44 protein-coding genes and 4 pseudogenes (1 of these 48 running past the window's edge) are annotated in these 57,671 nt (G+C 60.1%); 18 read left to right on the top strand and 30 right to left on the bottom strand.

Annotated features, from left to right (window positions below; all coding sequences use genetic code 11):
• From pcaF to F6X42_RS26965, 3 genes and pseudogenes are all read right to left on the bottom strand, one after another.
• Positions 1–863, bottom strand: the 5' portion of a protein-coding gene (gene pcaF / locus F6X42_RS26975) for a 3-oxoadipyl-CoA thiolase (protein ID WP_187637116.1). It extends 340 nt beyond the left edge of the window; the window shows 863 of its 1,203 coding nt (coding positions 1–863); the start codon lies at positions 861–863; its stop codon lies off the left edge, out of view.
• Between the two features lie 60 nt (positions 864–923).
• Positions 924–2,612, bottom strand: coding sequence for a phenylacetic acid degradation protein PaaN (gene paaN, locus F6X42_RS26970; protein ID WP_187637115.1), 1,689 nt, complete (start codon positions 2,610–2,612; stop codon positions 924–926).
• Between the two features lie 37 nt (positions 2,613–2,649).
• Positions 2,650–2,841: pseudogene (locus F6X42_RS26965) on the bottom strand (2Fe-2S iron-sulfur cluster-binding protein); the annotation flags it as partial.
• Positions 2,842–2,975: 134 nt separating this feature from the next.
• Between F6X42_RS26965 and F6X42_RS26960 the strand changes: the two are divergent.
• From F6X42_RS26960 to F6X42_RS26910, 11 genes are all read left to right on the top strand, one after another.
• Positions 2,976–3,794, top strand: coding sequence for a helix-turn-helix domain-containing protein (locus F6X42_RS26960; RefSeq protein WP_187637114.1), 819 nt, complete (start codon positions 2,976–2,978; stop codon positions 3,792–3,794).
• 228 nt (positions 3,795–4,022) lie between these two features.
• Positions 4,023–5,414: a 4-hydroxyphenylacetate permease gene (gene hpaX / locus F6X42_RS26955; protein WP_187637113.1), complete on the top strand. Its 1,392-nt coding sequence runs from the start codon at positions 4,023–4,025 to the stop codon at positions 5,412–5,414.
• 105 nt (positions 5,415–5,519) lie between these two features.
• On the top strand, positions 5,520–7,217 hold the full coding sequence (locus tag F6X42_RS26950; protein WP_187637112.1) for an FAD-dependent oxidoreductase: 1,698 nt from the start codon (positions 5,520–5,522) through the stop codon (positions 7,215–7,217).
• Positions 7,218–7,243: 26 nt separating this feature from the next.
• On the top strand, positions 7,244–7,435 hold the full coding sequence (locus tag F6X42_RS26945; protein WP_187637111.1) for a hypothetical protein: 192 nt from the start codon (positions 7,244–7,246) through the stop codon (positions 7,433–7,435).
• Positions 7,436–7,506: 71 nt separating this feature from the next.
• The gene (gene hmgA / locus F6X42_RS26940; RefSeq protein WP_187637110.1) at positions 7,507–8,802 is read left to right on the top strand and encodes a homogentisate 1,2-dioxygenase; all 1,296 of its coding nucleotides are present in this window, start codon (positions 7,507–7,509) and stop codon (positions 8,800–8,802) included.
• A gap of 20 nt (positions 8,803–8,822) precedes the next feature.
• A complete protein-coding gene (gene fahA, locus F6X42_RS26935; RefSeq protein ID WP_187637109.1) occupies positions 8,823–10,091 on the top strand; it encodes a fumarylacetoacetase in 1,269 nt (422 codons plus the stop codon).
• Between the two features lie 13 nt (positions 10,092–10,104).
• A complete protein-coding gene (gene maiA, locus F6X42_RS26930; RefSeq protein ID WP_187637108.1) occupies positions 10,105–10,785 on the top strand; it encodes a maleylacetoacetate isomerase in 681 nt (226 codons plus the stop codon).
• A gap of 613 nt (positions 10,786–11,398) precedes the next feature.
• Positions 11,399–11,785: a hypothetical protein gene (locus F6X42_RS26925; protein WP_018420242.1), complete on the top strand. Its 387-nt coding sequence runs from the start codon at positions 11,399–11,401 to the stop codon at positions 11,783–11,785.
• Between the two features lie 44 nt (positions 11,786–11,829).
• Positions 11,830–12,009 (top strand): hypothetical protein, encoded by a 180-nt coding sequence (locus F6X42_RS26920; protein WP_187637107.1) that lies wholly within the window; start codon positions 11,830–11,832, stop codon positions 12,007–12,009.
• 139 nt (positions 12,010–12,148) lie between these two features.
• Positions 12,149–12,355, top strand: coding sequence for a type II toxin-antitoxin system VapB family antitoxin (locus F6X42_RS26915; RefSeq protein WP_018420240.1), 207 nt, complete (start codon positions 12,149–12,151; stop codon positions 12,353–12,355).
• Positions 12,352–12,732 carry a type II toxin-antitoxin system VapC family toxin gene (locus F6X42_RS26910; protein WP_187637106.1) on the top strand — a complete coding sequence of 127 codons (381 nt, stop codon included), beginning with the start codon at positions 12,352–12,354 and terminating at the stop codon, positions 12,730–12,732. Before F6X42_RS26915 ends, F6X42_RS26910 begins: the two co-directional genes overlap by 4 nt.
• Before the next feature lie 344 nt (positions 12,733–13,076).
• On the opposite strand, the gene F6X42_RS26905 is transcribed toward F6X42_RS26910, so the two are convergent.
• The 6 genes from F6X42_RS26905 to F6X42_RS26880 all read right to left on the bottom strand — a co-directional run bounded on the left by F6X42_RS26905 (position 13,077) and on the right by F6X42_RS26880 (position 22,475).
• Complete coding sequence (locus tag F6X42_RS26905) at positions 13,077–14,102, bottom strand: IS630 family transposase (RefSeq protein WP_187637105.1); 1,026 nt, start codon at positions 14,100–14,102, stop codon at positions 13,077–13,079.
• 495 nt (positions 14,103–14,597) lie between these two features.
• A complete protein-coding gene (locus tag F6X42_RS26900; protein WP_312892917.1) occupies positions 14,598–15,722 on the bottom strand; it encodes a porin in 1,125 nt (374 codons plus the stop codon).
• Positions 15,723–16,529: 807 nt separating this feature from the next.
• A complete protein-coding gene (locus F6X42_RS26895) occupies positions 16,530–17,240 on the bottom strand; it encodes a TetR/AcrR family transcriptional regulator (protein ID WP_187637104.1) in 711 nt (236 codons plus the stop codon).
• Positions 17,241–17,795: 555 nt separating this feature from the next.
• Positions 17,796–18,761: an NAD-dependent epimerase/dehydratase family protein gene (locus F6X42_RS26890; RefSeq protein WP_187637103.1), complete on the bottom strand. Its 966-nt coding sequence runs from the start codon at positions 18,759–18,761 to the stop codon at positions 17,796–17,798.
• 24 nt (positions 18,762–18,785) lie between these two features.
• Entirely contained in the window at positions 18,786–20,531 is a 1,746-nt protein-coding gene (locus F6X42_RS26885) for a flavin-containing monooxygenase (RefSeq protein ID WP_312892916.1), read from the bottom strand.
• A 408-nt stretch (positions 20,532–20,939) separates the two neighbouring features.
• Positions 20,940–22,475, bottom strand: a complete 1,536-nt coding sequence (locus F6X42_RS26880; RefSeq protein ID WP_187637102.1) for a class I adenylate-forming enzyme family protein — start codon at positions 22,473–22,475, stop codon at positions 20,940–20,942.
• Positions 22,476–22,742: 267 nt separating this feature from the next.
• On the opposite strand from F6X42_RS26880, the gene F6X42_RS26875 reads away from it, so the two are divergent.
• Positions 22,743–23,420, top strand: a complete 678-nt coding sequence (locus tag F6X42_RS26875) for a nitroreductase (protein ID WP_187637101.1) — start codon at positions 22,743–22,745, stop codon at positions 23,418–23,420.
• A gap of 214 nt (positions 23,421–23,634) precedes the next feature.
• Here the strand turns inward: F6X42_RS26875 and F6X42_RS46625 are convergent.
• Positions 23,635–24,696, bottom strand: a pseudogene (locus F6X42_RS46625) (porin).
• A 570-nt stretch (positions 24,697–25,266) separates the two neighbouring features.
• On the opposite strand from F6X42_RS46625, the gene F6X42_RS26865 reads away from it, so the two are divergent.
• Positions 25,267–26,895, top strand: coding sequence for a GMC family oxidoreductase (locus tag F6X42_RS26865; protein WP_187637100.1), 1,629 nt, complete (start codon positions 25,267–25,269; stop codon positions 26,893–26,895).
• Positions 26,896–27,000: 105 nt separating this feature from the next.
• On the opposite strand, the gene F6X42_RS26860 is transcribed toward F6X42_RS26865, so the two are convergent.
• Together F6X42_RS26860 and F6X42_RS26855 are read right to left on the bottom strand one after the other, a co-directional pair.
• A complete protein-coding gene (locus F6X42_RS26860; protein ID WP_187637099.1) occupies positions 27,001–27,762 on the bottom strand; it encodes an SDR family NAD(P)-dependent oxidoreductase in 762 nt (253 codons plus the stop codon).
• A gap of 81 nt (positions 27,763–27,843) precedes the next feature.
• On the bottom strand, positions 27,844–28,962 hold the full coding sequence (locus tag F6X42_RS26855) for an NADH:flavin oxidoreductase (protein ID WP_187637098.1): 1,119 nt from the start codon (positions 28,960–28,962) through the stop codon (positions 27,844–27,846).
• Between the two features lie 100 nt (positions 28,963–29,062).
• Between F6X42_RS26855 and F6X42_RS26850 the strand changes: the two genes are divergently transcribed.
• The 3 genes from F6X42_RS26850 to F6X42_RS26840 all read left to right on the top strand — a co-directional run bounded on the left by F6X42_RS26850 (position 29,063) and on the right by F6X42_RS26840 (position 31,912).
• Entirely contained in the window at positions 29,063–29,473 is a 411-nt protein-coding gene (locus tag F6X42_RS26850) for a winged helix-turn-helix transcriptional regulator (RefSeq protein WP_184011214.1), read from the top strand.
• Between the two features lie 182 nt (positions 29,474–29,655).
• Positions 29,656–31,083, top strand: coding sequence for an aldehyde dehydrogenase family protein (locus tag F6X42_RS26845; RefSeq protein ID WP_187637097.1), 1,428 nt, complete (start codon positions 29,656–29,658; stop codon positions 31,081–31,083).
• Complete coding sequence (locus F6X42_RS26840) at positions 30,968–31,912, top strand: NADPH-dependent F420 reductase (protein ID WP_376776434.1); 945 nt, start codon at positions 30,968–30,970, stop codon at positions 31,910–31,912. Before F6X42_RS26845 ends, F6X42_RS26840 begins: the two co-directional genes overlap by 116 nt.
• Positions 31,913–32,079: 167 nt before the next feature.
• Here the strand turns inward: F6X42_RS26840 and F6X42_RS26835 are convergent, their stop codons facing one another.
• From F6X42_RS26835 to F6X42_RS26780, 12 genes are all read right to left on the bottom strand, one after another.
• Positions 32,080–32,907 (bottom strand): SDR family NAD(P)-dependent oxidoreductase, encoded by an 828-nt coding sequence (locus tag F6X42_RS26835; protein ID WP_187637095.1) that lies wholly within the window; start codon positions 32,905–32,907, stop codon positions 32,080–32,082.
• Positions 32,908–33,061: 154 nt separating this feature from the next.
• Positions 33,062–34,051, bottom strand: coding sequence for a branched-chain amino acid ABC transporter permease (locus F6X42_RS26830; RefSeq protein WP_187637136.1), 990 nt, complete (start codon positions 34,049–34,051; stop codon positions 33,062–33,064).
• A gap of 2 nt (positions 34,052–34,053) precedes the next feature.
• Entirely contained in the window at positions 34,054–34,926 is an 873-nt protein-coding gene (locus F6X42_RS26825) for a branched-chain amino acid ABC transporter permease (protein ID WP_187637094.1), read from the bottom strand.
• A 2-nt stretch (positions 34,927–34,928) separates the two neighbouring features.
• Positions 34,929–35,645, bottom strand: coding sequence for an ABC transporter ATP-binding protein (locus tag F6X42_RS26820; protein WP_187637135.1), 717 nt, complete (start codon positions 35,643–35,645; stop codon positions 34,929–34,931).
• Complete coding sequence (locus F6X42_RS26815) at positions 35,629–36,447, bottom strand: ABC transporter ATP-binding protein (RefSeq protein WP_187637134.1); 819 nt, start codon at positions 36,445–36,447, stop codon at positions 35,629–35,631. The genes F6X42_RS26820 and F6X42_RS26815 overlap by 17 nt, the downstream gene beginning before the upstream one ends.
• Positions 36,448–36,551: 104 nt before the next feature.
• Positions 36,552–37,790 (bottom strand): ABC transporter substrate-binding protein, encoded by a 1,239-nt coding sequence (locus F6X42_RS26810; RefSeq protein WP_187637093.1) that lies wholly within the window; start codon positions 37,788–37,790, stop codon positions 36,552–36,554.
• A 211-nt stretch (positions 37,791–38,001) separates the two neighbouring features.
• Complete coding sequence (locus F6X42_RS26805; protein WP_281394046.1) at positions 38,002–39,390, bottom strand: MFS transporter; 1,389 nt, start codon at positions 39,388–39,390, stop codon at positions 38,002–38,004.
• 378 nt (positions 39,391–39,768) lie between these two features.
• On the bottom strand, positions 39,769–40,890 hold the full coding sequence (locus tag F6X42_RS26800) for a thiolase family protein (protein WP_187637091.1): 1,122 nt from the start codon (positions 40,888–40,890) through the stop codon (positions 39,769–39,771).
• On the bottom strand, positions 40,883–41,176 hold the full coding sequence (locus tag F6X42_RS26795) for a PhlB family protein (RefSeq protein ID WP_187637090.1): 294 nt from the start codon (positions 41,174–41,176) through the stop codon (positions 40,883–40,885). Before F6X42_RS26795 ends, F6X42_RS26800 begins: the two co-directional genes overlap by 8 nt.
• A 29-nt stretch (positions 41,177–41,205) precedes the next feature.
• Positions 41,206–43,329: a 3-hydroxyacyl-CoA dehydrogenase NAD-binding domain-containing protein gene (locus F6X42_RS26790; RefSeq protein WP_187637089.1), complete on the bottom strand. Its 2,124-nt coding sequence runs from the start codon at positions 43,327–43,329 to the stop codon at positions 41,206–41,208.
• A 700-nt stretch (positions 43,330–44,029) separates the two neighbouring features.
• The gene (locus F6X42_RS26785) at positions 44,030–44,941 is read right to left on the bottom strand and encodes an alpha/beta hydrolase (RefSeq protein ID WP_187637088.1); all 912 of its coding nucleotides are present in this window, start codon (positions 44,939–44,941) and stop codon (positions 44,030–44,032) included.
• Positions 44,942–45,165: 224 nt separating this feature from the next.
• Positions 45,166–46,389 (bottom strand): acyl-CoA dehydrogenase family protein, encoded by a 1,224-nt coding sequence (locus F6X42_RS26780; protein WP_187637087.1) that lies wholly within the window; start codon positions 46,387–46,389, stop codon positions 45,166–45,168.
• Between the two features lie 652 nt (positions 46,390–47,041).
• On the opposite strand from F6X42_RS26780, the gene F6X42_RS26775 reads away from it, so the two are divergent.
• Both F6X42_RS26775 and F6X42_RS26770 read left to right on the top strand, forming a co-directional pair.
• Entirely contained in the window at positions 47,042–48,571 is a 1,530-nt protein-coding gene (locus F6X42_RS26775; RefSeq protein ID WP_187637086.1) for a class I adenylate-forming enzyme family protein, read from the top strand.
• 187 nt (positions 48,572–48,758) lie between these two features.
• A complete protein-coding gene (locus F6X42_RS26770; RefSeq protein ID WP_187637085.1) occupies positions 48,759–51,023 on the top strand; it encodes a beta-glucosidase family protein in 2,265 nt (754 codons plus the stop codon).
• A 446-nt stretch (positions 51,024–51,469) separates the two neighbouring features.
• On the opposite strand, the pseudogene F6X42_RS26765 reads toward F6X42_RS26770, so the two are convergent.
• The 6 genes and pseudogenes from F6X42_RS26765 to F6X42_RS26740 all read right to left on the bottom strand — a co-directional run.
• Positions 51,470–51,679 (bottom strand): annotated as a pseudogene (locus F6X42_RS26765) (helix-turn-helix domain-containing protein); the annotation flags it as partial.
• Between the two features lie 42 nt (positions 51,680–51,721).
• Positions 51,722–52,213 carry a hypothetical protein gene (locus F6X42_RS26760; protein ID WP_187637084.1) on the bottom strand — a complete coding sequence of 164 codons (492 nt, stop codon included), beginning with the start codon at positions 52,211–52,213 and terminating at the stop codon, positions 51,722–51,724.
• A 493-nt stretch (positions 52,214–52,706) separates the two neighbouring features.
• Positions 52,707–54,287 (bottom strand): aldehyde dehydrogenase (NADP(+)), encoded by a 1,581-nt coding sequence (locus tag F6X42_RS26755; RefSeq protein ID WP_187637083.1) that lies wholly within the window; start codon positions 54,285–54,287, stop codon positions 52,707–52,709.
• Between the two features lie 92 nt (positions 54,288–54,379).
• Positions 54,380–55,567, bottom strand: coding sequence for a fumarylacetoacetate hydrolase family protein (locus F6X42_RS26750; protein WP_187637082.1), 1,188 nt, complete (start codon positions 55,565–55,567; stop codon positions 54,380–54,382).
• Positions 55,568–55,644: 77 nt separating this feature from the next.
• Entirely contained in the window at positions 55,645–57,216 is a 1,572-nt protein-coding gene (locus F6X42_RS26745; RefSeq protein WP_187637081.1) for a D-arabinonate dehydratase, read from the bottom strand.
• Positions 57,217–57,312: 96 nt separating this feature from the next.
• Positions 57,313–57,671 (bottom strand): annotated as a pseudogene (locus tag F6X42_RS26740) (hypothetical protein); the annotation flags it as partial.

Raw genomic sequence — 57,671 nt, 5'->3', positions numbered from 1 at the left:
CCAGCGGTCGCCATGCCGAGAATGCGGGCGCGCGGCGTGAGCCCGTTGCGGCGCGCTGCTTCTTCGCTGCCGATCAACAACGCGCACGCGCCGTCGTTGACGCCCGAAGCGTTGCCTGCCGTCACCGATCCGTCCGGACGTACCACGCCCTTGAGTTTCGCCAGCGTTTCGAGCGAGGTTTCGCGCGGATGCTCGTCGCGTTCGACGGCGACCGTCTCGCCCTTCTTTTGTGGCACCTGAACGGCGGTGATCTCCTGCGCTAGCGTGCCGTCCGCCTGCGCGCGAGCGGCGCGTTGCTGGCTGCGCAGCGCGAATCGATCCTGCGCATCGCGTTCAATCCCGAAGTCCATCGCCACGTTTTCCGCCGTCTCCGGCATCGAGTCGACCCCGTACTGCTCGCGCATCTTCTTGTTGATGAAGCGCCAGCCGATGGTCGTGTCAAAGATTTCAGCCTGGCGGCCAAACGCCGTAGCCGATTTGCCCATCACGAACGGCGCGCGCGTCATGCTTTCCACGCCGCCGGCGACATAAAAATCGCCGTCGCCGGCGCGGATGGCGCGCGCCGCGTTGCCGACCGCATCCATGCCCGAGCCGCAGAGACGGTTGATGGTGGAACCGGGCACGTCGATAGGTAAGCCCGCGAGGAGCGCCGACATGCGCGCGACATTGCGGTTGTCTTCGCCCGCCTGATTGGCGCAGCCGTACAGGACATCGGCTACCTGTCCCCAGTCCACCGAGGCGTTGCGGCTCATCAACGCGCGGATGGGAACGGCGCCGAGATCGTCGCCACGAATGTCCTTCAGAACGCCGCCGTAGCGTCCGAACGGCGTGCGGATTGCGTCGCAAATAAAAGCTTCAGTCATTGATTGCCTCTGAATTGATTTGATGGTGATGGGTCGGGTTCGCGCCGGCCTGCGCGCGGCTCACGCCGGCTCGCGCTGCGGGACATGGCGGCGGCTTTGCACGACGCGGAATCGGTTGGCCACGAACGCGGCGTCCGAAAGACTCGCGTTGGCTGCAGGATTTGCTCCTGTGGCATGGAAGTCAGAAAACGCCGCCGACTGATTCACGAAGACACCGCCCGTCAGATTGATCGACAGCGCAACACCGCCAAAAGCCGCAGCCTCGTCGGCCGCGTCCAGCACCTGCTCGTCCGTGCTGTAGACGGACAGCGTCAGTGCACCGCGCGTGCGAGCGATGCGGCCGGCAAGTTCAAGAGAATGCTCGGTCGAGCCGGTTGCGATCACGAACGCAATCGGGCCGAACCATTCCTGCGTGAAGGTGGCTTCGTCGCGGTCGGCGTCGAGTTTCAGCAGAATGGGCGTGTTGACCTTTGCGTCCGGAAACGCCGGATGCACGAGGCTCTGGCTGTCAAGGAGCGGTGTGCCGAGCGTGGCGACCTGCTCGATCCGATCCAGCACGCCGTTGTTCTGGATCGCGCCCGTCAGTTCGACTGCCTTGGCCGGATCGGCGGTCAGCTTTTGCACAGCTTCAGCGATGGACTGGGCGACGGCGTCGAATGAGATCGTGCCTGCAGCCGTCTTGATGCCGTCACGCGGCACGTAGATATTCTGCGGCGCCGTGCACATCTGACCGGAGTACAGCGCAAGCGAGAACGCGATGTTGCGGACCACCGGTTTCAGTTCATCCGCCGAATCGATTACGATCTGGTTGACACCCGCCTTCTCGGTGTAGACCTGTGCCTGGCGGGCATGTGTCTCGAGCCAGTCGCCGTTGGCGGTGCAGCCGGTGAAATCGATCAGGCGAATTTCGTCACGCGTGGCCAGCGACTGCACAAGCGCGCCATCGTTCGGGGCTGTGGCAAGCAGGGTCACGACGTTCGGATCGAAGCCGGCCTCTTTCAGCACTTGTCGCGCAATGCGAACGGTGATCGCGAGCGGCAGAATCGCGGCCGGATGTGGCTTGACGATGACGGCGTTGCCGGTTGCGAGATCCGCGAACATCCCGGGATAGCTGTTCCAGGTGGGAAACGTGCAGCAGCCGATCACGAGGCCGATGCCGCGCGGGACGATGGTGAAGCGCTTTTCCATGGCGAGCGGCGGATTCTTGCCTTGTGGCTTTTCCCAGTACGCGGTCTCGGGAATGTCGCGCATCGCGTCCCACGCGTAGACGATCGCCTCGAGCGCGCGATCCTGCGCGTGCGGGCCACCGGCCTGGAACGCCATCATGAACGCCTGCCCGGTGGTATGCATGACGCTGTGCGCGATCTCGAAGCTCGCTTGATTCAGTCGCGCGACGATCTCCAGACTGACGCCGACCCACGCCTTCGGACCGGCCTTACGATATTGTGTCTGCGCTTTCTGTGCCGCTGCGATCAACGCATCCGGTTCCACTTTTGGATAGCCGATATTCAGTGCGAAGCCGAATGGCGAACGCTCCTCGCCGACGGTGCCGCTGCTGCCGGGTTGATGGAGTTCGAAGGGCCGCTCGAGTTGTGACTTGAATGCCGCTTCGCCGTCGGCTCTGGCGGTTTCGCCATAGGCACGCGGGCTAGGCATCTCATCGAAGGGACTCCAATAGCCGCGTGTCTTGATCGCGTTCAGTGCGCTGTCGAGCGTCTTTTCGTGTTTATCAAAGAGAGAATGATTCATCGTGAGCCGCCGCTTGATAAGGGTTGGTGTCCTTCGATTACCGTTCGTCGTAGCTCACAACCACCCGATCCGAGATCGGATGACACTGGCACGTGAGCACGAAGCCATCGTCGATTTCGCGTTGTTCGAGCGTGTAGTTCTTTTCCATCTTCACTTCGCCTTCGAGCACTTTCGCCCGGCATGTGCAGCACACTCCGCCCTTGCAGGCGTAGGGCAGTGCTACGAACGCGAAGGCTGGTATTTTGGCCATCGCGTTGCGTCGCCTTCTCCTCTTTGCCGCAAGTTCTGACGGGAACAAAAGCGAGCGATCTTCCGCCGCAGAGTCGCTTAAAATCATCTTTTCGGCACTCTCCGAGGCCAATCATGCGCTCATGGCGGCTTGATCGTCCCAACCTCTCCGGCCATCTGGATCTGTCACGGGCAACGAGCCTGGTCTCGGCCATCGGGTCTAACGATGCGAACGCCTTCGCCGCGGAAGTTCTGAAACTCCTAGAGGATGCCGCAGGCATATCGCAGTGCACCGTCTTTGCTTACGAGTTCAACAATCGTCCTCGGACGGTCTCGGTCGCAGACCACCGTGGCGGTCGATATCTGAGCAACGTCGCGGATACCTACGCCAAGACTTTCTATGCGTTGGACGGAAATCAGACGATTATCTCCTCTGCCCGTCCTCAGAAGCTCGACTCGGCTGTCCTGCTCCACCAGCAGGCCATCGAAGACATCTCGCATGAAGGGTATCGAGCCGCTTGCTATCATCAGCCGGACGTTTCGGGCCGACTCTCCCTTTTGCTGCAGCCCTCGCAGGACATCTGGCTCTCCGTCAATCTCTACCGCGACCGCAGGCGCGGCCATTTCCACGCGAACGAGATCGCGCTGATTGAGGCCTTTGCGCCGCTCATCGCCCAGACCGCCAAGCATCATTACGTGCTATGCGGCCAGATTCAGACCGGCATTCCGCAACTGATGCTGGTGCGTATTCGAGGGATCTGCCCCGAGTTGTCGAAGCGCGAACTCGATGTCCTATGCGGCGTTCTGGAGGGCCGTACCGCGAAAGACATCGGAGAACTTATGGGCGTCAAAGCCTCCAGCGTCGTGACCTATCAAAAGCGGGCCTTTCGCCGCCTCGGCATTTCGAGCCAGCGTCAGTTGTTTGCCTTGTGCCTGGCTACCAGCCGAGAATGATCACGCACTGCGTCATCTCTCTGACCGTGCCCGATCTTCTGCTTGCCTGGCACTGAGGGTTTCTCCTAATCCATTTCACCCGTCAAGTCGTACCCATTTTGGGGACAGCGCGCGCGGGCGAATCTCCATACTCCACTCATCGCCATACCTCGCCGCCCTGACGAGCCTGACGCGATTGCATTGAGTGCTGTGGCGCTCGACATAGAGCTGAGTTTGGAGACGACCCGTATGGAAACGACCCCATTGGCTGACCGCAGTCCGCTTCCTGGCGGTCCGGCAAACGGTGCTGGATCTGGTGAATCGATGCGAGAGCAGCGTGTCATCGCCAAGGTCTCCCGGCACCTTCTTTGGTTTCTCTTCGTCCTGTTCTTCTTCTCGTTCATGGACCGGATCAATATCGGATTTGCCGGCCTTACCATGATGAAGGATCTCGGCCTCTCCGGCGTCCAGTTCGGTCTGGCGACCACGTTATTTTATATTGCATATATCGCGTTCGGCATTCCCAGCAACATCGTCCTGGCGCGCATCGGCGCGCGGAAATGGATCGGGACTATCATGATCGCCTGGGGTCTGGCCTCTACAGCGACGATGTTCGCATCGAGTCCGGGAACGCTTTACCTGTTGCGAATCCTCGTCGGCGTGACCGAGGCGGGCTTTCTACCAGGCATCCTGCTTTACATGACGTATTGGTTTCCGAGCGCATATCGCGCGAGGGCCAACGCTTTGTTCATGATCGCGATGCCCGTCACGGCCGCGGTCGGCTCCGCGCTCTCGGGATACATTCTGGCGCTGGATGGAACGCTTGGCCTCAAAGGATGGCAGTGGCTCTTCTGTCTGGAGGGTCTGCCTTCGGCGATCTTGGGTCTGGTCGTATTCGGCTATCTGCGCGATGTTCCCGAGAAGGCGCACTGGCTCACTGCCGATGAGAAGCGCACGCTTTCGAAGACCCTCGCGGCCGAGCACAACGCCGACCCCGTGCCGCATTCGCCCGCCACCGACGAAAGAAGCCTTCTCAGCGAGCTCTTCTCGCCAACGGTCCTCAAATTTGCGCTCGCTTATTTCTGTCTGGTCAACACGCTAGCAATGGTTGCCGTCTGGACGCCCCTGATCGTCAAAAGCTTCAGCGCTGACGCGAGCAACCGGGCCGTCGGCCTGCTGGCCGCGATCCCGCAAATCTGCACGATCGTTGCAATGATCTGGTGGGGAAGACGCTCTGATCGCAAACAGGAGCGCAAATGGCACCTGATGTTGCCGATGCTGTTTTCCGCTGCTGGCTGGCTTTGCACCGCCTATTCCACCAACCCCGTGATTCAGATGTTAGGCATCTGCCTCGCGTCGGCGGGTTCGTACACCGCCATGTCGATCTTCTGGACAACCCCTGATCACGCATTGAGCCTCCGGGCCCGTGCCGTTGGGATCGCAGTGATCAACGCGACCGGCAACATCGGGTCGGCGCTGAACCCCCTGGTCGTGGGATGGCTGAAGGATCTCACCCATAGCTTCTCGGCCGGATTGCTCTATGCAGCGGCATTGCTCGTGATCGGCGCCATCGTGGTGGCAGTGCTGCCCGTTCAGCCCAAGCGCTCCCGCGACGCGGAACTATCTAGCAACGCACGTTAGTGCGGATTGCCCTACTTGGGCGAATACGCCGATGGCGTTACGGCAGCATCGAGGCGCAGCCCATGCGTAGCCCCCCGCTTACCAGAATTCGTTAAGGAGCAAACGATGGAATTCAAAGCTTATCCCTTCACTGCAAAAAAGTACGCTGGCCAGATGCCGAATCTTGACAACGGCATCGAGACAAAGCGACATGCAGTGACGATCGTCGGCGGTGGCCCTGTCGGACTCGCCGTGGCACTTGGCCTCGCCAATCACGGCGTTCCTTCCGTATTGATCGAAGCCGATGATTCCGTATGCTATGGCAGCCGGGCCATCTGTATCTCGCGTCGGAGCCTGGAAATCATCGAGCGCCTGGGTGCAGTGGACGGGTTTCTGAAGACCGGACTGCCGTGGGCCGGTGGGCGCAGTTTTTATCGCGACACCGAAGTGCTGCACTTCAAGATGCCGCAGGACGACAACCAGAAACTGCCTCCGATGGTGAACGTCGCGCAATATCACATCGAACAGTTTCTCCTGGACGCCGCGCAACGGAAGTCTGATCTGATCGACATCCGCTGGCAGACCAAGGTGACCGCCATCGATTCGCGTACGGACGGCGCCATGCTTCGCCTCGCGACTGCCGAAGGCGACTATTCGCTCAATACGGACTGGGTGGTCGCCTGCGATGGTGGGCGCAGCACGATCCGCGAGGCATTGGGCTTGCAGCTCAATGGGACGAGCTACGAGGGCCGTTACGTCATCGTCGATATCGAGCTCGAGAGCGAGCGGCCGACCGAGCGTCTTGCCTACTTCGATCCATCGTCGAACCCGGGCTCCACTGTGCTGGTCCACAAGCAGCCTGACAATGTCTGGCGCATCGATTACCAATTACGGGACGGCGAGGACGCCGAACAGGCAGTCAAGCCTGAAAATGTCATGCCACGGGTGCAAGGCCTGTTGGACATGATGGGCGAACGTGGCGCCTGGGCACCCATCTGGATCACGATCTACAAGGCCAATGCCTTGACCCTGGAAAGCTATCGTCACGATCGCGTGCTGTTTGGCGGCGATGCAGCCCATCTGGTGCCGATTTTTGGCGTGCGCGGCGCGAATTCAGGAATCGATGACGCGGACAACCTCGCGTGGAAACTGGCGTTCGTCGTCCGTGGCCTGGCGTCCGAAGGATTGCTCGACAGCTATTCAGACGAGCGCGTCTTTGCGGCCCACGAAAACCTTAGCTACGGTGCCAAGAGCACCGAATTCATGGCGCCGCCCTCATTCGCCTTCGAGTTGATGCGCAAGGCCGTATTGAGCTTGGCGATCAAGCATGAACGCGTGCGTTCTCTGATAAACCCGCGGCAGACTTCTGCCATCAGTTATACGGAGTCGCCGCTCAACACGCCTGAAGCACAGTCGGGCGCGTTTGAGGCTGGTCCTGCGCCGGGGGCCGTGTTGACCGAATGCCCATTGACGATCGTCGAGGGCGGCAGCGCGAGGGAGGCTCATCTGACGGACTTGATCACTCCAAGGTTCACCGCTCTGCACTTCAGCGAAGACGGACGCGTACCGGTGGAATTTGCCGAACTCGAAGCAACGCTTCAAGAGGAAAAGCTGCCTTTCAAGCTGATCCCCGTGACTTCGCATCTTCACCCCGAGACGAACAACAATCACAACTGGGACCACACAGGTCGGCTGTTCGCCATGTACAACGCCAGACCCGGCACCGTATACCTGGTTCGCCCGGACGGCCATGTACTGGGACGCTGGCATGCGGCAGCGGCTGCAGATGTTGCGGCCGCCATCCACCACACCCTTCAAATGTGATCACCAAACCGGTAAAGGAGAACGCGATGACTGACAGCGACCTCGACATCATTTATACCCGGCTGTGCAAGACCATGACTCAACTGGGTCAGCCGAACACTTCGCTTTTCCTCGCGCGCTTCGCCATGCTCGCGATCGACAGGATCGACGACCCCGCCGTCGCACTGAATTTAATCGACGACGCAAGCGAAGGAATGACTGAATCAGCGCCGCGGTAGGGTTCCAATCCACAAGCCCGCCTCGTAGCACTTTTTCTGGCTTCCCATATCCTTCGCAGGAACGCGAAACAATGACCGTCAATTATCAAACCGGCTTCGCCAATGAATTTGCCACCGAGGCGCTGCCGGGCGCCCTTCCCCTGGGGCGTAACTCTCCGCAACGCGTGCCTTATGGCCTATACGCAGAACAACTCTCAGGGACTGCATTCACGGCGCCGCGTCATAACAATCGGCGTTCGTGGTTGTACCGGATCCGGCCAGCGGCCATGCACTCGCCATTCCAGCATATCGAGAACTCGCGCCTGTTGAGCCGCTTCGACGAAGTACCGACGCCACCGGATCAGTTGCGCTGGGATCCTCTTCCGATGCCCGATGCACCGACCGATTTCGTGGCTGGCCTTGTAACCATGGCGGGCAACGGCGCGCCCGATGTAGGGCGAGGATGCGGTATCCACCTGTATGCCGCGAACTGTTCCATGACCGACCGGTTTTTCTACAACGCCGACGGTGAGTTGCTTGTCGTGCCGCAACAAGGACGGCTGCGCGTGGCAACCGAAATGGGACTGCTGGAAGTCGAACCGCAGGAGATCGTCGTCATCCCGCGAGGCGTGCGTTTCCGGGTTGAACTGCCCGATGGCGAGGCGCGCGGCTACGTGTGCGAGAACTATGGCGCCCTGTTCAAGCTGCCCGACCTTGGCGTCATTGGCTCCAATGGCCTGGCGAATCCGCGTGATTTTCTGACGCCGGTCGCGTCGTATGAAGACCGGGAAGGCGACTTCGAACTGATCGCGAAGTTCGAAGGCAATCTCTGGCGCTCCCGGATCGACCACTCGCCGCTCGACGTCGTCGCATGGCACGGAAACTATGCGCCGTACAAGTACGACCTGCGGCGCTTCAACACGATTGGTTCAATAAGCTACGACCATCCCGACCCCTCGATTTTCCTGGTGCTCCAGTCCCCCACTGATACCCCCGGCGTCGATTCGATCGACTTTGTCATTTTCCCGCCGCGTTGGTTGCCCATGGAAAACACGTTCCGTCCGCCATGGTTCCACCGAAATTTCGCAAGCGAGTTCATGGGACTGATTCATGGCGCGTATGACGCGAAGGCTGAAGGTTTTGCGCCCGGCGGTGCGTCGCTTCACAACTGCATGAGTGGTCATGGCCCAGATGCCGAAACCTTCGCCAGGGCGAGCACCGCAGACACGACCCGGCCTGATCACATCACGAACACGCTGGCGTTCATGTTCGAAACGCCCGCCGTCATCCGGCCGACGCGCCATGCGCTGGAATCGTCGCAGCTCCAAGGCGAGTATTACCGGTGCTGGCAGGGCCTCAAGAAGCATTTCAACCCGGCACAAGCCTGATAGGACGTTGGAGAAATCACATGTCGTTGATCAACGAGACGCACAGCCCGGCTCTGAAAAGTTGGGTGGAACAGGCAAACCGACCGGGGAGCGATTTTCCAATCCAGAATCTTCCATTTGGTCGTTATCGACCGATGGGCACGGACGAGGACTTCAAGATTGGGGTAGCCATTGGCGACCAGATTTTAAGTCTGCAGGGCACAGGCCTGATCGACAGTCCGGACATGAACGCGTTGATGGCACTTGATTCAACAACTCGACTGGAGTTGCGCCGCGCCATTTCCCGAGGCCTGGCGCACGGCAGCGAGCAGCAACAAGCATGGTCGACGCTGCTTATCAACCAGAGCGCGGCGGAGATGGCAGCGCCTTGCCGAATCGGAGACTACACAGATTTTTATACGGGCATTCACCACGCCATGTCTGTCGGCAAGCTGTTCAGGCCCGACCAGCCGCTGATGCCGAATTACAAATGGATGCCGATTGGTTATCACGGTCGGTCTTCATCCATTCGCGTGAGCGGCCAGACGTTTCGGCGTCCGCGTGGGCAAACCAAAACGCCGGACGCCGCGCAACCCACCTTTGGTCCCAGCCGACGACTGGACTACGAACTCGAACTTGGCTACTTCGTCGGTCGCGGCAACGATTTGGGGCGACCCGTTTCCATCGAAGACGCGGAGAATCATCTTTTCGGTGTGACACTGCTCAACGACTGGTCCGCGCGCGACATCCAGGCGTGGGAGTACCAGCCGCTCGGCCCGTTCCTGTCCAAGAACTTCGCGACAACCGTCTCTCCGTGGTTAATCACGACCGAGGCACTGGCACCCTTCCGCGCGCCGTTGACGCGTCCCGACGGTGACCCGCAGCCGCTCCCTTACCTCGACGCCGCCCGCAATCGCAAGGAAGGCGCATTCGACATCACACTTGAGGTGTTGATCCTAACGGAGCGCATGGTCGGGTCAGGCCTCCCACCTCAGCGCTTGACGCTGGGCAACGCTGGCTCAGCGGCCTACTGGACAGCGGCACAACTGGTGACCCACCACACGGTCAACGGCTGCAATCTCCAGCCAGGCGATCTGCTTGGTTCCGGTACATTGTCGGGCCCCGCCGCCAATGAGGCTGGCTCGCTACTCGAATTGACCGAGGGCGGCAGGCAGCCCGTCGTGCTGGCCAATGGCGAGCAGCGGACCTTCCTGGAGGACGGCGACACGCTGATTCTGCGTGGATGGTGCGAACGTCCCGGCGCGGTTCGCATCGGACTCGGCGAAGTCCGTGGCACCGTCCTGGCCTGAAAAGGAACCACCGATGACAGTTTCGAACAAGCCGGAAGCTGCGGTCTCAGATCGCGTCCTTTACACATATTTCCGCAGTTCTGCGGCGTACCGGGTGCGCATTGCGCTCAACCTGAAGGGTCTCGATTACCGTACAGTGCCCGTCCACTTGCTTCGTGACGGCAGACAGCAACATCAACCCGAATATCGCGCGGTAAATCCTTTCGTGCCGAGCTACCGCGAGGATGGTCGAACCATCCGTCAATCGTTGGCCATCATCGAATACCTCGAGGAATGCCGCCCCGACCCGCCGTTGTTGCCCGACGCACCATTTGCGCGTGCAGAGGTAAGGCAGTTGGCGCTATCAATCGGGAGTGAAATCCATCCGCTTAACAATCCGCGGGTTCTAAAATATCTGGAGCACGAGATACATGTCGACGAGGCGGCACGGCTAGATTGGATGCGCCACTGGATGACGACCGGACTCGAGGCGTTGGAAACGCTATTGGTGGATATGGGTTCATCCGGGCGCTTCTGCCATGGCGATCGACCCACGCTGGCAGACTGTTGCGTGGTGCCTCAGTTGTTTAATGCGCGACGGTTCGAGGTCGATCTCTCCCAATGCCCGCGTTTATTGGAAATCGTCGAGGCCTGCAGCGCACTACAGGCTTTTCAGAACGCGCATCCGAGCAGACAGCCAGACGCGGCGTCGTAAGAGGACCATGACTTATTGTCGACTTCGGAGACTCAGCCATCGCAAGGGCCGTTCTCTGTCGGTTGCTCGAACGGCCGCTATCCGACATACCTAAGCCGTTGGAGTGGCGGCAGATCGCCCCGTCGAACGGCGGAAGTTGGCCGGCTACTGCCTGATGCGGTCGGCCGGAACCAGCCGAGGCGGTCGATCGGCTTGTTCCTTCTGACGGTATCTTTCCGGCCGACCGGCACCTCTTCGATGACACGGCCGGAGTGGTTGCCTAGGGGGACAAGAGGCGTGGCCCGTAACGGATTGATTGTCGCAACAGTGACAGATTCACGGCGGTCTACGGAAGCGCGGGACGATTGCGAGAAATCAGGATTGATTGAGCTGCTGCCGAACTACTGACGTCCAGGAGCACGGCCTCTTCACAACCTTTTTGCGGATGCACTCCCTTTCCAATACTTGTACGCATAAGTCGGTGGTGTGACCACCGAAACTGATCCGGCAGACAGCTTCGCTATAATCGGGCTATCTTCCCAGACCACCCTGCTTCGAGTAGATGTCCGTCAAACGAAACCGGTCTCGGACTGGCCAGCCACGCCGGCCGCTGACAAAGGCGCTGTTGTTACCGATGGATCGTGCGTCCGCTAGCGAACAGTCCCTGAGGCTGCATCTGGCGCTGGTCGCTTGTCGTGAGTGCCAGGCCAATAGTCACCTGATCAACGAACTGATGCGCGCCGTCTATCTTGCTTATTTCTTGCAACGCGCGGGCTACGGAAGGCATCCCGCCGCGCACTTCAAGGTCGCCGAGTGCGCTGTGGAGGTGGCGCTGGCGCACGCGTATGGGACGGGCGAATGGCGTCTGACGCCGGACGTCATCGGTGACTTTGAAGAACTGATAGCGCTGTATGACGCGCAACTTGCCCGCGCACCACTGCATGCGGTACGTCACGCCGAAGAGCAACTCAGGGATTTTCTCGCAGGAACCGAAAGTTCGCCTATCGTCGTCGAGGAGTAACACTCGCGCCGCTGCACTGGCTTGTAGGTGTATGAGTTCAAGCTATGACATTCCTGGGTGTGAGCGGTGATCTCTGGCAGCGCGAAGCCAAGCCTGGGGATAAGCAGTTTTTCGGCACGTTTCTCGAAAACTTGATCGCGTGGAAGCGCGATTTCTCCGCGGAGCCCGTCGCTGCAGCAGCTGGTCGAGTCGTTGCGGATGGTCGCCCCACAGTGACGCAGTGAGCACGCCGTGGATCCGGCGCGTTGCACGCAACACAGCTCCTTCGACACTCCCGTGCGGCCTACCCCATCTTTCGTGCAGGAAGAAGCGTCAAATATTTGATGCTATAATTGATGCAATTCAGCATCAACTGGAAGTCAAATGCGAACCACTGTTACGATCGACGACAACCTTTACGAGCGCGCTCTTGAGCTCGCCGACCCTGACATGGATAAGGCCGACCTGTTTCGAGTGGCGATGCAGACGTTTGTTCGCGTTCAGGCTGGTAAGCGTCTGGCGTCGCTGGGCGGCACCGAGCCCGGTATGCCCGACATCCCGCGGCGCCGATCGGAGCCTGCGGCTCAATGAGCGTCCTCATCGATACATCTGTGTGGGTCGATCATTTCCGTCGCGCGAATGCGAGACTGGTCCAGCTGATCACCAGCGATCAGGCGCTCACCCATCCAGTTGTGCTTGTTGAGCTCGCCTGCGGCACTCCGCCTGCACCCCGCGCACGTACGCTCCACGACATCGGGCTGCTGCAACATGCGACGCACGCGACATGGACTGAGGTGATGGAGTTTATCGAGGCAAGACAATTTTATGGGCGAGGCTGCGGCAGCAGCGACCTTACGCTGCTTGCGTCAACTTTGATGACTCCCGGTGCGTCACTTTGGACCTTGGACAAACGACTCGCCCAGCTCGCCGGTGAACTCGGCATCGCGGATATGCGTGACATCCACTAGGCGCGGCATCCCCCCGGGCACGTCATTCGGCACTTTCCAGGATCAGCGCTATCGCTGTGCAAAAACCTGCGGTCTTACAGCTCACCCACCTGAGCAGTTCCTGACGAGGCTTCTCCGGTCCGCAGGCGGGATTTTATATGTCGCACAATACATAGTTATACTAACTAATAAAATGCTAATTCCTTTTATGTCAAGTCGGGGGCGGCCGACACTAGGACTTCCGGGCCTGAGCCCCTTTTCGTGCCAAGTCAGTCGATGTCCCCGGCCTTCACGCCGAGGCGCGCGAGACTGGTCCCGTTGACGCACCTCACTTACTAAGCCGAAACAAAGTAACCGGACATGAATCATGCCGCGTAGCGGACTGACGGATGTTGAAACATGGATCGGACCAAGGCCGGAATCTTCTGCAACGAGCGCAGAACCGCTCGAACTCGCTGCTTGAGATGCCCCGGACCTTTGATGGCAAGCTTGCCGATCTTGTGATGTTTGAGATAACCCCATACCAACTCGTCCGGGTTCAGGTCTGGCGAGTAAGCAGGAAGGAAGAACAGACAAAGGCGCCCATCCGATTCTGCGGCAAGCTGCCGGATCGCTTTGCAACGATGTACCGGATGACCATCGGCAATCAGGAAGACAGGCGCATCAGCGGTGAGCATCAGCCGTTTGACGAAGTCGACGTACACGGAGATCTTGAAGCTGCCTTCGAAACACATGAATCGAAGTTGGCCACGCGGGCTGATCGCTGAGATCAGGTTCACCTTGAAGCGCGCGCCAGTGACTTCGACTACCGGTGTTTGACCGACCGGTGCCCAGGTCGTGCCGCTGTGATAGTCCGATCGCACCGTCGATTCGTCGACGAAGAAGATCTGTGCCCCGCAGCGTTTGGCCTGCCCGGCAATGGCCGGGTATTCGTTCTGCATCCATGACTCGACCAGTTCAGGGTCGCGTTGGTAAGCACGCGCAAGCGGACGCTGGGGTGAAAGCCCGAGCTTGCGCAGCAGTCGACCGACCGACACCTCGGAGAGCCTGACGTTGAAATGATCGCGAATCAACTCCCGCACCATGTCTCGCGTCCACAATGCAAACTCGAACTTCATCTGCATGGGGTTCTTCGTTGTGACCGTCTGATAGACGAAGCGGATAGCCTCGGACGAGAGCTTCATCGGTCGACCAGGGATTGCCTTGGCTCGTAACGCCTCGATCCCCCCTTCGCGCCAGGCCGCCAACCACTCGTAAATACGCGCTCTCGAGAATCCCAGCGTGCGGATCACGTCCTCCGGCGACTCGCCAGCTTCGACACGCTTGACCGCCCGAATGCGGATCTCTTCCAGCGTTGCATGTGAAAGCTGCCGGCCGTCGTCCTCGCGCATCTCGCCTCTCCCTAAACCCCTTAAAGCTTAGGCCATGGCGTCGATTTATGTTCGCTTACTTACGCACTGGTTAGTAACTCCGCGGGATCGGAGGGCCGGAGTGTCATACGGCTGTGGTCAAGCGATCGTCCAGTTTGGAAGCCGTCCCGGGTTAATGCCCAGGCGCTGCCGTCAGGGCCACGTGCCTAAGCTCGTCCGGCTGCCGCGCCTCCGCGAACCGCGCAGAAGGCTTTCAGACGCTCATCCACACCCGGGATGGCGGAACGAAGCGTAGCGGTTGGGGCGCGAAGTCCTCGAGCTGCGCGCTACGTTGAGCCTCGCGCGCCTGTGGCAAGCACAAGGCAAGAGTGAGGCGGCACGCCAGCGGCTGGCCGGATTCTATGGCGCTTTCACGGAAGGCTTCGATTCCACCGACTTGCGAGAGGCGAAGGCGCTGCTCGAAGAGCTACGATCTGTCTCGCGCAATCGCCACGGTGCAAGCCGGGGGCCCTCGTCTCAGAATTTCGTCCGCATCCCCGCCAGTCCGTACACTTGCGTTCTCGTGCTGGAAGGCGACAGCGAATAGATCTGTGCGAACTTTGCATCACCGGCCGCGTGCTGGTAGATGCCGACGAGAAAGAGGTCGGTCCGCTTGCTCAGGAAATAGTCGAGTCCGACATTGACCTGGTGCCATTTCGGGTCGACAGGTTGCGGGTGATAGCTGCCTGATGTGTAGATGTAGGCTGCGCCAGCGAGCAAATCGGGTAGCACATAATCCACCAGCGAGACCTCGAAGTTGTTCAGGTCGACCCTGGACGTATCGAGGTAGTCGAAGCGCGACTTCGTATAGAGCACGGACGCGCTTGCCGCGCCGAACTTATAGGCCCCGCCTGCGCCGAACATCCACTGTTTGGCGACGCCTGCGCCGGTCGCAGGATTAGTGATGAATGGCGAACTGAAGCCGTAGTCGCCCGAAACAGCGCCGCCGGTGTTATTCGGATCGTTCGGCATTGTGACCTGGTTATAGGCCGCGCCAAGCGACAGACCGCCGTTGCGGTATGTCACGCCAGCGCTGTAGCTGCTGTTGTCGGAGAACCCGTCGGCTTTGTTCGAAAAGCCGTAAAGCGCGGCGACTTGCAACCCGCGATAATCGAGGCTCTTGAACTGGACAGCGTTGTTGACGCGGAACGTGTTGAACACGTTGTCGTTGTCGCCGATATGCGTGCCGTAGGCGGCGAACTGGCACGCCGACTCATAGGCACAGAGCGTTGCGGCGCCGAGGTCGTATTGCCGCCCGACGGTGATCGTGCCGATACGATCGGACGACAAGCCGACGAACGCCTGCCGGCCGAACATGCGCCCGCCCTGCGAAAGCGATCCATTGGTGATGCTGAAGCCGCTCTCCAGCGTGAAGATGGCATGCAGCCCACCGCCGAGGTCCTCGGTTCCCTTCAGTCCGAAGCGTGGCGGCTGCATCGGGCCGTTCGCCACGAACCATGAAGAGCCACCTTTCTGATTATTCGCATAGGCGATAGCCGTCGAGATCAAGCCGTAGAGGGTCACGCTGCTCTGGGCACTCGCCAGTCCGGCGAAGCTCAGCAGGTACGACGCAACAAAAAGATTAGCCAATTTAGATTTCACGTGTCTGTCTCCGTTCAATTTATTTAGTATTACTAATCACCGTCTTTATGCCGACGCATTCACATTCCGCCTCGTTCTGAACGAGCCGATGACGCCCCCTGCGGTCTATGGCCATCCGGCGCGACATCTATCGTTCAGTGCGGTTCGCGCGTGCCGGCTTCCGTGCAATTCGTCATTGCCTCAATTGTTTGGCGTGGGCGTTACCGCCCCCCCTTGCGGCGCACTTCCTAGCCCTCCTTGGCAAGAACGCCATGCATTCTTCGGCAAGCCGCTAAGGGTCAAGAGCGAGACCCTACTGTGTCATCACAGTGGCCGTTTGGAAGTTCGGCCCTTTGGTAGCTATTAGAGCCTATCAGTGGCCATAAGTAAATTGGAATTCACTTTTGGTTTACCCGAACTGTGCTTCCAGTAATGACCTGCGAGTTTGTGCTGCGCAGACGCGAAGAATCGGGGGTGAACCGTTAGACACCGCAGCCCGTCCCAATACACGAAGCGCAACGATAGGGGTCAGTCGAGGTTGAGTTGAGCCACGAAAGACGGACTCTGCTCTTGGATGAGGGGAATGTCGGCACGGGCAAGCATCGAAAGCCTCATTCGACGGATCTCCACGCGGAGATGTGGAGTTCGCGAAGACTGGGCGCACGCCCGGACATTTGGTGCGCGAGTTCTCGAGCCGACGACACAGAGGATCACCAACTGGGTCGCGCAGCCGGACCCCGAAACATCCATGCGCTGAACGCGACTTCGCGCGTCGCCCCTGGCCCCCATGCTTCTCGAGGCCTCAACCACTGCATAAGATTCGCCGGCTCAGCTGCGCTCCGATTTTGCACGACGCCGTACCGGATCGCGGCCGGGTTCCTTGTCTGCGGGAGACGCGGCTGTTGTCTCAGCGGGGCCTCCTCTCACACCGTTCAGGACCAGTCGAGTCAGTACCTCAATAGCGGCCCCGTCATCGATCAGCCGATCTGGAAAGTCACCGGCGCGCGCAGTCCAGTTGTAGCCGGTGTATTCGAGCATCGAACACAGTGCCGAAGCAATCAGTTCGCTATCGAGCCCGGGGCAATAGCCTTCCTTTTGGAGGAGCTTGATCACGCTTGACATGCCTCGTATGCCCTGTTGCCTCACACCATGCCATGCACGAGCGAACTCACGATCCGCCATCGACATCTGAAATGCTGCAGTTGCCACAGGCCAATCATCGCGATAGATCTTCCAGAACGCTCCTAACCGCTCTTTCAGGTGTTCGAGCGGGTCCCCACGCGTGTTCAAGGGGCGGTTTACTTCCGCCTTGAGGCGCGTGCGAAATTCGTCAAGCAGCTCGTGTAGCAGTGCTTCCTTGCTTGGATAGTATTTGTAGAATGCACCCGGCGAGCGGTTGGCGCTCGCCATGATGTCGGCAATTTTCGCATTCGAAAACCCATCTGCTGCCAACGCGCGTTTCGCCGCAAGCTTGATCGCTTCTCGCGTCGTATTGCCTTTCGGTGTGCGCCGGGTCGCCGGCTCGATGAGTTCGTCCATAACGAGAACAATCGTCCATTAGTCTGGCCGGCACTCGGCCGGAACATTCATCAATTGCGGCTTCCCGCTGCTCAACGTCTTTTCGACATCACTCAGTCTCAAGGAATCCAGTTCACGCCTGGGCGCCCGCCCCCTCCAGATTCAACCCCCGAGTGGTTGTCAAAACACCGCCTGAGCCGCATGGACCGGAATTTCCGCTGAGGTCCCCGGGAAGCGTAATTGTAATTCAGATTCACTTTGGCCGGCATCGAAATCCTACAGGTCCTTTCGACCATGCCGAGAGCGTGTAGCCACCACTGGCGGGGCAACGGGGGGATGAGCACCGCAGAATTTATTGTTCACTTTTGCAGGTGGGGTGCTTGGAGTCGTTAGGTCGGGAAAGCCGGATGCGCAGGCCATCGAAAGTGGCGGCGTCCAGAAATTCGGCCGCCCGCGCGAGCGCGAGGTCGTCATGCGCGGGGCCGACTTCCCGGCGGCCGCAACGCCCATGACCGCCACCGCGTGGGCCGGCGGCCCACTGACCTCATCGCCTTGCGCTGCCCTCGAGCACCAAAATCAGACGTCATGGGATTGCAGCCATTGCACGTAATCAGCAACCCCGGTCGCAACCGACCATCGTGGTTCATAGCCGAGCGCACGCACGCGCGTTATGTCCAAATAGCGTTGGTCGCTCGAAGGCCCATGAGGGTGCAGCGGCAACGGCGGTATCGCGCCTGGGAACAGCGCGTTGACTGCGTCAGCGAATTCATCCAGCCGCGTGGTTTTGCCACTGCCCACGTTGTAGACCTTGTGCTCCGGGGCAATCGCCTGGTGGACCAGCGCCATGCCGTATGCGTGGTCCTTGACATAGTTGAAGTCCCAGGCCATGTCCGCGCATGGCAAGCGCCCTTTGTCTGAGGTCAGATCCATGGCGACGCCGCGCACGGCGGCATGAACCATCCGCGCGACGACATTGATCATCTTGTTGTAGAGCGGCCCGTATGTGCCGTCGATTCTCACGATTCGGATGTCGAGGTCCGTCTGGCGCTGAAAGATGGCGGCGATCGCCTCGAGCAACTTCTTGGGCCCAGCCTGAATGTAGTGATGGTCCTTCTGCTCAGTGATGGCGATCGGGCCTGCCTCGCTATACGGATAGTATTTTGAGTCCAAGCCCCAGTAGATGTCGCTGGAACTGGTGATCGTAAGTTGTCCGACATTCATGATTCGACAGGCTTCGATCACATTGAGCGCACAAGCCGTTCGTAAATGCACTTCACGCGCCGGCGACATCGATTTGGGGGCATACCCCGACGCATCGAATACCTTATCCGGCTTGATACGGGCAATCGCATCGAAGACGTCATAGCTGACCGTCAAATCAATTCGTTCCTGCTGCGGGGCCTCCCCGAAAAACTCCTTCAGTTCCGCAGGCGAGCGCTCAGCTCTGGCACCTGCGATCACAATTTCTTCGCCCCTCGCGGCAAGCTCGCGCGCGACATGCATCCCTATAAAGCCAGTTCCGCCCAAGACAAGCGTTTTCATTCAGGACTTCCTTTTATCCGTTTTTCAGGAGAGCACGAACCCGCGGTATCCGGCATCGGCCACCTCGTTCAAAATCTTGCGGTAAGCCGGCACCCCGCCCACATAGGGCATGAAAATTCGAGGCTTGCCCGGGATATTGGCGCCGACGTACCACGAATTGCCGCGTGGGTAGAGGGTGCGATCGGCCACCTCGTTGACGTGGTGAACCCACTCGTTCTCCGCCTGGAGCTCGCAAGCGACGTAGGCCCGATTGGTCTTACGCGCGTACTGAATCAACCGAGTGACCCAATCGACGTGCTCTTCGATGGAGTGCACGACGTTGCTGAGCACCGATGGGCTGCCGGGCCCCGCGATGATGAACATGTTAGGAAAGCCCGCGCACGATACGCCCAGGTAAGTGCGTGGACCGTGCTGCCACCTTTCCCCCAGCGTCACGCCTCCGACTCCGCGGATGTCGATGGCACGCAGCGCACCCGTCATGGCGTCGAAACCGGTCGCGAACACGAGGATGTCCAGCTCAAACTCTTGCGCGCTCGTACGCAGCCCACGCGGGGTCACTTTCTCGATCGGCGCAGTCTTCACGTCGACCAACGTCACGTTGGGCCGGTTGAATGTTTCGTAGTAGCCGGAGTCCACACAGAGGCGCTTCGTGCCGAAGCGCAGCTCCTTCTTAGGGCAAAGCAGTTCGGCCACTTTCGGGTCGCGCACGATCGCACGGATCTTGGAGCGCACGAAGTCGGAGACATACTCGTTGGCTTTTTCATTGACCAGCAGGTCATTGAATGCGCGCAGCATCCGGAATCCGCCACCGGCACCGCGCCAGCGGAACTCGAACTCGCGCAGCCGCTCCTCTTCAGAAACCTCGAGGGCCGATTTGTCGACGGCCTCCAGATACAGGCCGTTGTTGGCTTCTCTCGCGCGGGCCCGCCGCTCACGGTAGTGGGCCTTGGCATGGCGGACGGCCTCGTCGTCGAGCGGCTCGTTCTGGGCCGGCACGCTGAAGTTGGCGGTGCGCTGAAAGACCGTCAAATGGTCGGCCTGTTCCGCGATCAACGGAATCATCTGCACACCGCTAGAACCCGTGCCTATCACCCCTACCCGCTTGCCGGCGAAATCCACGCCCTCTTTCGGCCAATCGGCGCTGTGATACCAAGTGCCGGCGAAGCTGTCCAGGCCCTTGAAATTTGGGGCTTGCGCGATGGAGAGGCATCCAGTGGCCATCACACAGAACTGCGCGTCGAATGACTCGCCCGCGTCTGTCTCCAGGGTCCATCGCTTTGCCTGTTCGTCAAATATTGCCCGCGTCACACGCGTGCGAAACTGGATATCGCGCCGCAGGTCGAATCGGTCGGCGACATGGTGGATGTAACGCAAAATTTCCGGCTGTGTCGCATAGCGCTCGCCCCAGGTCCATTCCTGTTCGAGCTCCGCGTCGAAGGAAAACGAGTAGTCGAGGCTTTCTACGTCGCACCGCGCGCCGGGGTAGCGGTTCCAGTACCAGGTGCCGCCGACGTCCTCGCCGGCCTCGATCACGCGGGCAGTCAGGCCCGCCTTGCGGGCGCGGTGCAACTGATAGAGGCCGGCGAAGCCGGCCCCGACGATGATGACATCAAGCGACTTTTGTTGATTTGATGCATTCATTCCAGGGTCTTCCGATTCAGGTTGACAAAGCAGTAGCGCGCTGCGATCGCTCCACAGGAGCATCGGGCGTTCGATGCAGACCGGCTGCGCGGCGATCTCTTGGAGCGGCCCTCCCGACGCGGTGCCCAAACATCTGTCCTGAAATCGTCCGATTTCCGTGCACGGTAATGGGTGTGATAGGTCCAGCGCGGCCCATGAAACGTATTACAATGCATCGAGCGTATAAAGTAAATCACCATTCACTTATCGAAAACCCTTATTTCTAGCGCGATTGGCTGACCTCATCCTACGGGCGCTTTATTAGCTGAACCGTGCCCCTTCGCCAGGACAGAGTCACCACCACGCGGACAGGTGGACGCGAGGGATCAAGCAGGGCGTCACGCGGGCTACATCGATGGCTTTGCTGCCGTGAAGGCCGCGGACGTCACTGCGCGGGCGGATTCAATCGCCCGCAACGCGTCATACGCCGCAGCCTACCAAGGCCTGAGTGCAAAGCAACTTCGGTGGAAAAGCCTCGGTCCAATCGCGGTTTTCCGGTTAACCGGCTCTGCTTTTTTCAGCGGCAAGCCACTCTTCCCGCAGTTGGTTCTTTTGAACTTTGCCGATACTTGAAAGTGGTAACGGCTCGCTGCGGATGTCGTAACTGCGTGGGACTTTGTAGCCGGCAATCTGCGCCCGGCAATGCGCGTCCAGTTCCGCGATATTCAAAATCGCGCCAGGTTTCGGAACAACCGCTGCATGAACCCGATCTCCCCAGCGCTCATCGGGCAGACCGAGCACGGCGCAAGCCTCCACCAAAGGGTGCGAGGCCAAAGCGTTCTCGACTTCGGCGCAATAGATGTTCTCGCCACCACTGATGATCATGTCCTTGATCCGATCAACGATGAACAGAAAACCGTCCTCGTCTAGATAACCCGCATCACCGGAACAGAGCCAACCGTCGACAAACGTCTGGGCGGTCTTCTCAGGCGCCTTCCAATAACCGCGCATGATAGCGGGGCCGCGCAGCAGGATCTCGCCCGCTTCCCCCGGCTTGCATGGGCGAGATTGATCGCTCCTAATACGGATCTCAAAGCCGGGCAACGCCTGCCCTGCCGACTTCAGCTTTCCCGCCTTGGGGCCGCTCAAGACGTGCCGGTCGGGGGGCAAGCTACAAATGCCCCCGCATGCCTCGGTCATTCCATAGAACTGGTTGATCCGCGCATTGGGAAAGGCCTGCAGCATTCGAGCAAGCAACGCCTGCGATATTGGAGCAGCACCGTACTGGATCGAGCGAACTCGAGATAGAAGCTCATCATCGCGCTCGGGGCCGTCCAGGACCATCGCAACCATCGTTGGGACGAGTTGAACGTGCGTGACACCATCGTCACGCAGGCGCCGATAGAAAATCTCCGGCTTGAATTGCGCTATGAAGCTGTGCGTGCCGCCGCCAAGCGTCACAGCCAGCCCGTTCGCAAGATCTCCCAAATGGAACATCGGTGTCGAATGGAGATAGACCGTGTCCTGGTTGTACCCGAGTTCGCGATGCAGGCTCATCGCGGCGAAGCTGAAGTTCAGGTGCGTCAACTCCACGCCCTTGGGCAGTCCGGTCGTCCCCCCTGTGTAGCAGATCCCGGCTAGCGAATTGAGGTCACCGCAAGCATCCTCGATACGCGGGTGTTCGATCATTGCCGCATACCGCGCGTTGTCGAAGCAGACGAATTCTTTTAGAGACGGCAGAACCTCAGCCATCCGCGTTCCGAACTCCTCGAACGACTCGTCGCTGAACAGCAGCATGGAATCAGAGTGCTCCACGATGTGGCGAAGCTCCTCGAAGGCCAAACGCGTGTTGAGGGGAACAATCACTCCGCCCGCCCACCAAATCGCCATCAGGAGTTCAAAATAGCGAGGAGAATTCCTCGCCAGCGTGGCTACGCGATCACCGCGCTCGAGCCCCGCAGCTTGCAGGGCGCCAGCCAGCGCTGAGACTCGTCCCAACAGCTCGGGCCAGGTGCGCCGTTCCTCACCACTGGAAATGGCCAGCCCTTTTGGACAAATGCTCGCCGCTCTGCGCAGCGCTGCCGTCGACATCATAAATGGCGCTCCATGGTCTAAAAACTGAAGAACTCAGTCGGAATAAGCAGACGGATTCATGGCCGAAGCCTCGCCGCACATCCGAAACCGAAAGGTGTTTGCCGCGAGCCTGCCCGCTTCCACAGCGAATTGTCTCACCATCCTTCCTTAAAAGTAAATTTGGAATTACCATGGAAAACCCTACCACATCGTCATTGGCAGCTCCGTTGCATCGGCCCATGTTTGCGTGTAAATTGCAATTTACTTTTAACAGCCATCATCAGCATCATGACCAACCCGCCCAACACACTGAACGACTTGATTTCTCGTCGACACACCTGCAGAGCGTTTCTGCCGACTCCCGTCGCGCGCAGCACAATCGAGTCCATCCTGGAAGCGGCGCAGCAATCACCTTCGTGGGGCAACGTGCAGCCCTGGCAGGTGACCATCGTGTCGGGTGACGCCGCCGATGCGTTCCGGGAGGCGTACACCCGCTTCGCGCAGAAAAACGAGCCGATTGCGCCCGACTTTGAATTTCCGCAGTCCTATGAAGGTGTCTTGAGAGATCGCCGTCGGGAATGCGGCTGGCGGCTCTATGAAAGCGTGGGCGTCAAAAAGGGCGATCGTGAAGGTTCGGCGCGTCAAACGCTGGAGAACTTCCGTTTTTTTGGCGCTCCACACGTGGCAATCATCACGACCCACCGTTGTCTCGGGACGTACGGTGCCGTCGACGCCGGCGCCTACCTGGCGAACTTCATTCTTGCGGCACAGGATCTTGGAGTAGCCTCTGCGCCGCAAGCAGCGTTGGCCTCCTATCCACAGTTCATACGTTCCCATCTGGGTATTTCGGACGATAGAAACGTGGTGGTGGGCGTCTCTTTCGGCTACGAAGACACCGCTCACGCAGCGAACAATTTCAGGACGGGACGTGCTCCACTCGACGAAGTGGTGACCTGGATCGATTGACGCCGGAGAAAGCGCCTAAACGCAAAGGCCTCGCCGCCGGGCGAACTCGGGGGTTAGGGTTGGAGCGTCGATCAACGCAATGCGCCCGCGCGGCGCGATCAATTCCGCGATTTCGGCGAGGTGGGCGATCGGTGTTCGTCGTGGCGAACACGACACCCGGTGGCGCATTATGCGAGAGCGCCTCGCCTCCCTTTGGCCGGCGCTGCGTCGCAATTTAGAAGACGTGGCGGATCCCGACCGTTACACCCGTTGTTGTTCCCGTTGCACCCCACAGCGCATCGCTGACCGACAAGCCGGTTTCCGCTGCGGGCCATAGAGCGTGGTGCGGCTCGACAGATAGAACGACGCCCCAAGGGCTGCGAGCAACGAGTGGTTGGTTGACTCGTGGCGCTGATCCTCATACCAGACGCCGCCGTTGAGATCGAGCTGTGGCAACGCCAGAACATCCAGGCGCCGTAGACATCGTTCGATACGGCGCCAACCTTGTAGTTGACGAACGACACCTTCGCAGTCAGTTTGCCGACCTTATACGACGCACCGAACTGCATGCCCTGGAACGACTCCGGCAACTGCGTCGGTATCGGGGTTATCAGCGCGCTGCCCGTGCTCGCGTGTGCGTTGAGTTACGAGGCGCTCGCCATGAAGGTGCCGTTGTCGTACTTCAGGCTGCCCGAGTACTGCCGGCCATTCTCTTGAAGTCGCCCGCCACACCGCCGAGCGAAAGCAGCGCACTGGCCTGGAAGCCATCGACACGAGGGCTCGTATACGACACGGCATTGGGCGTAAGGATACCGGTCGCAATTACGTTGTCCAGGTACATGATCTGACTGCTGCCCGTTTGCGACAGGCCGCGAGGATCGAGGTCATACGTGGCAAGGAAGAACGGGGAGAATTGCAAGCCCGCATCGACTTTACCCCACCGGCTCGTCAGCCCGACGTACGCCTGACGACCGAAGAAATTGCCGTTCGAATTGTTATAGCCGCCGTTGGCGACGTTGAAACCGCTCTCGAGCTTGAACTCCGCCCCGAGCCCACCACCCATATCCCCAATACCCTGCATGCCGAAAATCGACGGCGAGAGACCGCTATCAGTAAATGAGACCTGGCGACCTTCGTTTGGCAACCCCAGCGCCGGAGAATGCTTGCTGGTGTAGATCAAACCGCCGTCGACGATACCGTACACGTGCACGCTGCTCTGCGCGTGCGCCATGCCAGGAAAAACAACGCCAGCCGCCACGGCACACACCTTGAGCGCAAATTTTCGTTGCCCGGTCATCGATTTTTGTTGCTGGGGCATCCTGAGTCTCCTTTGTACTTTGTAGTTAGTCACCCGATGTGCGCGACAGAGTTCAAGGAAGCGGCCGCGCAACGAATCAAGGACCGGCAAAGCATGAGCGCTGTGGTGCGGCAACTTGAATAGCGCCGGAAAAGTAAACCATGACTCACCTTATAGGTAAATTGTGATTTACACAGTATTCACCCGGTATCCATCTGGATTCCGTGCAGACAGGAGGGGGATTGCCTGCGGTGCCGCGCTTGAGCGATACACCGCTGAGGCGCCACTAATATCCGATTTTTCGCCTCGGCACAGCAGAAACTCGGTGCGCCTTATCGACCCCGCGGTCCGGGTAAACTAGATGTGAATTTGAATTTACTTAAATCCGCAAATAGCCTTTAATAGCTACCTAACGGTCGAGCCTGCAAATTACTGCGATGCCGCAGCACGATCTGGCTCTCGCGCCTTAGTCTCCAGGACTCGTATAGTCCTCATCGACGTCGTGGTGCCGAGAGCCCCCAGGATTTGTCTCGAAGAGAGTTCTGTGACAACAACGAGGAGGCTGAAGGAATGGTCGGCACGAAGACTGCAATGAAGGCGGACTACATCATCGTTGGTGGCGGGAGCGCTGGCGCCGTACTGGCGAACCGGTTGTCGGAAGATCCGGGCAAACGCGTTTTGCTAATCGAAGCGGGGGGAACGGCAAGATCCTTGTTGGTGCAGATGCCGATTGGCTTCGCCAAACTCGTGGCAAACAAGAAATTCGATTGGTGCTACTACCAGGAACCCGATCCCTCGATCAACGGCCGGCGCTTCCTCTGGCCGGCGGGAAAGCTCTTGGGCGGAGGCAGTTCGATTAACGGTCAGGTCTACATTCGTGGCACGAAGCGCGATTTCGACTATTGGGCGGAATCGGGCGCGACGGGATGGGGCTTCGAAGACGTGATGCCCTATTTTCTGCGTTCGGAGACGTGGTCGGGACCGCTCAGTCGCGCGCGCGGCGCAAACGGCCCCCTGTCGGTATCGCCGATGCGCGACTTCCATCCGCTTTGCCAGAATTTTCTCGAAGGCTGCAACGAAGCGGGCTTGCCGATGCTTACGGACTATAACGGCGGCGAGATGGAGGGTGCTTTCCTTACGCAAGCTTCACAACGCAACGGCTGGCGATGTAGCACAGAAAAAGCGTATTTGCGTCCGACTCGCACGCGGCCCAATCTGGAGATCATTACAAATGCCGAAGTGGAGACAATCCACACGGAAGGCGGGCAAGCCGTCGGTGTCACGCTCATCCGTGACGGATTACGCATGAGAGCAGATGCGGCGGCCGAGATTATCGTTTGCGCCGGCGCCATGGGGACGCCCGCACTGTTGATGCGCTCCGGTATCGGCCCTGGGGATTATCTTCAATCCAAGGGGATTCGGGTGGTTCACGATAACCAGCACGTGGGCCGCCATCTCCAGGAGCATCCGTGCGTTGGTCAGAACAAACGCGTCCGGGTCCCGACGTTGAATAGTCAAGTTGGCCCGCATCATATGGCCGGCCATATGATGCGCTTTTTGATGAGGCGAAAGGGACCGTTCTCCGCGCCAGCCGTTCAGGCCATGGGGCTCGCCCGGACGCGCGACGAACTCAGCGAGCCGGACGTTCAGCTTCACTTCCTGCCGCTCACTTATGACATTGAGCCGGACACCGTGTCTTCCGTCAGTGCGGCAATCCCAAAGGAGCCGGCGATCATGATCATGGCGACGGTCTGTCATCCTGAGAGTCGCGGACGTATCTTGCTGGATGCCCACAAGCGGCCGCACATCGCGCATCAACTACTCGGTGATCAGCGCGACGTCGACACCTTGGTCGACGGTATGAAGTTGATCGACAAAATCTTCAACACTGCCGCCCTGCGTTCGCTGGTGGTCGGCAACCGGCAGCCGCCTTCTGTGCCGACAACGGATGAGGCGTGGGAAGATTTCGTTCGCAGGAAGACGGCCCCGGCCTATCATCCGGTGGGAACCTGCCGTATGGGGACGGGAGCAGATGCCGTCGTCGATCCGCAACTTCGCGTGAAAGGGGTGGCGCGTCTTCGCATTGCCGACGCATCGGTGATGCCGAGGCTGCCGAGCACCAACACGAATGCGGTCGCTATCATGATTGGAGAGAAGGCTGCCGATACCATTCGCAAAGGGTCCCGGCGTTCGCGATAACGAGATCGCGGAACCGGGTTTCGCTCGACCTATCTGGTCGGGCGGTTCAGTTCCGCGACCCAGTCATCGACGCCTCGGGATTCTCGATAACGGGCGGCACCGCGATCAGCGTGGGACTTGCCCGCCATCGACGGTGAAGGTCTGCCCCGTGATGAACGACGCTTGGGATGAGTTGAGGAAAAGCACGATGCCAGACATTTCCTCAGGCTGCGCTGGGCGGGCGAGCGGGATGGTCTGCAACAATCTTTGACTGAACTCAGCGTCTTCCAACCAGCCTTGGGTCATGGCAGTGGCGACCAGGCCAGGAGCGATGGCATTCACGCGGATGCCCTGAGTGGCATAATCAAGCGCGGCTGCCTTTGTAAGACCGATCACGCCATGCTTGGCGGCGACGTAGGAAGACGTGTTCCGGCCGGCGATCAGCCCGGCCACTGAGGCGGTGTTGACGATCGAGCCGCCCCCCGCCTTCAGCATGTGCGCAATCTGGTACTTGAGGCAGAGAAACACGCCCCGCAAGTCGATTGAGATGACCTTGTCGAAGTCCTCGACCGACATTTCGGCGAGGGGGGTGGCTGTCGGCAGGATGCCGGCGTTGTTGAACGCGCAGTCGAGGCGGCCGTAGGTGTCGACCGTGGCCTTGACGAGGGCTTCGACTGAAGCAGGATCGCTTACGTCGGTCCGCACGAACAAGGCCTCACCGCCAGCCCGCTTGATCTGCGCGACGGTTTCGGTCGCGCCCTCGTTGACGTCTCCGATCACGACCTTCGCGCCTTGGGCGGCGAACGCTTTCGCGGTCGCTTGTCCGATCCCCGTAGCGCCACCGGTGATCAACGCAACTTTATCCGTGTAGTCCAAAAGGTTGGTCATTTCCATCATCCATATGAAACGGTGAAGTTCGAATAACGACGAGGACGGGCTCGAAGAATGTTCCCGTCCTCGAACTCGCCATCAGATCAATTCGGCGAGCGCTTGCGCGTCGAACCCTTTTAGTGCGCCGTATTCGCCGTGTTCAACCTTTTTGACCCAGCTTGGGTCGTTGAGAATGGCCCGGCCAACGGCGATCAGATCGAACTCGTCGCGTTCCATTCGCTCAATGAGACGGTCCAGGCTCGCAGGAGTCGATCCCTCGCCGGAAAAGGCGGTGGCGAAATCCTTTTCAAGCCCGACCGATCCGACGCTGATCGTCGCGGCACCCGTCACCTTCTTGGCCCAGCCGGCAAAATTTAGCCCATTTTCGCCATCGATCTCAGGAAACTCGGGTTCCCAGAAGCGTCGCTGCGAGCAGTGCAGGAGATCGACGCCGGCTTCAACCAGCGGCAGTAGCCAGTCCTCCATGATCGCCGGGGTCTCGGCGACGCGCACGCTCAAATCCTGCTGCTTCCACTGACTGAACCGCATGATGATCGGGAAATCCGGACCGACGGCGTCTCGCACGGCAGCGACAATCTCACTTGCGAAGCGGGACCGCTCCCTGACCGTCGGCCCGCCATAGCGATCGGTCCGCTGGTTGGTCCCCGACCAAAAAAACTGGTCGATCAGATAGCCATGGGCGCCATGGATCTCTACCGCGTCGAAGCCGAGCGCTTTGGCGTCTCTTGCCGCCTTGGCGAAGGCGGCGACCGTATCCGCGATGTCCTCTTCGGTCATAGCCACGCCGCGAGGGTCGCCGGGCTCGATTAGCCCGGATGGGCTCTCGACCGGCGCATCAGGCTCCCAGTTGTTGATGTAACGGGTGGAACCGGTGTGCCAGATTTGGGGCGCCATACGTCCGCCCGCGTCGTGAACGGCATCGATCACGTCTTTCCAACCGGCTAGCGCGGCCTCGCCGTGAAACAAGGGAATGCCGCCGTCGTTGCGTGATGCAGGACGGTCAACGACCGTCCCTTCGGACAGAATAAGGCCCACGCGCCCCTCCGCGCGGCGCCGGTAATAGGCGGCATTGGCGTCGCCAGGCACGCCCTCGGGGGCAAAGAGCCGCGTCATCGGGGCCATGACGATCCGGTTCTTCAGGTTGAGCGAGCGGATCGAGAAGGGACGAAACAGGGTGCTGGTATCAGGGTGAGACATTGAAGAGGCTCCGTTGCAAACAGTGGCCTCATGGTATATGTTTGATACTTGCCGTCAATTAGGCACCTGAAGTCGCCTAGGTCTATCGAAGGAAACCACGATGCCCGTTCCCGAACTGAAATGCTTTTCGTCTGACTGTCCCAGCCGCGCACTCTTCGACCAGATCGCGGACAAGTGGTCGATGATGGTTCTGGCCGTGCTGGACGACGGGCCGCAGCGTTTCAACGCCATCCGGCGGCGCCTCCAAGGCGTCACGCAGAAGGCGCTCACTCAAAGTCTTCGCCGGCTGGAGCGCAACGGCCTGATCTCGAGGACGGTCGTTTCGCTGTCTCCGGTGGCGGTGCAGTATCAGATCACGCCTCTTGGGCGCACGTTGCAGCCGCCATTGCGGGCACTGCATGAGTGGACGCTCGTCAAGTTTTCCGAGGTCGAGGCCGCGCGTCAGGCATTCGACGCGGCGGCCGGTGGGAGCCTGTTGGCGGAAGGATCAGGACTTCGGCAGTTTGCTTGACGAGTGATCTGCAGGAACTATCGACCAAGGCCTGTGAGGGCGACCGGGAGACTGCTGCCGAACGGGTTGGCCCATGGCACCCGGTATCCTCAAGCCTACCAGCGCTACTCCAGGTGCCTAATTGACGTCTAGGTCTACGGCATATACCTTGGCCTCCTTTGACGACGATGGAGAGCCCAGATATGCGCAACAATCTTCAGTTCTATATCAACGGATCGTGGGTTGAGCCTGCCGGCGACACCGTGCTTGATGTCATCAACCCGGCGGATGAATCTGTCTCCGGCCAAGTCGCGATCGGCGACGCCCGCGACGTGGACCGAGCGGTGACCGCAGCTCGAGCTGCGTTCGAGACGTTCTCGCTGACTTCGGTCGTGGACCGTCTTGCACTCTTCGACCGTGTCATCGCCGCCTACCAACGACGTGCCGGTGATCTGGCCCAAGCCGTTTCGCAGGAGATGGGCGCGCCGCTTTGGCTTGCAGAGCAGTATCAGGTGCCCGTCGGCCTCGGCCACCTCCAGATCGGCCGCACTGCGCTCGCCGGTTATAGCTTCGAGGGCCCCCACGGCACTGCACACATCGTGCGTGAGCCGATCGGAGTCTGTGCGCTCATCACCCCTTGGAACTGGCCGCTCAACCAGATCGCCTGCAAGGTCGCCGCGGCGCTGGCGACCGGTTGCACGATGGTCGTGAAGCCGTCGGAAATCTCCCCCTATTCGGCGACGATCTTCGCCGAGATCATGCACGAGGCTCAGACGCCTGCGGGCGTGTTCAACCTGGTGCAAGGCGATGGAGCAGGCGTGGGTAATGCCCTGACCGCGCATCCCGATGTCGATCTCGTCTCGTTCACCGGATCCACGCCGGCCGGCATCCAGGTGGCGCGCAATGCAGCCCAGACGGTGAAGCGCGTGCATCAGGAACTGGGCGGCAAGTCGCCCAACATCCTCCTGCCCAGCGCTGATCTGGCATCTGCTGTGGCGGCGGGCGTCGCGGGCGTCATGATCAATAGCGGTCAATCCTGCGGTGCGCCCACGCGGATGTTGGTTCCGGCCGAGCGGATGGCGGAGGCCTCCGAGCTTGCCAGGGCCGCAGCCGAGCAGTGGAACGTGGGGCATCCGGCTAGCGGTGCCAAGATGGGACCGGTCGTATCTGAGGCGCAGTGGAACAAGATCCAGCGCCTGATCCAATCCGGCATCGAGGAAGGCGCGACGCTCGTCACCGGCGGTCTTGGCCGTCCCGAGGGACTGGAAACGGGCTTCTATGTTCGCCCCACCGTTTTCGCCAATGTGAAGAACGATATGGCGATCGCACAGCAGGAGATCTTCGGTCCGGTTCTCTCCATCATCGGTTATGCCGATGAAGCCGACGCCATCGCCATCGCCAACGACACTGTTTTTGGACTGGCGGCTTACATCCAGGGCGAGCCGGTCCAGGCCGAGCGCGTTGCGCGCCGGCTGCGCGCCGGCCAAGTCACGCTGAACTATGCCGACATGGACTTTGCGGCGCCGTTTGGCGGATACAAGCAATCGGGCAACGGACGCGAATGGGGCGAGGTTGCCTTCGGCGAATACTTGGAGACCAAGGCGATCATCGGCTCCCGTAAGGCCGTCTGACGTAGCGGACACAGCCTCACCTCGGCTGCGATCAACTTCACCCTCGTTGGCTTGCAGCCGACACTCGCGACAGTTAGGAGAGACGAACATGAAAATAGGCATCATCGGCGCAGGCAACATCGGCGCAACGCTCGCGCAAAAATTTTCCGCGAACGGGCACATCGTCAAGCTGGCCTCAACCCACACCCCCGACGAACTTCGCCAGTTGGCCCAAAAGGTGGGCGCGGAACCGGTCACCCCGGCCCAAGCGGTCAAGGACGTCGACGTCGTAGTCCTTTCCATTCCTTTCAAGAACAACCCGGAACTCGCCGGCCTGTTCGCCGATGTGCCGGCGGATGTGGTCGTCATCGACACGTCGAACTATTATCCCGTACGCGACGGCCATATCGCCGAAGTCGACGACGGCACGCCCGAGAGCGTCTGGTCTAGCGCCCAGTTCGGCCGCCCGGTCGTGAAAACGTTTAACGCCATTCTGGCCGGCGTGCTTGCGGACGCGGGAAAACCGCGCGGCGCACCCGATCGCATCGCCGTACCGGTTGCTGGCGATGACGCGGCCGCCAAGGCGATCGCGCAGACGCTGGTGGACGAAACCGGGTTCGAGCCGGTCGATGCGGGAAGCCTTGCCGACTCCTGGCGCCAGCAGCCGGGTACGCCGGCTTATTGCACCTCGCTGACGGCGCATGACCTGCGCAAAGCGTTGGCGGCAGCGGACAAGGCCCGTGCGCCGCAGAACCTCCAAGCGCTCATGGATCGAATCGGCGCGTACCCCGCTTTCCCGAGCACCGACGAAATGACCGCGCTGAACCGCGAACTCAACCGCGGGACGTAAGTTCTGCACTGAGCCGACGATGCCGTTCAGCGAAAGCGGAATGATGAGCGCTTCGACGTCAACCTCGGCATTTGCCATGACCGTCGCATAGGTCAAACAATGGCGAGTCCCCCGGCAGAGCCAGCGGCTTGCCTCACAGACTTGCCTGCCTGACTTGCCTCACCGGGTTAGCGTGCGGTTATGCCGCCGTCATGAACAAACACTTGACCCGTGACATAGCTCGAGGCATCGCTCGCAAGATAAATGACGAGGCCCACGAGGTCAGCCGGCCTACCTCTATAGCCGAGCGGCACCTCCCGCTCGACAAAGGCGTCCATCTGCGCGACGGCCGCGGCGCCGCCCGTCATGTCGCGCTCACGTCCGAGGCGCGTGCCACTATGCCAGCCCGGCGCGATCGCGTTCGCCCGCACTTGCTCGGCCGCGTACTCGATTGCGAGCTGTCGCGTAAAGCCAATCAGTCCGGCTTTCGATGCCGCATAGGGAATCGCGGTGACTGCGAAGCCTGGGTAGACGCCGACGGTGCCGAGATAGGAACTGACGTTCACCACTGAACCGCGACCGCTCTGAATCAACGCCGGCAGCAATGCCTGCGTAACCAGGAAGGCGCCGCGCAAGTTGATCGCGAAGACACGATCCCAGTCCTTCACCTGGACGTCGAGCAAACGCCCGGGCCGAGTTGCGATGCCAGCGTTGTTGATGAGCACGCCTAGCTTTCCGTCACACCAGGCAAGGACTTTTTCCGCCATCTGTGAAACGCCCGCTTCGTCGCCAAGATCGGCTACGACGCGGCAATCGTCGGCCCCTACGTGCTCGCAGGCCGCGAGTTCCTCCGCCTCGCGATCGACCCAAGCCACCGCTGCACCAGATTGGGAAAGTGCTTCGGCAAAAACACGGCCCAAGCCGGATGCCGCACCGGTCACGACGACTTTCCTGCCGGCCAAGTCAAAGAGAGCGCCGGGCAGGCCGCTCTCTGGTGTGCGATCCGTCGGCATCATCGCGCAACGCCCTCACAGTCAGGACGAATCGATCCGCAGCGTGACACGCTGGATTGAGCGAGTGCGACGCGGATTGCCGACGCTGCCAAACCGTCTGCTTTTGTCTTCTTCATGTCACTTTCTCCTTGTCTTCGTTGGACTGGGCGCACGGCCATTAGCGCTGCGACCGCATCAGGCGATAGCGGTTGCCCAAGGCCGCGATGCCACCCGGAAGAACATAGACAGAAACGATCAGCAGCACCCCATACACGACCCAAGGGGCTGACTTGGAAACGCTCTCCGAAAAAGCAGGTATCACCATAACGAAGACCGCGCCGAAAGCGGCGCCCCACAGCGTTCCGACACCTCCCACGACAATCCCGACCAGGAGCGTGATTGACAGAAACATGGAGAACGAATCGGGAGCCACGAACTGGACGGCCAATGCTGAGATGGCGCCGCCCACGCCCGTATAAGCGGCGGACAAGGCAAAGGTCTTCGTTTTGAGGCTCGTTATGTTAAGGCCCGTTGCCTCCGCCGCAAGCGCATGGTCACGGATCGCGCGCATGGAGCGACCGGCGGCCCCCCGAAGAAGGTTGTTGGCCATCCAGAACACGATCGCGCAGATCAAAACCGCATACAGAAACAGCCACTGATCCTGCGACAAAGGCAACCCCGCTGGCACCTCTGGCTTAATCACTGCAATGCCTTGAACACCGCCTGTCCATTGTTCGAGTAGGCGGCACTTCAAGAGCTGCGGAGTAGCCACGCCAAGGCCAAAAGTGGCTAACGCCAAGTAGATTCCATCGAGCTTGAGGGCTGGCCAAGCAAATGCGTAACCAATGACCAGCGAGACGATTCCGGCCAGCGGCACCACTACCCAGTACGGCAGACCAAATCGATCCATGAGAATCGCAACCGTGTAAGCACCCATGCCAAAGAATGCTCCATGTCCGAGGGAGATTTGCCCGTTGTAGCCGGTAAGCAGGTTTAGGCCGAGTAGAGAAACCGCATACGCCAGCAGCATCGTCGCTTGAAAAAGCTGATACCCGTTGCCGAGAAAGAGCACGCCCGCTGCGACCGCGAGCAATCCTGCCCAGCAAAGCCGGAAGGGAATGCCCACGGCGCGCTGTGCGGTATATGGACGATTGAGGAAATTACTCATCATCAAACCCTCGTGACGACCCGGCGGCCAAACAGGCCGTCCGGCGCAAAAATCAGAACGACCACGATCAGCAACAGCGCTATCGATAGCTTTAGATCGGTGCCAACTACATAGGTCCCCAACAGATTCTCAGCAATTCCGACCAGAAATCCTCCAACAACGGCGCCGGCGGGATTGCCGATCCCGCCCAACAAGGCGCCGGCGAATGCATAGAGAACCGCGCCCATCATCATGGACGGGTCCAAGAAAACCATCGGCGCCACCATCAAGCCCGATACAGCGCCAATCGCTCCTGCGAGGCCCCACCCTAGCATTAGCATCTTGCCGACAGAAATGCCGACCAACTGAGAGGAAACGCGATTCTGAGCAACCGCACGCATTTTCAATCCGAGGCTCGTCCTGTAAAAAAAGGCGAATAACAAGGCGACCAAGAAGAATGTCACCGCGATCGAGCCTGCCTGATGCGCCGACAACAGTTGTGGAAATGCCCATGGCAGGTTGGCGAAAGGACTGGGGAAGTCGTGGCTGTCATAGCCGAAGAGCCAGCCGGCCATGCCGTGGAAGGTCACCAGCAGGCCGATGAATACCACCACCATGGACAGATCCGGGGCGTCACGAAGAGGTCGAATCACGACCAACTCCAACACTGCCCCCATGACGAAGGAAATTGCAACAGTCACGAGGAACGCGGCCCAGTACGGAACGCCCGCTTGGATCAATACCCATGCGAGATACGTCGAGAACATCGCCATTTCCCCCTGAGCGAAGTTCACGTGATGGGTCGCTTGGTAGATCACTGCGAGCGCGAGCGCGACGATCGCATAGATGCTGCCTGTGCCTACTCCAGCGAGAAGCTGTTGGCCAAATGCTTCCATTCTCAGTCCCCTAGATAGGCTTGACGAATGCGCTCGTTCTTACGCAGGTCGTCCGCTTTGCCGCTCATGACGATGCGGCCTTGTTCAATCAGGTAAGCGCGGTGCGCTAGATCCAGCGCGATGTTGGCGTTCTGTTCGATCAACAAGATCGCCATGCCCTCCTCCCTGTTGATCCGCCGCATGATGTTGAAGATGTCCTGAACGACCAGAGGGGCCAGACCGAAAGAGGGTTCATCCAGCATTAACAGTTTTGGGCGCCCCATTAGCGCCCGCCCAATCGCAAGCATTTGCTGCTCGCCGCCGGAGAGCGTGCCGGCCTGCTGCTTGCGGCGTTCTCTAAGGCGTGGAAAGTAGCCGTACATCCTCTCGATATCGGAAGCGATGGCACGCACCCCGCCCCGAGAACTTGCGCCAAGTAGCAGGTTTTCTTCGGTGGTCAATCCAAGGAAAGTTCCTCTTCCATCTGGAACATGAGCCACTCCTGCCCTTGCGATTCGCTCGGTTGCATAGCCATCAATTCTTTGCCCGGCAAAAGTCACCGTGCCTTCCGTCTTGACCATCAGTTGGCACAAGGCGCGCAAGGTGGTTGTTTTGCCCGCTCCATTGGCACCAAGCAGAGTGCAGATCTCGCCGTTATCCACCTGAAGATCAATACCATGGAGCACGCTTGTTGCGCCGTACTTGGCCGCGAGCTGATTCACATCAAGCAACATAGGAATGCTCCGCTGACGTGCCCAGGTAGGCCGCGATAACGTGACCATCATTGCGTACCGCTTCCGGGGTGCCTTCAGCAATCTTGCGGCCGAAATTCAATGCGATCACCTTGTCGGAAATTGACATTACCAAGCCCATGTGGTGTTCGACGAGAAGCACGGCCAGCTTGAACCGCTGCCGTACATCTTGCAGCAGCACCCCGAGCGCCTCGACTTCCTCGTGATTCAAACCGCACGCGGGCTCATCAAGCAGAAGTAAGCGCGGACGCGCTATGAGAGCCCTCGCCATCTCCACCCTCTTCTGTGTGCCAAAGGGCAGCTCCGACACTGTGCGCTCCGCGACGGCCGCCAGCCCTAGGCTATCGATGACTTCCTGCGCGCGCCGCTGATGGTCCGCTTCGACAACGCGTTCAGAACGAAATCGCAAAGCACTTGCCAAGAAATGCGGTTGCACCCGGCCATGCACGCCGAGCAGGACGTTCTCACGCACAGACATGGACTTGAAGAGCGCAAGGTTTTGGAACGTGCGACCGATGCCCATGTGCGCCATCTCGTGCGTGGGCCTCGAAAGCGTGGACAAGCCCCCGACTTCGATGCTCCCCTCGTTGCAGTCATACAGTCTCGACAAGCAGTTGAACAGCGTGCTCTTGCCTGCGCCGTTCGGCCCGATGAGTCCGCAAATTTGTCCGGCTTCGACGTCGAAGGAGACTTTGTCGAGTGCGACGACGCCTCCGAATCGGACGCTGACATCCCTGATGCGCAGAAGAGGTTGGGAAGAGACAATCGCCGCCGCGTTTTCAGCACTCATCACCGCCCCTCCAAGAACGCTTGGCACCTTTTGGCCGATCTCTGCGTCGAGTTCGACTGTGCTGTGGTCGTGATAATTCTTCAGAATCCATACACCGCGGTATTTCAATTCGAAAGAAGCGCGCCTTGCGGCACCCATTTGGTCCCATCAAAGCGAACAATCTGGAACTGCTTGATGGGATCGCGATCCGAATCGCTGACGTTCACCGTGATCCCAGGCAGCAAGAAGGGACTGGCTACTTTGTTCAAACTGGTAGCCTGCTTGATGATGTTGGCACGAGTGAGGTCGTCGCCGGATTGCTCGATGATTCTGGCCAGAAGCGAGGCATCAAAATAGGCGATGGCCGCATTCCTGGACCGGGGATCCACGTCCGGCACATACTTCTTCATGAACTCGACGAATTGCACCATGCTGGCTTCGTTGGAGTACGCAGGATCGCTCGGCTCCTTGAAGTAACTCGCCGTGATGATCCCTGTAGACTTTTCGAGGCCAACGGGTTTCAGTACGGCTTCGATCGATGCCCAGGGCGAGTCGAGGATCTCCAGCGGCGTCCAGCCGATTTCATATGCTCTGCGGATGGACAGGCTCGTTGCGCGTCCCGTGGTGAAGTTCATAAAGACGTTAGCGCCGGATGCCTTCAGCGAAATCAATTGTGAGTCGAGCGTTGGATCAGTGGGCTCGTAGCTCACTTCTTTTACGATCAGCGAGGCGGCTTTGGCGCCCATGCCTGCTTTCACGCCTTTAAGGAAATCCCGGCCAAAATCATCGTTTTGATAGAGGATTCCCACCTTCGGAGCGTGCAAGGAGGAAGCCGGGTCTGCCGCCAGCTGGGCAATGTAGCGCCCATAGACGGCGCCTTCCCGTTGATAAGCCGGCAATGCGGCGGTCGTCCAGGGCGAGCTCTTCGCGTCAACGAATCGAGACCCTCCGCTGGTTACAAGGATCTGGGGCACCTTGGCAGAATTGAGGTAACGCTGAGTCGCCGCATTGGTCGGCGACCCAAAAGGCAGGGCAATGAACAGAACGCCATCCTCCTCTACCAGCTTTCTCGTCTGCTCCATGGTTCGCGGCGGGCTGTAGCCATCGTCCAATGTGATGAACCGGATTTTCCGCCCGTTGATACCGCCTTTCTCGTTCAGGCGCTCGAAATACGCGGCCTGCACTTTCGTTTCGTAGGCCTCCGATGCGACCGGGCCGCTGAGCGCCCATGTCTGCCCGATCTTGATTTCAGTGTCGCTCGCCCCTCTGTCGTAGCGTTTCTGGGCCATGGCATGCGAACTGAGCAGTGCCGCTACCAACGCGGCAGTCACAGCACCTAACGAACCCTTGTTTCGAAAATCCATGTCTGTCTCCTTGTTGAAGGCAAGCTTTGCCGGCGGTCGGCGCCGCCTTGATCCGGCCATGTGCCACTGGCTAAAGTAAGCCACGCCCAAGGCAAAAAGTAAATTGAGATTTACCAAGGATTTACCCTGTATCTGTCTTGCTTTTATGCACGGGCCGCTCGCAACCATGCGGCCGCGAATGGTCCAAGACGCGAAAATCGAATCGAGCCCTCTAGCCGGGACTGATTTCTTGTTTCATTGCTATTTGAAGACCGGATCTACCGAGCATAAAAACCGCCACCGCGGCGAGCGCAAAGGGAACGGCAAAAACAGTGTAGAGCGCGTGACCGCCACTCCCGGTGTCGAGCAGCACGCCAGCGGCAAACGGCGAGATCATGGCACCGATGCGTCCCATGCCCAGAGCCCATCCCACTCCTGTCCCCCTGCACTCAGTCTCATATGCAGTCGGTGCTAGCGAGTAAATGCCTGCCAGCGCTCCAAACGAAAGCATTCCTACCGCAATAGCAAGAGGCAGAACCAGCGCGGGATTTGTCACACCCTTTCCGAATAAGACCATCGCGATAGCGGTTATCCCAAACAGAAAGACCGTGAGCTTCCTCAGATTGAAAAATGGAGCGAGGACACTGAATGCCAGGCTTCCCACAATTCCTCCAATGTTCAACGCAACGCCTGCGTGGACTGCCACGGATTGCGTCGATGTCGACACGGCCAAAAGCTTCGGTGTCCAGCTCAGAAGAAAGTAAAGACCCATCAGATGCAGAAAAAACGTGCTCCAGGTAAGGAGAGTCCTGGTGCGGTACTTCCGATCAAGCAATCGCCCGACGCCTGGCCTACTTTTCATCACTGTTGCGACGCACGGAGGAAGCGTCGATATTTCATGGCACTTCATGCGGCGCAGAATGCGGTTAAGCTGCCGGAGCGCTCTATTCGGTCTTCGGGCCAGAAGGAAATCCACGGATTCCGGCAGGAATACGGCAACCAGTGCCAGCATGAACGCTGACAAGCAGGCGCCTGCAAGGAAACTGGATCGCCAGCCGAAGGTTTCCAGCAACCATCGCGCAACAAGGCCGCCGGCCATCGCACCGATTGAGTAACCGACACCGAGAAGGCTAATTGCGCTACTCCTGTGCCGATCCGGCGCATACTCCGCCACTAGCACGGCGGTGCTCGAGAGCAACCCTCCAACGCCGACTCCAGTGAGCGCGCGCGTCATCAAAAAAATTATCAAAGTTGGCGCGAGCGCGGAAAGGACCATCCCGACCGAAACAAGGATAAGCGAGCCGATTACCAGTGGGCGGCGCCCGAACCGGTCCGACCACGGCGAAAGTACGACAGTGCCGACCAAAATGCCGAACAAGCCCGCGCTAAAGGCCATCCCAAGCTGGCTACCGGACAATGACCACGCCTTTGCAATAGCCGGAGCGGCGAAGGACATCACCAATATGTCGTATCCGTCGACCGCATTTACGAGGACACATATCAGAACGACAATGGCCTGAAAACGACCAACGCGACTCGTCGAGATCGGGACTGCAATTCCGCTTACTACGCCCGCCTCAGGTCTTCCATCTATGCTTGGCAAAGTTTGTCTCCATCGCATGTACCGCAATCACGCTGCGCGCAAGTAAACACCCATCGCAGGCCGTTCGGGATTAGGCGGGAATACGTTCCATGTGCCGTCACGGTGGCGAAAGAAAAACATTGCAACCGAGCCCGTCGATCGAAGTGCCTCTACGCGTACATAGCACCCCCGATGTGAGCGGAAGTGCCTGAATTCGATGACTCGAACCGCCATAGCCCGATTCGGCGCGAGCCAATTTTCGACCATCCAACGCAGCGATTTTTCTGTACTAGCCATCATTCCCTCCTTCATTTCCGTCGATCGACACCCTATTGCCGTAGCTGCGATCCAATTTGTGCTTTTAACTCATGATGGCTAGAACGGCTTTTATGCCGGCTACTGACCGCACCTAAATGCTTAGTCGCGCACCAGCACCTGGACCACGCAGACGGAGCCGGCTCCAAGCAGATGGCACATGCCTACACGGTCCTTGCCGCGCAGGCGCCGCACTGTTTCCCAAATCTGTGCGAGGCCCGTCGGTCCACCCGGATGACCACGCGCAAGCAGTCCACCGTCGGTTGAAAACTCCGGCAGGCCAAAGCGCTCCCGCGAACCGGGTCCGAATGCCCCTTCGCCGACTAACGCTTCCGTCGGACCCGGTTCGGAGAAACCGAGGAGCTCGTAGTACATCAGTTCCTCCACGGCGAATGCATCGTGCACCTGCACGACGTCCACATCGGAGCGTTTCACTGACGCCTGAGTCAACGCCTGGGCCGCGGTTCGCTGCGAAAGTTCCGGCGGACCCACAATCGCGCCCTCGAGGATTAATTCAGGGGAGTACGCGTCGCTTCCGAATGCGCTGCCGGCCAGACGTATCCGGGGTTGCGTCGCGCCCACCGGCCAACCGTCGTCGCTGCACAGCACGGCCGCGGCCGCACCTTCTCCCCATGGCGTGCACATCATCGACGTGAACGGATCAGCAATCATGCGGCTGCCTAGCACCCGCTCGATCGTGACCGGCTCGGGAGCGCGGCGGGCAGCGAAAGGGTTCTCCCGCGCATAGTTCCAATTCTTTGCCGTGATGGCGGCAAGATGCTCGCGCGTGGTGCCCGATTCATGCATGCGACGTTTGGCCCAGAGCGCGAACGAAACGACCGGTGGCAAGTTCCCTTCAGCCACGATGATGTCCTCCACCGGCACCGCCTTCTGCGGCGAGTCCATGCCCACGACGAGCACCCGTCGTGCGTCGCCCGAGAGGATTGCCTGCCGAGCGCAGTGCATCGCCGACAAACCGGTGGCGGACGCATTGGTGACGTGCTGGACTGGCACGCCCGTTAGCCCGAGTTCTTTAGCGACAAAGATTCCTCGCGGCGACAAGGGATGCGCTGTACCGACAACCACGGCGTCAATGTCGGCGTAGGTCAAATGGGCATCTTGCAATGCCGCGAGAGCAGCATCGCGCCCGAGCTTCACGCCAACGCCAGGTCCGTGATTGCCGAACGGGACCATGCCTACGCCTGCGATCAAAACGTCATTCATGGGAGAATCTCGTCTCATTGTTGGTGTCGCTGGTTTTCGCGATCACGCGATCCCCGATACGATCGGTGCCTTCCGCAAGAAGGGCCTGGATACGAGCGCCGCAGTCGAGATCCACGATCCCATAGGCCTGGCCGTTGAAGGTGGTGGCGCTATACAACAGCCCCTGCGCGGCAACTTCGATCAGCTCCGGCTCCCGCAGGGAGCCGTCAGCAACGAGGCTGCGGGGCGGCACATAGACTTGGCTCGTACTGGAGTCGCGGGCCGCCTTGAGTTGTACGACTGGCAAGTTATTTCTCCTGTTTCCGATAAAACCGATTAGTGCGAGGCGTGAAATGAAGCGCCCGATGCGGCCATCTCGCGCAGGAGTGCGGGAACGACGTAGCGAGGGCCGAGTTCCGTCGCCATCTCATCACTGCGTTTCACGAATTGGCGAAGCCCCACCTGGTCGATATGCGCCAGCACGCCACCTCGGAATGCGGGATAGCTCCACCCGAGCACCGCACCGAGATCCAGTGCGAGCGGATCGCTCGCGATGCCTTCGGCGACCACGTGCGTGGTTTCGATAGACTGCATGTTCAGCAGTCGCTCCATCACCACGCTCACTTCAGGTTGTTGCTGCAGTTGCGGGAAATGAGACGGGAGTTCGTCCCACACGGTCTTGCCCGTGGGCCCATAGCTGTAGACGCCCCCGGCACCCTTGCGTCCAACTCGTCCAGCCCGCAGCAACCGATCAATCACATCCAGCGCCGGCTGGGACTGCACGGCCGTGCCTCGTCCGGCCTTCGCAAGGCTGGTCAAGATGTCCTTCAGGAGATCGTAGGAAGTGAGGTCGCCCATGGCCAAAGGTCCGATGGGGAATCCGGCCATCGCCGCCGCTTTGTCGATCAATTCCGGCGAGATACCTTCGCCCAGCATCTGCAGCGCTTCGCGGGAGTAGGCCGCTACCACCCGTGATGTATAGAAGCCTGGCCCATCATTGACCACGACAGGCGTCTTGCCGAGCAACCTCAGCAGGGACGTCGAGCGAGCGAGCGACTCATCGCTCGTCTGACTGCCCATGATGACTTCCACGAGCGCCATCCGGTCCACCGGGGCGAAGAAGTGCAAGCCGATGAAGTTTCCAGGTGTCTGAACCGTCTCGGCCATCTTCGTGATCGATAGCGTCGAGGTATTGCTCGCCACGAGGACGTTCGGGCCCGCCGCGTCGAAGATCTTCCTGAACACCTCGCTCTTCACTTCCGCGATCTCCGCTACTGCCTCAACGACTGCCTGGCATCCCTCGAGGCGCCCGAAGTCAGTCGTGGCTTCGATGCGGGAGAGCGCCTGGTCGCGTTGGCCCTGCCCCATCAGTTGTCGCGCCACGGCAGCGTCCAGCGTCTTCGCGATGCGATCCAGTCCCTTGCGCACCTCTTCGTCTGTGCGGTCGATGAGCACGGTCTCTATTCCGGATCTGGCGCACACCAGAGCGATGCCGCCTCCCATTGTCCCGGCGCCAACGACCCCGATGCGCGTTGGCGTAAACGTCGCCGCACCGGCTCCGGATTGGCCTGCTTTCTTGACCGCGCCCGTTGCGATGAACTGTGTACGAATGCGATTTTTAGCGGAGGCCGAGGTTGCCACCGTCCCGAAACGGCGGGCTTCGATCGCGAGCCCTGCATCGATGTCGACAGCCAATCCCTCCCGCAGCACCTCCAGGACGGCGTGGGGCGCGACATCTTCCGGAGGCGATTTGCGCTGCCGCTCCGTGAACGCTTTGGCGAAGAACGCTTGGCCTTCGGCCGAGTGCGGCTGGAATCCCGGGTACTGGAACCCCTCGCGATCCCACGCTTGCTGTGCTGACGGGTGATCAAGCACCCACCTGCGGGCGGCATCCAATGCCTGGTCCGCGGGAACAATCTCATCCACGAGGCCGCAGCCAAGTGCCTCCTTCACGCCTATGGGCTTCCCATCAAGCAACATCTTTGTCGCGGGCGCGATTCCAATGAGCCGCGGCAACCGTTGGGTGCCACCGGCACCCGGGATCAGCCCAAGATTGACTTCCGGACAGCCGAGCTTCACCCGCGCGTCGTCGCTGGCCACTCTTCGGTGGCAGGCAAGCGCAACTTCGAGCCCTCCTCCAAGCGCCGCGCCCGTGATGACTGCAACGAACGGCTTGGATGAGCGCTCGATTCCGCGTAGGCACGCGCCGATCGGAGCCACCATGGCCTCAGCTTCCTGCGGCGTCTGGGTTGCGTAAAGCGCCATCAGGTCGCCTCCCGCGACATAGTCGCGCTTTGCCGACCGGATCAATGCCCCTTTCACTGCATCATCGGCGATGGCGCGGTCGACGGCGCGTGCGAATGCATCTATGGCCGCCGGGGTCTTGACGTTCACAGGACCGTCCGGGTTGTTCCAGATGATGTGTGCGATGCCATCCTTGTCTAGTTCGTAATCGATCACTTCTTCGTTCCCTTTGTTTCGTTGCCGTTGCTGGTCCCGGTGCGGACAAACCCAAAATCGGACAGCGGCATGGCGCGTCAGGGGGGTCCCTTTGGACGCCAATCCGATGACGTGGTGTCCCCTGAGGGGGCCTCTCCTGAGCATTGCTCTGCGCTTAACGGCCATGAGGCTGGCAGGTCCGTTGGATAGAAGTAAATCACGATTCACAACAAAAAGTAAATGCCACATCACGTAGGGTTTTCCCCTTCAAAGCGCGGTGCCGTCAGGCGTGCCCAGCTAGCGCCGCAATGGGATTGATGCGGGACTGCCCATGTGACGCAGAATGTTCGAGCGTAGCGGGGTGACACGTGGCGGCCGCGCAGCCATCGCCCGCAGCGGATCGAACTCGCCGGACATGCGATTGGGACTGCTCGCATGGCGCCCAACCGGGACTGGAGGTGAATCCACGTTCAATTGTTCAGACCCGAACGAGACGACCGCGCGCCTGGCGAGCGCACTCGGCGGACTCCTTTGCGGACGTCCACGCTCTGCAGAACTTTCCGGAAACGAGGAACGGCAACCTTGGCCGGTGGCCAACGGTCGGAGCTCAAGGCAAACCTATTCAGTCATAGCTGCGCCATGTCGCGATATCGACTCCGACGCTTGTAGGCCACTCAGCCTCGTCAGTCGGCGTTTCTACCAGGGTGCGGCGCAGGGAAATTCAATCGGGCCGCTTTACACAACTTTGCACGAACTTCGCCATCTCAACGCCCAGGTCATCCGCCTGGACACCGAGGTGCTGGATGGACGTGAAATGATTTTGGTTTGGAACAAGAAACGTCGTGGTCTTAGCGCCCGGTGTCGCCGCTCTGGCGCTGACCACGGCGTTCCATTGGCTAATGAATTCCGGCGGATCGAATTCGGCCGCGACCAGCAACAGAGGAGCTTCAGACGCCTCGATGCCATTGACTGTTGAATAGCGGCTTGGCGTTAAATCGTCGCCGTAATAAGCGAACGCGCCTTGGAAAGGAAGCAATGAGGGGGCAAAGATACCTGAAATGAGCACGGCCCCACGGACGGCTGACGAATCAGGGATTTGACCATGGTGCCCGGACAGCCAAGAAGCGAGATGCGTTGCGCCTGCTGAATGACCGATGACGACCAACTGCTCGGTTGATATGCCGAGTCGCCCGGAATTCGTGACCAGCCAATCGATCGCTCGCTCGATATCTTCGGCACCCGCTGGCCACTTGGCTGTAGGGGCCAAACGGTACGACATGAGTGCTGCCGCGAAGCCATGAAAATTGGCCCACGCGGCAACGTTGGAATAAAGATAAGTTCCTGGTACGCGGCGGTTCCCAGCGACAAACCCACCACCGTGGATGAAAAGCACGAGCGGCTGGCTTTGCCCAGACGCATCGACTGGGCGATAAAAATCCAGACAATGCCGGTCATCGGGTCCATAGCGCAAATCTAGAGTAACCGTGCCGCACGGCGCGCCCACGTCGTGTGAGTGGAGCGGTGCGCAAAGCCTGAGCGACGCTTCAAAGCTCTCCGGGGAGAGTGTCGTCGGAATTTTTCGGATCTCGGTGAGGTACTCCGGTGCCAGTGGTGGCGCAGCCTCAATTTTCAAATTTGACATCGTTTTACGCAGCACTGCGTTTCAAAAGGTGGTTTGCAAGATCCGATGTAAATGGCCTGGTCACCGCTAAGCTACGAATTCAAAGCCATCGCCATCCGAGCCCCGTGGCAAAGGCCCCTGCAAAAGGACCGCACCGACAATGGCGGCTCGCGTTAAGCGTTCCGGACCGGTTGCGGGTCCAGCGGGTTGCCTCTCGATCCACGTTTCGGTGAATGTTATTCGGCAACGGCATCGACCAGCCCCAAGGAACTCCATTGCTTGCCCGGTGCCAATCCAGCCAATTCCTTGCCGCACTCGCTGAGCATCACGGGCGACGAGGTGATGTGTTGCGAACCGGCGTGCATGTCCCTGTAGATCCGCTGGATGATTCCATTTCTCAGAGAAACACCGCCCGCCGCCTTGAAGGCGAAATCGCATGCTTCCACAGCCGTCCACGTTGCATGATTCAACGCGAGCCTGATCAGCGTCACATGCCGGGTTGTGAAGGGCTCGCCCTGGCGAAGAGACTTTTCGACGCTTGCCCAGGTTTCGAACGCCAGCGCGCGCGCCGCTTTGACCCTCGCCTCCATCCATGCGTATCCTTCGAGGAAGCTCGACGAGTTGGCAATCGAATTCGGGATTGCAGCCTTTGCACGTGCTAAAGCGGCGGTTTCGCCAAGAATGCGCTTGGCCTGCCCGAGAGCAAATGCCGTGTGCCCGACAGTGCCGATGCCAATGGGTCCAGTCCGGTACGTCCACCCGCCGCGCAGGGGTTCAGTCACCCGTGCCGTATAGCAGAAATCTTCAGGCACGAAGACATCGTCTATTGAGTAGTCAATGCTGCCGGTCGCTCGCAGCCCTATAACATCCCAGTTATCGTGAAAATTTACCTTTTCCCTTGGCACGTTGAGAATCAGCGTCTCTGTCGTTCCGTTGCGCACCGTTCGCGGACGCCCTTCTTCATAGACGATCGCACCAGCGTGCACATAATGGGCATGCTTGATACCGCTGCCGTAACTCCATTTACCTGTGAGCCGATAACCCCCGGGGACAGCAATTGCTTTCCCATTCGGGATGCCTTGCCCGGCCGCGACGGTCAGTCCGCTACCAAACATCGCCTCCACGGCGGAATCACCCAGAAAAGCGCCGGCCGCAGATGTGCACAGCCCGGTTGCAAACAAAACCCAGGCGGTGGGGCCGTCTATTTCGGCGACCGTTTCGATCAACTCTAATGCCTCTACGGGGGACAACTCCCACCCATGCACTTCCTTCGGAGCGAAGTATCCGAACAAGCCCATTTCGGTGAAGGCATCGACCACTGCGGGCGCCAGCATTCCGCGACCTTCGTTGCTCGGCGCGCTCTCTTCAATCAGCGGCCGCAGCTCTTGTACTTGCTTGATGAGATCGTGAAAGGAAAAATCCGCCCGACCAAGTTTTCTCTTGGCGTTCGAGACGTACATTTCTACTCCCTAGAAGGTTATAGGCTAAAGCTAACAAGCCGATTCATCAGCCCCAACTATCAAAGTCGAGCATCGTTTCAGTGGCCACGGGTTCATGCCAATGGTGGCTACCTGGCGAAGCGCCCCATGGCGCTTCTGAACGCACCTGCAGACAGTGCATACCGGTGAGGCTATCCCACTCCGCGTTCTGACCTGTGCCGATGCTCTGCTTTCGGTGACCCATCCTTGAACCTCAAAAAGTCGGCCGTTGTGACATTAGAGCCGATCCCCAGTCTAAAGTAAATTTTGGTTCACATCGAGTATACCCCAACGTCGCGGTCAAGCGAGGATCCCGCGAGCTACGGCTGAAGCCCACAGGAAGAAGCGCGCGTCTGGGCGCCACCCGGGCCAGCGGATGGTGGGGCAATGACAGGGTAAACGCCATGTAAATGCTCGCTCACTTTCGCCGATGACCATGCTTTAATTTGTCACATCGCGGTGTGCGCCCACGCGAGCTTCACACAGCTCAGCCGAGGACAAGGCGAACCCGATCGTGCCTGCGATTGCTTTCACCACATTGCACGACGGTCCAAGCTGCGAATGCAACCTCAAGATTAAGAATGGCCGACGCGAGGCTCGCCCAACCCACCGACACCACAACGGAGGCACGCTCATGCTCACTGCCGCAATCCGCCGTGCCGCAACTGTACGGCCGGATGGATGGGCCATTATCAGTGGTACGGAAAGAACGACCTGGCGCGAAATGCCTAGGCGAATCGCATCACTCGCTTCTGCACTTAACGCTGCGGGACTGCGACCCGGCGACCACGTAGCGACACTTGCCCTGAATTCGCCGCTCTACTTTGAATTGATGCTTGCGGTATGGTGGGGCGGCGGCGTATTGGTACCGCTGAATACCCGCCTCGCCTATGACGAACTGCGTTACATCCTCGAGCATTCCGAAGCTCGGTTTCTTCTTGCTGACGATACATTTCGGGCGACGGCTGAGCGCGCCCGTGAGGCCGTGGAATCACTCCAGGGCGTTATCGTCGTGGACGAAGATCATCGCCGCGGCATGCTTGCCGCATCGCCGATTGACGACGCCCAAGTAGCATTAGAGGAACTCGCGTGCATCTTCTATACCGGTGGCACAACAGGCCTTCCCAAAGGCGTAGAACTGACCCATTCGAATTTGGCATTCGCGGCATCAAACATGCAGCGTGACCTGCGCCATGATACTGAGACGGTCTACCTTCATACGACGCCGCTATTCCACCTTGCTGATTTCGGCATTGGTCTTGGTGTAACGCTCGCTGCAGGGGCCCACAGTTTCCTGTCGCATTTCAGTGCAGCCGAGGTCTTTTCGCGCCTGCGTACCGACGGCATAACGCACCTTCAACTCGTGCCGACCATGCTTTCAATGCTGCTTGACGCACCGGAGCGTGACGATAGCTTGCTCAGGGGGGTCCGAACCATCTCTTATGGCACAGCACCCATTTCGCCGGCGTTGGTAGATCGGGTACTGAACGCTTTTCAAAACGTGCGAATTCAACAGTTCTACGGCATGACAGAGTGCAGCGGCGCATGCACATGCCTATTGCCGGAGTGGCATTCAACGAGCGGTCCGAAAGCGGGGAAATTGACGTCAGTCGGACAACCGACGTCGAGCTTCGAGATACGGATCGTCGACGAGCACGACTGCCTCTGCGAGACCGGCACTGTAGGCGAGATCCAGATCCGCGGCCCTGCCGTCATGCGGGGCTACTGGCGGGACCCGCAGAGAACGTCGGACACGATCAAGGATGGTTGGTTGCGCTCGGGTGACGCGGGGTATATGGACGACGAAGGGTTTCTCTTTGTTGCAGATCGCATTAAGGACATGATCATTAGCGGCGGCGAGAACATCTATAGCGCCGAAGTCGAGAGAGTCTTGAGTATGCACCCGGCGGTCAGCCAATGCGCAGTGATCGGGGTGCCAGATGAGCGTTGGGGTGAGCGAGTGCATGCCGTTATCGTCATCAAACCCGGCTACGTCGCAACCCCCGCGGACCTGGACGCCCACTGCAGAGCCCACATTGCACGCTACAAGGTGCCACGCGGATATGACATCCGCACCGAGCCACTGCCGCTATCCGGAGTAGGAAAAATACTGAAAAACAGACTGCGCGACGAATGGCTCTCAAGCAGCAAGCTAACGCCGTGACGCAATAATTGACAAGCCGATCGCCATTAGTCGGACAGACTGGCAAGCCGCTTGATCGATCCTGCCGTGACCGGAATGATCTGGCCAGCCAGCGGGTGAACTGTCGCGTTGATTGAGAAAAATACCGGACGGATGCATGACAACTATTTCGAGGTCCTAACTAGACATAAACCGGAGTGAGACGACAATGAAGAAAAGACTGCTTTTCCCCGGCGTCGCAACGGCAGCCGCGTGCGCTGTCGCCCTTATGATCGCTGCGTGCGGCAGCGGCGACGGCGTCAACGCGCCAACTGATCCTGACACGGTCGCCGACCAGCGGGCCGCCGCACTCGTCGCCCAGATGACCACCGACGAAAAGGTCCAATTGGTGCACGGCACTGGCTTTCCGGTTTTCAGCCTCGGAGGACCTTTTCCGCCAGGGGTGGATGGTGCCGGATACATCCCGGGCGTTCCCAGACTCGGGATTCCTGGACTCGCGATGGCGGACTCGGCCGGTGGGGTGAACATTGCGAACTTTGGTGCGACGGCGTTGCCGGCGCCCGTTGCGCTCGCGGCGAGCTGGGATCCGCAGCTCGCCAACGCCTATGGTGCACGCATCGCGACCGAGTTGCGCGCACTGGGTTATGGCGAAGGCCTCGGCGGGGGGGTCAACCTGGCGCGCGAACCGCGCGATGGCCGCACGTTCGAATACATGGGTGAGGATCCGGTCCTGGCAGGCACGATGAGCGCGGCACGCACAACCGGCACGCAGTCGCAGAAAGTCATTGCGACCATCAAGCATTACGCGATGAACGATCAGGAGACGAACCGCTTCACGAGCAACTCGGTGGTCGACGAGCGGACGATGCGCGAGACCGAGTTGCTCGCCTTCGAGATCGGCGTGACGCAGGCGCAGCCGGGTAACGTGATGTGTTCGTTTAACCAGGTGAACGGCATCTTTGCATGCGAGAACCCGTATCTGCTGACGACGGTGCTAAAGAACGAATGGGGCTTCAAGGGAGTCGTGCAGTCCGACTGGGCTGCAAATCACAGCACGGTGGCCGCCGCGCTGGCCGGGCTGGACGAGGAAGAACCCGGCGACCTCGGCAGTGCGGCTGGCGGTCTTCCTGGCATTACTTTCACCTCGTACTTCAGTTCAGCGCTAAAGGCCGCGGTCACGGCGGGCAGCGTGCCTATGGCGCGCCTGAACGACATGGTGCAGCGCAAGCTGCGCACGATGATCCGGTATGGAGTCTTTGATTCCCCACCCACGTCGGGCGGCACGATCGATCAGGCGGCGGGTAATGCCTTCGCGCTGCAGGTCGCGCAGCAGTCGGCGGTGCTGCTGAAGAACGCCGCGCCGACCGGCGCGCAGCAGCCGGTACTGCCGCTGAGTGGGGCGAGCCTGTCGTCGATTGTGGTGATCGGTGGACATGCGGATACGGGTGTGCTGTCGGGCGCTGGCTCGGGCGGGACGCCCGCGATCAACGGCAATGCGGTGTCTGGGTGCCAGCAGCCAGCAAGCCTGATTTTCGGCGGCTGTGCAACCTGGTACAAGTCTTCGCCGCTTGCGGCGATTAAGGCACAGGCAGCGAACGCAAGCGTGACCTACTTTGACGGCACAGACGCAAACGCCGCGGCCAGCGCCGCTGCACAGGCTGACGTCGCGATCGTGTTCGCCACTCAGTCGGAAGGTGAAGGGTTCGATCTGCCGAGCCTGAGCCTGCCCAACAACGTGGTGGATCCGTACAACCAAAGCTATGACCAGAACGCGCTGATCACTGCGGTTGCGGCGAAAGCGAAGCGCGTGGTCGTGGTGCTGGAGAACGGCAGTCCGGTGCTGATGCCGTGGCTCGGCAACGTGAACGCGGTGCTTGAGTCATGGTACCCGGGGGTGCAAGGCGGCCAAGCAATCGCCGACCTGCTGTTCGGTAACGTGAACCCCTCGGGCAAGCTGCCGATCACCTTCCCGCAGCAAGACGCCGATCTGCCCCAACCGGCGATCTCGGCCACCAACCTGACCGTCAACTATAGCGAGGGGCTGATGATGGGCTATCGCTGGTATGACGCAAAGCAGATCCAGCCGCTCTTCCCATTTGGCTTCGGCCTGTCCTACACGACGTTTGCCTACTCGGGCATCAGCGCGAGCACGGATGGCGCCGGTGACGTGACCGTAACCTTCTCGGTCCAGAACACCGGCACGCGCGCCGGCGCGGAAACGGCCCAGGTCTATGCAACACTGCCCGCCGGGCTCGGGGAGCCGCCGAAGCGGCTCGTGGGCTGGCAGAAAGTCACGTTGCAGCCCGGACAGTCGCACCAGGTGAGCGTCTCCGTGCCCGCAAAACTGCTGTCGACTTGGGACGTGATGAAGCACGCCTGGAAACTGAACGGCGGAGCGTATCAATTGATCGCCGGCGCGTCATCGCGTGACACGAACGCGCTGACGACATCGGTGACGCTGGCCGGCCACTGACCGGTCCAGCCCAATACCTGTGGCGGTTGGCGATGGTTGGGGTCTTGGGTCAGCCGGAGCTGCACGGCACATTGCAGGCTGCCACGGCCCTATCCCCGGCCAGCCTTCGCAGGCCGGTATTCACATGTAGAACAGCGCGATGTATTTCATTGCCTATTGCCTCGATGACGAAGGCATGGCTGACAATTGCTCACGACGCACGACAACAGGCGTGGTGTGCCTCGGTTCTCGCGTACGCATCCGCGGTAAGCACGTGACGGCAGAGCTCCGTGACCGATGCGCTGACAATGGCATGGTTTCGCCGCCGGCCCGCGCTCGGCGTGCTGCTTGACGCTTAGAACGGCATCCGGGCAAGCCAGTATGCAAGCGCCGAATATGAAGCGGTGCTCGCACTCATCGCATCATCTGCAGCATGAGCCGCAAGGGCAACTGTTGGAGCAATTCGGTCATGGAGCGCCTCCTCCTGAGCTTGAAGGGGGCGCCCTGCCATGGCGGTACATTCCGGGGCTGGCCCCAGTCCACTTCCTGAAGGCCCTGTGAAATGCGCTGGTCTCCTGAAATCCAGTCCGTGCAGCGACTTCCGCGACCGTGAGAGAACTGGTCGAAAACAGGTCGATAGCGATGTCACGGCGCAATTCGTCCTTCAGTTGCCGGTATCCGTCAGCGGAACCCGTCGGCGTAGTTCCCCGTGGCTAGAGCTAGATGTCGACGATTTTTCGCAGTAAGGCGTAGGAAACACGCCAGTGACCATCGGTGTCATTGACTGCAATCGAGGCGGTCTTCGCATTCAGCCGAACGATGATGCCGACGCGCTCGCTCAGGTGCTTGTCGGTGAAGCCGCCTGTGTCGCCGATAAAGAACTCTTCGCGCTGTGTTCTCGGCGGCGGTGTTGGTTCGACGTGCGGCTGAGCACTCGAAGTTTCCGGGATGATCGCCGCATAGAGCACGCCCCAACGGCGTCGAGTTGCGCTGTCCTGAATCACCGCCTGTGTCTGCCGAAGTTCAACGATCGTGCCTTGTGCCGGCGGCCCGAGCGGGTTTTCGCCAATGTAGTTGACGGCCATTCCCAGATGCAGGCGTTGACGTATTTCGAGAATGCGGCGGGGATCGTCAAGCATTTTGCCGATCGCAAGGTAGAGGCGATATAGCTCGACGCTAGGCGCCTGCCGAAGCGAGTCGAGGATGTCCATATGCAGAGGTGTTCCAGCGGGCGCGCGGCAACAATTCGTGCACGCGATTGACGGGATACGACGGCAATTGTTCGAGCGTTCGCGCAAGCCTTGTTTGAGGGGTATTTGTCCTTTTCGTGCAAAATCTGGCGGTTGTCTGCCGGAGAGCCCCGTCCAGTAAGGCTTTCGCTTTTGCGTTCGTTACGCGACGCCCGATCCTGCAAGCCATTGAAAACTCAAGGATTTTCAGAGCAAAGCGCCAGATTTTGCACGAAAAGGACCAATACCCCTCAATCGAAGCGATGCCTTCGGTCGTCATGGCCGTAGTGGTGCTCCTTTTCCTTGAGGATCGCGTGGCGAACGCGAAATGGCTCGTCACGCTGCTCTGGGCATGCGCGCCGAGGGCAACCAACCCAAGAGTCGAAGTTATTAGTACCTTTTTCATTTATGCTCCTCTGTAAAAAATCTCTTCTTAGCCTCTATCCGCCGAGCACCTCCGGGCCGAATCCCCGGCTTAACCCAGACTCATCAATCCGTTCACCCTGCGATTCAGAGCAAGCGGGTTCGACTCCTTGAGCGCATCCGGCAGCAGATCGTCAGGCATGTCCTGATAACTCACCGGACGCAGAAACCGGTCGATCGCCAGGCTGCCCACTGACGTGGAGCGGCCGTCGGAGGTTGACGGGTAGGGGCCGCCATGTACCATCGCGTGGCCGACCTCCACGCCAGTCCCGAAACCATTCACCAGAATGCGGCCGCTGCGTCGTTCCAGCGCCGGCAGAAACATGCGCACGCCGGGATGATCGGCAGCGTCGATATGCACGGCGGCGGTCAATTGCCCATCAAGCGATTCGACCAGCGCCAGCATTGCCGCCAGGTCCGGGCAACGTACGACGAGCGCCGCCGCACCGAATATCTCCTCGTGCAGTTCGGTGTGGCGAACGAAGGCGTCGGCCGTGGTGACGAACAACGCCGCCTGCGCCTCGTGTGCCGTTTTCGGCTCAATGCCGCTAGCTGCCGCCTGTACTGCATCGTGCGCTGCTGTCCTGGCAACGGCCGTTTCGTAAGCCTTCCGGATGTCGGGCGTCAGCATCGTGGCCGCAGGCGCATCGGCCAGTCCGGCGGCGGCGCCTTCGATGAACCGGTCCAGATCGGGCGAGTCCACCGCGAGAATGAGACCTGGGTTGGTACAGAACTGACCGGCACCGAGCGTGAGCGACGCGGCGAAGGTCCGGCCGATTGCCTCGGCGCGATTTGCCAGCGCGGCGGGGAACAGCAGGACCGGATTGACACTGCTCATCTCGGCGTAGACCGGAATCGGCTCTGGGCGCTGCGCTGCGAGCTTCATCAGCGCTGTTCCGCCACCGCGCGAACCGGTGAAGCCGACTGCCTTGATCCGGCGATCGCCGACAAGACGCTGTGCAATGTCCCGCCCACTGTCGAAGAGAAGTGAGAACGTACCTTCAGGCATGCCGCAATCCCGAACCGCCTTCTGCACCGCCAGCGCGGCGAGTTCGGACGTTCCCGGGTGCGCAGGGTGCGTCTTGACGATCACGGGGCAGCCTGCCGCCAACGCAGACGCCGTATCTCCGCCGGCTACCGAAAACGCCAGTGGAAAATTGCTCGCACCGAATACCGCCACAGGTCCAAGTGGAACATAGCGCAGGCGCAGATCCACGCGCGGAAGCGGCTTCCTTTCGCTGTCAGCAGGGTCGATGCGAACCCCAAGAAAGTCTCCCTGGCGCACAACAGAGGCAAACATCCGTAACTGACCAACCGTGCGGCCACGCTCGCTCTCGACTCTCCCATGCGACAGCCCGCTCTCCGCGACACAGCGCTCGATCAGGCCATCCCCCAGATCAAGGATGTTCTGCGCAATCGCCTCAAGAAACTCCGCTCTGGCCGGGAGCGAACTCTCCCGGTAGGTGTCGAATGCCGACCAGGCGAGCGCGCAGGCGCATTCGAGGTCCGCATCGGCCGCGCCCCCGAACGGCGGCTCGATCGTCTCCCCTGTTGCCGCGTGGATCGCACGGATCGAACCGTTCGTGCCCAGAACAGCCCTCTGGCCTATCAACATCTTTCCTTCGATTCGCATAACTAAATTCTCAAATAAGACCGTATGTTTGACCGGAACCGTGTCCGCTGATACTCAGTGAGATATCAGCGGACCCACGCGCAATGAAGCGACTACGCCCCCGCTTTCACGGTATGCCGACGAAGAATGCTCGCGAGCAGTGCGCCGACCCCAAACTCCCAGGGCGCAATGCGATGCGAATAGTTGACCGTGTTGACGAGCGCACCGAATCGCGGGCTCGATATCGTCACCGTATCGCCGATCTGATGCGTGAATCCTTGCCCCGGCACGTCGCGATCCGCGGTGGGTGCAAACAGCGTCCCGAGATACAGCATCATGCCGTCCGGGTATTGATGGTGAGAGCCCATCGCTTGCGCAACGAGTTCTGATGGGTCCCGGCTGATGCGTTTCATGGAACTCGCCCCTGTCAGAACATATCCATCTGTTCCTTCTACGCGCAGCGAAAGCTCCGCGGCCCGTACATCATCGAGACCGAATGTACTGTCGAAGAGGCGAACGAATGGGCCAATCGAGGCCGACGCGTTGTTATCTTTCGCCTTACCGAGCAGCAGTGCACTCCGGCCTTCGAAATCCCGAAGGTTGACGTCGTTCCCGAGCGCGGCGCCGACGATTTCCGCCCGGCTGGTCACCGCCAGCACGATTTCAGGCTCCGGGTTATTCCACTGCGAATTTTCATGAATTCCGATTTCGCTGCCGGTGCCGACGGCGGACATGGGTTGCGCTTTCGTGAAGATTTCCGCATCCGGACCGATGCCGACTTCCAGATACTGCGACCACATTCCTTCCTGAACAAGCACGTGGCGCACCGCCTCGGCTTCCTCAGACCCCGGCCGGACGCTGGCAAGCCGATCGCCCAGCACGGACATGACACGCGCGCGCACTTCGTCGGCGCGGCTCGCGTCGCCGCCCGAGCGCTCCTCGATCACCCGCTCCAGAAGGCTTTCGACGAACGTCACACCGCGCGCCTTGACCGCCTGGAGGTCACATGGCGCGATGAGCCAGGGAGTGGACGGATCGCGTCGGTCGAAGGCGGAATTGACAAGAATCGAGTCGAGCGTCGCAAGTCTCGGCAGGTTCGCAGCGGCCTCCTTCAGCCGAAGGCCGATTTCTGGCTGCTCAAGCAGCGTGCTGGTCGTAAGCGCGAACGACGACACATCCACCAGTTCGCCACTGATAACGGCAACAGGACGCGGCGCGCCGATATCCGGGCACCACGCGCGCCCCACGAGCACAGCCTGCTCCAGATCGTCAGGCAGCGTGGATCGGTCATTCAATGGCATCTCTATCTCCAACCTGATATGGGTTATTGCCGGGCATCAGTGCGGTGCACGCTCTACTTGTGCCGGACAACAGCGGCTCACATGATTGCGCTGATTTGCCAGGGGACGAATTCGTTTTGTCCATAACCGTGCTGCTCGCTACGGGAACGTTTCCCGGAGGCCACGTCGAGCAGCAGCTGGAACAGCACTGCGCCAAGTTGCTCGATCGTTGCGCTCCCTTCCAGCACTTCTCCGCAGTTCAGGTCCATGTCGTCGGACTGACGTTGCCAGAGTGCGGTGTTTGTCGCGAGCTTTACCGACGGCGAGGGCGCGCAGCCGTAAGCCGAACCGCGTCCCGTCGTAAAGCAGATCAGGTTCGCACCGCCGGCAACCTGGCCGGTTGCCGACACCGGGTCGTAGCCAGGTGTGTCCATGAACACCAGACCGCGCGCCTTAACCGGCTGGGCGTACTCGTACACCTCGACAAGGTTCGTCGAGCCTGCCTTTGCGATGCCGCCCAACGATTTCTCGAGGACGGTCGTCAAACCGCCGGCCTTATTGCCCGCCGACGGATTGTTGTTGATCTGCGCCCCTTGCCGCTGCGCGTACGCTTCCCACCACCGGATGCGATCGACCAGCTTCTGTCCCACTTCGGGCGTTATCGCGCGGCGGGTCAACAAATGCTCGGCGCCGTAAATTTCCGGCGTCTCCGAGAGAATCGCAGTGCCGCCGTGCCGCACGAGCTGGTCGACGGCTGCACCCAGCACGGGATTGGCTGTGATGCCCGAATATCCGTCCGACCCACCGCATTGAAGGCCGACGGTGAGATGACTTGCCGAAACCGTTTCCCGCTTGACGTCATTCGCGTACGGCAACATCTGCCGAACCAGTTCGATACCCTTTGCAATTGTCAGGGACGTGCCACCGGTGTCCTGAATCGTGAAGGTTCGCAAGCGGTCGTGTTCTTCGAGTCCCTGGGTTTCGAGCAGCCGCGAAATCTGGTTCGTTTCACAGCCCAGGCCGATAACCAGCACGCTCGCGAAGTTGGGATGGCACGCATAGCCGCCAAGCGTGCGCTGGAGCATCGCGAGACCGTCGCCTTCGGAGTCGATGGCGCAACCCGAACCATGGGTGAGCGCGACGACGCCATCCACATTCGGAAACGCGGCCAGCGCTTCGGGACAAATGTCACGGCGGAAATAGTCGGAAATGGCTCGCGCGACCGTGGCCGAGCAATTCACCGAGGTGAGAATGCCAATGTAATTGCGCGTAGCCACCCGGCCGTCTTTGCGCACAATGCCCTGAAATGTCGCGGGCTCAGTTGACGGGACAGTGGCACGCACGCCCTGACTGAATGCGTAGTCACGCGCGAATTCGCCCATCGCAAGATTATGCGTATGAACGTGCTGCCCCGCGCGGATCGGCCGACTCGCAAAGCCGATGATCTGGCCATAACGGTGCACCGCCTGACCCTGATCGACGTCGCGTGTCGCCACTTTGTGGCCGGGCGGGATCAATCCCGAGACCGTCACCGCTTCCCCATCCAGCACCGTGCCGGACATAAGCTGATCGAGGGCGATGACGACATCGTCAGCGGGATTGAGTCGAATGATGCGAACCGGCCTGAGCGCGGTCGATGCAACGGACTTGCCCGCAACAGGGGACGCCATGGAACTACTCCTTCGTTTCTTAGTGCGCGACGACAGTTTCAGGGCCGGCTGCGCGGTGTCGCGTGACGCGCCGTGCAGCCGTATTCAGACGACGTTTCAGCCAGCGCTCCACGGCGTCTTGCAGCGCGTGTACTCCAGTTGATAGAGCGTGGCGTCCGGCGCAACCGCAGCGGCCCCGGGCAAGGCAGCGAGCCCGGCAAGGAAAGCGTCCACTGCTGTGCGGACATAGTCGGCGCGGCATCCTTCGATCATCACGATCCATGTCGGCACCTCGGTGCCTTCCGAACGCGCCTTCTTCTCGGCAGTTTCCACCTTGCTGACGGCCTCATCGGCCAGACACAGGTGTACGCCCGTGATGCCGGGCCGGTCGGCGAGCGGCGGCAAGACCTCTTGACGCAATCCCTTCACGACATCGGCCCGCGCCGCCGAAGGCACGTCGAAGCGCACCGTCATGA

The organism is Paraburkholderia podalyriae, assembly GCF_014397785.1.
Classification (GTDB): Bacteria; Pseudomonadota; Gammaproteobacteria; order Burkholderiales; family Burkholderiaceae; genus Paraburkholderia; species Paraburkholderia podalyriae.
This window is presented reverse-complemented; position numbering and strand designations above follow the sequence as displayed.

Bases quoted from the DNA above. Each gene is read 5' to 3' on its own strand.
- paaN (WP_187637115.1), bottom strand. From the start codon at position 2,612: ATGAATCATTCTCTCTTTGATAAACACGAAAAGACGCTCGACAGCGCA.
- F6X42_RS26960 (WP_187637114.1), top strand. From the start codon at position 2,976: ATGCGCTCATGGCGGCTTGATCGTCCCAACCTCTCCGGCCATCTGGAT.
- hpaX (WP_187637113.1), top strand. From the start codon at position 4,023: ATGGAAACGACCCCATTGGCTGACCGCAGTCCGCTTCCTGGCGGTCCG.
- F6X42_RS26950 (WP_187637112.1), top strand. From the start codon at position 5,520: ATGGAATTCAAAGCTTATCCCTTCACTGCAAAAAAGTACGCTGGCCAG.
- F6X42_RS26945 (WP_187637111.1), top strand. From the start codon at position 7,244: ATGACTGACAGCGACCTCGACATCATTTATACCCGGCTGTGCAAGACC.
- hmgA (WP_187637110.1), top strand. From the start codon at position 7,507: ATGACCGTCAATTATCAAACCGGCTTCGCCAATGAATTTGCCACCGAG.
- fahA (WP_187637109.1), top strand. From the start codon at position 8,823: ATGTCGTTGATCAACGAGACGCACAGCCCGGCTCTGAAAAGTTGGGTG.
- maiA (WP_187637108.1), top strand. From the start codon at position 10,105: ATGACAGTTTCGAACAAGCCGGAAGCTGCGGTCTCAGATCGCGTCCTT.
- F6X42_RS26925 (WP_018420242.1), top strand. From the start codon at position 11,399: ATGGATCGTGCGTCCGCTAGCGAACAGTCCCTGAGGCTGCATCTGGCG.
- F6X42_RS26920 (WP_187637107.1), top strand. From the start codon at position 11,830: ATGACATTCCTGGGTGTGAGCGGTGATCTCTGGCAGCGCGAAGCCAAG.
- F6X42_RS26915 (WP_018420240.1), top strand. From the start codon at position 12,149: ATGCGAACCACTGTTACGATCGACGACAACCTTTACGAGCGCGCTCTT.
- F6X42_RS26910 (WP_187637106.1), top strand. From the start codon at position 12,352: ATGAGCGTCCTCATCGATACATCTGTGTGGGTCGATCATTTCCGTCGC.
- F6X42_RS26905 (WP_187637105.1), bottom strand. From the start codon at position 14,102: ATGCGCGAGGACGACGGCCGGCAGCTTTCACATGCAACGCTGGAAGAG.
- F6X42_RS26895 (WP_187637104.1), bottom strand. From the start codon at position 17,240: ATGGACGAACTCATCGAGCCGGCGACCCGGCGCACACCGAAAGGCAAT.
- F6X42_RS26890 (WP_187637103.1), bottom strand. From the start codon at position 18,761: ATGAAAACGCTTGTCTTGGGCGGAACTGGCTTTATAGGGATGCATGTC.
- F6X42_RS26880 (WP_187637102.1), bottom strand. From the start codon at position 22,475: ATGATGTCGACGGCAGCGCTGCGCAGAGCGGCGAGCATTTGTCCAAAA.
- F6X42_RS26875 (WP_187637101.1), top strand. From the start codon at position 22,743: ATGACCAACCCGCCCAACACACTGAACGACTTGATTTCTCGTCGACAC.
- F6X42_RS26865 (WP_187637100.1), top strand. From the start codon at position 25,267: ATGGTCGGCACGAAGACTGCAATGAAGGCGGACTACATCATCGTTGGT.
- F6X42_RS26860 (WP_187637099.1), bottom strand. From the start codon at position 27,762: ATGACCAACCTTTTGGACTACACGGATAAAGTTGCGTTGATCACCGGT.
- F6X42_RS26855 (WP_187637098.1), bottom strand. From the start codon at position 28,962: ATGTCTCACCCTGATACCAGCACCCTGTTTCGTCCCTTCTCGATCCGC.
- F6X42_RS26850 (WP_184011214.1), top strand. From the start codon at position 29,063: ATGCCCGTTCCCGAACTGAAATGCTTTTCGTCTGACTGTCCCAGCCGC.
- F6X42_RS26845 (WP_187637097.1), top strand. From the start codon at position 29,656: ATGCGCAACAATCTTCAGTTCTATATCAACGGATCGTGGGTTGAGCCT.
- F6X42_RS26835 (WP_187637095.1), bottom strand. From the start codon at position 32,907: ATGATGCCGACGGATCGCACACCAGAGAGCGGCCTGCCCGGCGCTCTC.
- F6X42_RS26830 (WP_187637136.1), bottom strand. From the start codon at position 34,051: ATGAGTAATTTCCTCAATCGTCCATATACCGCACAGCGCGCCGTGGGC.
- F6X42_RS26825 (WP_187637094.1), bottom strand. From the start codon at position 34,926: ATGGAAGCATTTGGCCAACAGCTTCTCGCTGGAGTAGGCACAGGCAGC.
- F6X42_RS26815 (WP_187637134.1), bottom strand. From the start codon at position 36,447: ATGAGTGCTGAAAACGCGGCGGCGATTGTCTCTTCCCAACCTCTTCTG.
- F6X42_RS26810 (WP_187637093.1), bottom strand. From the start codon at position 37,790: ATGGATTTTCGAAACAAGGGTTCGTTAGGTGCTGTGACTGCCGCGTTG.
- F6X42_RS26805 (WP_281394046.1), bottom strand. From the start codon at position 39,390: ATGCGATGGAGACAAACTTTGCCAAGCATAGATGGAAGACCTGAGGCG.
- F6X42_RS26800 (WP_187637091.1), bottom strand. From the start codon at position 40,890: ATGAATGACGTTTTGATCGCAGGCGTAGGCATGGTCCCGTTCGGCAAT.
- F6X42_RS26780 (WP_187637087.1), bottom strand. From the start codon at position 46,389: ATGTACGTCTCGAACGCCAAGAGAAAACTTGGTCGGGCGGATTTTTCC.
- F6X42_RS26775 (WP_187637086.1), top strand. From the start codon at position 47,042: ATGCTCACTGCCGCAATCCGCCGTGCCGCAACTGTACGGCCGGATGGA.
- F6X42_RS26770 (WP_187637085.1), top strand. From the start codon at position 48,759: ATGAAGAAAAGACTGCTTTTCCCCGGCGTCGCAACGGCAGCCGCGTGC.
- F6X42_RS26760 (WP_187637084.1), bottom strand. From the start codon at position 52,213: ATGGACATCCTCGACTCGCTTCGGCAGGCGCCTAGCGTCGAGCTATAT.
- F6X42_RS26755 (WP_187637083.1), bottom strand. From the start codon at position 54,287: ATGCGAATCGAAGGAAAGATGTTGATAGGCCAGAGGGCTGTTCTGGGC.
- F6X42_RS26750 (WP_187637082.1), bottom strand. From the start codon at position 55,567: ATGCCATTGAATGACCGATCCACGCTGCCTGACGATCTGGAGCAGGCT.
- F6X42_RS26745 (WP_187637081.1), bottom strand. From the start codon at position 57,216: ATGGCGTCCCCTGTTGCGGGCAAGTCCGTTGCATCGACCGCGCTCAGG.